The organism is uncultured Martelella sp. (assembly GCF_963677965.2).
Taxonomy (GTDB): Bacteria; Pseudomonadota; Alphaproteobacteria; order Rhizobiales; family Rhizobiaceae; genus Martelella; species Martelella mangrovi.
Window position 1 is genome coordinate 171,982 of sequence record NZ_OY782683.2, and the last position, 57,671, is coordinate 229,652.

At 59.4% G+C, this 57,671-nt stretch carries 48 protein-coding genes (2 of these 48 only partly in view); 34 read left to right on the forward strand and 14 right to left on the reverse strand.

The features are described from left to right. The 3 genes in view from ACHZCU_RS21825 to ACHZCU_RS21835 are tightly spaced (at most 55 nt apart) and all read right to left on the reverse strand, a layout consistent with a single transcriptional unit that may run on beyond the window. Positions 1–368 carry the 5' end (the start) of an ABC transporter permease subunit gene (locus ACHZCU_RS21825; protein WP_319520718.1) on the reverse strand. The gene continues 553 nt to the left of window position 1, outside the view, so 368 of the gene's 921 nt are visible here — the first part of the coding sequence; the start codon lies at positions 366–368; the stop codon falls past the left edge of the window. A gap of 55 nt (positions 369–423) precedes the next feature. Then, positions 424–1,959 carry a glutathione ABC transporter substrate-binding protein gene (locus ACHZCU_RS21830; RefSeq protein WP_319520719.1) on the reverse strand — a complete coding sequence of 512 codons (1,536 nt, stop codon included), beginning with the start codon at positions 1,957–1,959 and terminating at the stop codon, positions 424–426. Positions 1,960–2,004: 45 nt separating this feature from the next. Beyond that, entirely contained in the window at positions 2,005–3,873 is a 1,869-nt protein-coding gene (locus tag ACHZCU_RS21835; protein WP_319520720.1) for a dipeptide ABC transporter ATP-binding protein, read from the reverse strand. A 196-nt stretch (positions 3,874–4,069) separates the two neighbouring features. Between ACHZCU_RS21835 and ACHZCU_RS21840 the strand changes: the two genes are divergently transcribed. Beyond that, positions 4,070–4,996, forward strand: a complete 927-nt coding sequence (locus tag ACHZCU_RS21840; RefSeq protein ID WP_319520721.1) for an isoaspartyl peptidase/L-asparaginase — start codon at positions 4,070–4,072, stop codon at positions 4,994–4,996. A gap of 16 nt (positions 4,997–5,012) precedes the next feature. Here ACHZCU_RS21840 and ACHZCU_RS21845 read toward each other — a convergent pair whose 3' ends face one another. Continuing rightward, the gene (locus tag ACHZCU_RS21845) at positions 5,013–5,867 is read right to left on the reverse strand and encodes a D-amino-acid transaminase (protein ID WP_319520722.1); all 855 of its coding nucleotides are present in this window, start codon (positions 5,865–5,867) and stop codon (positions 5,013–5,015) included. Between the two features lie 108 nt (positions 5,868–5,975). Between ACHZCU_RS21845 and ACHZCU_RS21850 the strand changes: the two genes are divergently transcribed. Further along, the gene (locus ACHZCU_RS21850) at positions 5,976–6,884 is read left to right on the forward strand and encodes a LysR family transcriptional regulator (RefSeq protein ID WP_319520723.1); all 909 of its coding nucleotides are present in this window, start codon (positions 5,976–5,978) and stop codon (positions 6,882–6,884) included. Between the two features lie 369 nt (positions 6,885–7,253). Here ACHZCU_RS21850 and ACHZCU_RS21855 read toward each other — a convergent pair whose 3' ends face one another. Further along, positions 7,254–7,976 carry a FadR/GntR family transcriptional regulator gene (locus ACHZCU_RS21855; protein ID WP_319520724.1) on the reverse strand — a complete coding sequence of 241 codons (723 nt, stop codon included), beginning with the start codon at positions 7,974–7,976 and terminating at the stop codon, positions 7,254–7,256. 248 nt (positions 7,977–8,224) lie between these two features. Here ACHZCU_RS21855 and ACHZCU_RS21860 point away from each other — a divergent pair, with 248 nt between their 5' ends. The 6 genes from ACHZCU_RS21860 to ACHZCU_RS21885 all read left to right on the forward strand — a co-directional run bounded on the left by ACHZCU_RS21860 (position 8,225) and on the right by ACHZCU_RS21885 (position 15,197). Beyond that, on the forward strand, positions 8,225–9,286 hold the full coding sequence (locus ACHZCU_RS21860) for an ABC transporter permease (RefSeq protein WP_319520725.1): 1,062 nt from the start codon (positions 8,225–8,227) through the stop codon (positions 9,284–9,286). Then, on the forward strand, positions 9,283–10,155 hold the full coding sequence (locus ACHZCU_RS21865) for an ABC transporter permease (protein ID WP_319520726.1): 873 nt from the start codon (positions 9,283–9,285) through the stop codon (positions 10,153–10,155). The genes ACHZCU_RS21860 and ACHZCU_RS21865 overlap by 4 nt, the downstream gene beginning before the upstream one ends. Next, positions 10,152–10,964, forward strand: coding sequence for an ABC transporter ATP-binding protein (locus tag ACHZCU_RS21870; protein WP_319520727.1), 813 nt, complete (start codon positions 10,152–10,154; stop codon positions 10,962–10,964). Before ACHZCU_RS21865 ends, ACHZCU_RS21870 begins: the two co-directional genes overlap by 4 nt. Continuing rightward, positions 10,961–11,947, forward strand: coding sequence for an oligopeptide/dipeptide ABC transporter ATP-binding protein (locus ACHZCU_RS21875; RefSeq protein ID WP_319520728.1), 987 nt, complete (start codon positions 10,961–10,963; stop codon positions 11,945–11,947). Before ACHZCU_RS21870 ends, ACHZCU_RS21875 begins: the two co-directional genes overlap by 4 nt. Before the next feature lie 39 nt (positions 11,948–11,986). After that, the gene (locus ACHZCU_RS21880; RefSeq protein WP_319520729.1) at positions 11,987–13,642 is read left to right on the forward strand and encodes an ABC transporter substrate-binding protein; all 1,656 of its coding nucleotides are present in this window, start codon (positions 11,987–11,989) and stop codon (positions 13,640–13,642) included. 157 nt (positions 13,643–13,799) lie between these two features. Beyond that, complete coding sequence (locus tag ACHZCU_RS21885) at positions 13,800–15,197, forward strand: Xaa-Pro peptidase family protein (RefSeq protein ID WP_319520730.1); 1,398 nt, start codon at positions 13,800–13,802, stop codon at positions 15,195–15,197. A 361-nt stretch (positions 15,198–15,558) separates the two neighbouring features. Here ACHZCU_RS21885 and ACHZCU_RS21890 read toward each other — a convergent pair whose 3' ends face one another. From ACHZCU_RS21890 to ACHZCU_RS21910, 5 genes are all read right to left on the reverse strand, one after another. Continuing rightward, the gene (locus ACHZCU_RS21890) at positions 15,559–16,581 is read right to left on the reverse strand and encodes a LacI family DNA-binding transcriptional regulator (RefSeq protein WP_319520731.1); all 1,023 of its coding nucleotides are present in this window, start codon (positions 16,579–16,581) and stop codon (positions 15,559–15,561) included. A gap of 245 nt (positions 16,582–16,826) precedes the next feature. Next, positions 16,827–18,188 (reverse strand): MFS transporter, encoded by a 1,362-nt coding sequence (locus ACHZCU_RS21895; RefSeq protein WP_319520732.1) that lies wholly within the window; start codon positions 18,186–18,188, stop codon positions 16,827–16,829. A gap of 30 nt (positions 18,189–18,218) precedes the next feature. Continuing rightward, complete coding sequence (locus ACHZCU_RS21900; protein WP_319520733.1) at positions 18,219–19,292, reverse strand: Gfo/Idh/MocA family oxidoreductase; 1,074 nt, start codon at positions 19,290–19,292, stop codon at positions 18,219–18,221. A 1-nt stretch (position 19,293) separates the two neighbouring features. Then, a complete protein-coding gene (locus tag ACHZCU_RS21905) occupies positions 19,294–20,325 on the reverse strand; it encodes a Gfo/Idh/MocA family oxidoreductase (RefSeq protein ID WP_319520741.1) in 1,032 nt (343 codons plus the stop codon). A 428-nt stretch (positions 20,326–20,753) separates the two neighbouring features. Continuing rightward, positions 20,754–22,379: an IclR family transcriptional regulator C-terminal domain-containing protein gene (locus ACHZCU_RS21910; RefSeq protein WP_319520734.1), complete on the reverse strand. Its 1,626-nt coding sequence runs from the start codon at positions 22,377–22,379 to the stop codon at positions 20,754–20,756. 206 nt (positions 22,380–22,585) lie between these two features. On the opposite strand from ACHZCU_RS21910, the gene ACHZCU_RS21915 reads away from it, so the two are divergent. From ACHZCU_RS21915 to ACHZCU_RS21950, 8 genes are all read left to right on the forward strand, one after another. Beyond that, positions 22,586–23,950 carry an MFS transporter gene (locus tag ACHZCU_RS21915; protein WP_319520735.1) on the forward strand — a complete coding sequence of 455 codons (1,365 nt, stop codon included), beginning with the start codon at positions 22,586–22,588 and terminating at the stop codon, positions 23,948–23,950. A gap of 90 nt (positions 23,951–24,040) precedes the next feature. Beyond that, positions 24,041–24,832, forward strand: coding sequence for a 2-dehydro-3-deoxyglucarate aldolase (gene garL / locus ACHZCU_RS21920; protein ID WP_394706176.1), 792 nt, complete (start codon positions 24,041–24,043; stop codon positions 24,830–24,832). 42 nt (positions 24,833–24,874) lie between these two features. Then, positions 24,875–25,765 (forward strand): 2-hydroxy-3-oxopropionate reductase, encoded by an 891-nt coding sequence (locus ACHZCU_RS21925; protein ID WP_319520737.1) that lies wholly within the window; start codon positions 24,875–24,877, stop codon positions 25,763–25,765. Positions 25,766–25,887: 122 nt separating this feature from the next. Further along, positions 25,888–27,171, forward strand: coding sequence for a glycerate kinase (locus ACHZCU_RS21930; RefSeq protein ID WP_319520738.1), 1,284 nt, complete (start codon positions 25,888–25,890; stop codon positions 27,169–27,171). Beyond that, positions 27,168–28,001, forward strand: a complete 834-nt coding sequence (locus ACHZCU_RS21935) for an aldo/keto reductase (protein ID WP_319520433.1) — start codon at positions 27,168–27,170, stop codon at positions 27,999–28,001. Before ACHZCU_RS21930 ends, ACHZCU_RS21935 begins: the two co-directional genes overlap by 4 nt. A gap of 17 nt (positions 28,002–28,018) precedes the next feature. Continuing rightward, positions 28,019–29,563 carry a galactarate dehydratase gene (garD, locus tag ACHZCU_RS21940; RefSeq protein ID WP_319520434.1) on the forward strand — a complete coding sequence of 515 codons (1,545 nt, stop codon included), beginning with the start codon at positions 28,019–28,021 and terminating at the stop codon, positions 29,561–29,563. A 235-nt stretch (positions 29,564–29,798) separates the two neighbouring features. Next, on the forward strand, positions 29,799–31,019 hold the full coding sequence (locus tag ACHZCU_RS21945) for an efflux RND transporter periplasmic adaptor subunit (protein ID WP_319520435.1): 1,221 nt from the start codon (positions 29,799–29,801) through the stop codon (positions 31,017–31,019). A gap of 3 nt (positions 31,020–31,022) precedes the next feature. Beyond that, positions 31,023–32,972, forward strand: coding sequence for a MacB family efflux pump subunit (locus tag ACHZCU_RS21950; RefSeq protein ID WP_319520436.1), 1,950 nt, complete (start codon positions 31,023–31,025; stop codon positions 32,970–32,972). A 41-nt stretch (positions 32,973–33,013) separates the two neighbouring features. On the opposite strand, the gene ACHZCU_RS21955 is transcribed toward ACHZCU_RS21950, so the two are convergent. After that, the gene (locus tag ACHZCU_RS21955) at positions 33,014–34,027 is read right to left on the reverse strand and encodes a LacI family DNA-binding transcriptional regulator (RefSeq protein ID WP_319520437.1); all 1,014 of its coding nucleotides are present in this window, start codon (positions 34,025–34,027) and stop codon (positions 33,014–33,016) included. Positions 34,028–34,424: 397 nt separating this feature from the next. Between ACHZCU_RS21955 and ACHZCU_RS21960 the strand changes: the two genes are divergently transcribed. From ACHZCU_RS21960 to manD, 8 genes are all read left to right on the forward strand, one after another. Then, positions 34,425–35,669 carry an ABC transporter substrate-binding protein gene (locus ACHZCU_RS21960; RefSeq protein WP_319520438.1) on the forward strand — a complete coding sequence of 415 codons (1,245 nt, stop codon included), beginning with the start codon at positions 34,425–34,427 and terminating at the stop codon, positions 35,667–35,669. A gap of 81 nt (positions 35,670–35,750) precedes the next feature. Next, entirely contained in the window at positions 35,751–36,626 is an 876-nt protein-coding gene (locus ACHZCU_RS21965; RefSeq protein ID WP_319520439.1) for a sugar ABC transporter permease, read from the forward strand. Between the two features lie 62 nt (positions 36,627–36,688). After that, positions 36,689–37,528, forward strand: coding sequence for a carbohydrate ABC transporter permease (locus ACHZCU_RS21970; RefSeq protein WP_394706178.1), 840 nt, complete (start codon positions 36,689–36,691; stop codon positions 37,526–37,528). A gap of 5 nt (positions 37,529–37,533) precedes the next feature. Then, positions 37,534–38,661 carry an ABC transporter ATP-binding protein gene (locus ACHZCU_RS21975; protein WP_319520441.1) on the forward strand — a complete coding sequence of 376 codons (1,128 nt, stop codon included), beginning with the start codon at positions 37,534–37,536 and terminating at the stop codon, positions 38,659–38,661. Positions 38,662–38,801: 140 nt separating this feature from the next. Next, positions 38,802–39,266: a VOC family protein gene (locus tag ACHZCU_RS21980; protein WP_319520442.1), complete on the forward strand. Its 465-nt coding sequence runs from the start codon at positions 38,802–38,804 to the stop codon at positions 39,264–39,266. A gap of 16 nt (positions 39,267–39,282) precedes the next feature. Further along, positions 39,283–40,053, forward strand: a complete 771-nt coding sequence (locus tag ACHZCU_RS21985) for a sugar phosphate isomerase/epimerase (RefSeq protein WP_319520443.1) — start codon at positions 39,283–39,285, stop codon at positions 40,051–40,053. A 211-nt stretch (positions 40,054–40,264) separates the two neighbouring features. Then, complete coding sequence (locus tag ACHZCU_RS21990) at positions 40,265–41,266, forward strand: aldo/keto reductase (protein ID WP_319520444.1); 1,002 nt, start codon at positions 40,265–40,267, stop codon at positions 41,264–41,266. Positions 41,267–41,316: 50 nt separating this feature from the next. Continuing rightward, on the forward strand, positions 41,317–42,522 hold the full coding sequence (gene manD / locus ACHZCU_RS21995; protein WP_319520445.1) for a D-mannonate dehydratase ManD: 1,206 nt from the start codon (positions 41,317–41,319) through the stop codon (positions 42,520–42,522). 79 nt (positions 42,523–42,601) lie between these two features. Here the strand turns inward: manD and ACHZCU_RS22000 are convergent, their stop codons facing one another. The 3 genes from ACHZCU_RS22000 to ACHZCU_RS22010 all read right to left on the reverse strand — a co-directional run bounded on the left by ACHZCU_RS22000 (position 42,602) and on the right by ACHZCU_RS22010 (position 46,183). Then, positions 42,602–43,252 (reverse strand): MFS transporter, encoded by a 651-nt coding sequence (locus ACHZCU_RS22000; RefSeq protein WP_394706161.1) that lies wholly within the window; start codon positions 43,250–43,252, stop codon positions 42,602–42,604. Then, complete coding sequence (locus ACHZCU_RS22005; RefSeq protein WP_319520447.1) at positions 43,158–43,883, reverse strand: MFS transporter; 726 nt, start codon at positions 43,881–43,883, stop codon at positions 43,158–43,160. Before ACHZCU_RS22005 ends, ACHZCU_RS22000 begins: the two co-directional genes overlap by 95 nt. A gap of 80 nt (positions 43,884–43,963) precedes the next feature. Beyond that, positions 43,964–46,183 carry a glycoside hydrolase family 3 C-terminal domain-containing protein gene (locus ACHZCU_RS22010; protein WP_319520448.1) on the reverse strand — a complete coding sequence of 740 codons (2,220 nt, stop codon included), beginning with the start codon at positions 46,181–46,183 and terminating at the stop codon, positions 43,964–43,966. Positions 46,184–46,321: 138 nt separating this feature from the next. On the opposite strand from ACHZCU_RS22010, the gene ACHZCU_RS22015 reads away from it, so the two are divergent. The 10 genes from ACHZCU_RS22015 to ACHZCU_RS22060 all read left to right on the forward strand — a co-directional run. Beyond that, entirely contained in the window at positions 46,322–46,939 is a 618-nt protein-coding gene (locus ACHZCU_RS22015) for a TetR family transcriptional regulator (RefSeq protein WP_394706162.1), read from the forward strand. Positions 46,940–47,167: 228 nt separating this feature from the next. Next, complete coding sequence (locus tag ACHZCU_RS22020; protein ID WP_319520450.1) at positions 47,168–48,214, forward strand: substrate-binding domain-containing protein; 1,047 nt, start codon at positions 47,168–47,170, stop codon at positions 48,212–48,214. A gap of 129 nt (positions 48,215–48,343) precedes the next feature. Continuing rightward, positions 48,344–49,621 carry an ABC transporter substrate-binding protein gene (locus ACHZCU_RS22025; RefSeq protein WP_319520451.1) on the forward strand — a complete coding sequence of 426 codons (1,278 nt, stop codon included), beginning with the start codon at positions 48,344–48,346 and terminating at the stop codon, positions 49,619–49,621. Between the two features lie 39 nt (positions 49,622–49,660). Next, the gene (locus ACHZCU_RS22030; RefSeq protein WP_394706164.1) at positions 49,661–50,638 is read left to right on the forward strand and encodes a carbohydrate ABC transporter permease; all 978 of its coding nucleotides are present in this window, start codon (positions 49,661–49,663) and stop codon (positions 50,636–50,638) included. After that, a complete protein-coding gene (locus tag ACHZCU_RS22035) occupies positions 50,635–51,468 on the forward strand; it encodes a carbohydrate ABC transporter permease (RefSeq protein WP_319520452.1) in 834 nt (277 codons plus the stop codon). Before ACHZCU_RS22030 ends, ACHZCU_RS22035 begins: the two co-directional genes overlap by 4 nt. An 11-nt stretch (positions 51,469–51,479) precedes the next feature. Next, positions 51,480–52,490 (forward strand): sn-glycerol-3-phosphate ABC transporter ATP-binding protein UgpC, encoded by a 1,011-nt coding sequence (locus tag ACHZCU_RS22040; protein ID WP_319520453.1) that lies wholly within the window; start codon positions 51,480–51,482, stop codon positions 52,488–52,490. A 32-nt stretch (positions 52,491–52,522) separates the two neighbouring features. Continuing rightward, the gene (locus tag ACHZCU_RS22045; RefSeq protein ID WP_319520454.1) at positions 52,523–54,190 is read left to right on the forward strand and encodes an alpha-glucosidase; all 1,668 of its coding nucleotides are present in this window, start codon (positions 52,523–52,525) and stop codon (positions 54,188–54,190) included. 36 nt (positions 54,191–54,226) lie between these two features. Further along, positions 54,227–55,699 (forward strand): sucrose phosphorylase, encoded by a 1,473-nt coding sequence (gene gtfA, locus ACHZCU_RS22050; RefSeq protein WP_319520455.1) that lies wholly within the window; start codon positions 54,227–54,229, stop codon positions 55,697–55,699. A gap of 95 nt (positions 55,700–55,794) precedes the next feature. Then, positions 55,795–56,883: a glycoside hydrolase family 172 protein gene (locus ACHZCU_RS22055; RefSeq protein WP_319520456.1), complete on the forward strand. Its 1,089-nt coding sequence runs from the start codon at positions 55,795–55,797 to the stop codon at positions 56,881–56,883. Between the two features lie 222 nt (positions 56,884–57,105). After that, on the forward strand, positions 57,106–57,671 hold the 5' portion of the coding sequence (locus ACHZCU_RS22060; RefSeq protein ID WP_319520457.1) for an iron-siderophore ABC transporter substrate-binding protein. The gene runs 367 nt beyond the window's last position; only the first 566 of its 933 coding nucleotides appear in the window; its start codon is at positions 57,106–57,108; the stop codon falls past the right edge of the window.

Sequence of the window (57,671 nt, forward strand, 5' to 3'; positions counted from 1 at the left end):
CGGACGGCGGAGAAAACGCCGATGAAAAGGCCGAAGACGAGCGACCATCCCAGCGCGCAGAAGGACAGCCAGAATGTCGGCATGAAGGCGCGCGCCAGCATGTCGTAGACCGGCTCGCCGGTGCGCAGCGACGTCCCGAGATCGCCGGTCACGAGGTTTTTGAGGAAGGTGAAATACTGAACGATCAACGGCTGATCGAGGCCAAGCGTCTGTCGCAATGCCTGCACGTCGGCGAGTGTGGCGTCCTCGCCGGCAAGCATGCGGGCGGGATCGCCGGGCAGCACGTAAACGAAACCGAACACGAAAAGCGAGATGATCACCAGCACCGGTATCATCGCCATCAGACGCCGAAAGAAATAACTTGTCATCCATCAGACCTTGAAAAGCTCCGGCGGGACGAGCCCGCCGGAGTGCTGCGATCCGTTATTTGAATTCCGCGTCGGCGTAGACCATGGTGCCATCCGCCATCGGGTGAACACCTTCGAGGTTCGCCGTCTCGCCTGCCAGCTTGTTGTTGATGGCGAGCCAGATCACCGGCATGTCCTTCCAGATGATCGACTGGGCGTCCGCGTATGCATCGCCGCGGACCTTGTCGTCGGCCGAGCTCAAACCCGTTGCGATATCGGCGTCGACCTGCTCGTTGGAGTAGAAGGCCATGTTGTAGATCTTCGGGATCCAGCCCTCGGTGGCGTAGACCGGACGCAGGTGCCAGTCGGCGTCACCCGTCGAGGGCGACCAGCCGCCGATCGCAAGGCCGAATTCCTGGTCTTCCGGCTTGACGTTGCCGAACAGCTTTTCGGACCGGGTCGCCGGTTCCATCGGCAGGATCTCGACATCGACATTGATCTGCGAAAGCATCTGCTTCAGCATCTGCAACATGCGGGTTTCTGTCGTATTGTTGCGACCCCATGCCTGGATCTTGAAGCCATCCTCGTAACCGGCCTCCTTCATCAGTTCCTTCGCCTTTTCCAGATCGTAGGGATAGGCTGTCTGCGCTGAATAGAAGGCAGTGTTGGGGGCAAGCGGCGCATCGGGAACCGATCCGTAGCCGGAGAAGACGACCTGAACAATCGCCTGCTTGTCGATGGCCAGGTTGAAGGCTTCGCGCACGCGCGGATCCTGAAATTCCGGCTTCATCAGGTTCATCGAGGCGGTCCAGACGGAAATGCCGGGAACATCGAGAACCTTGAACTTGGGATCGGCCTCGATCGACTTGACCAGTTCCGGCGACATGTTGTCGACGTACTGGACCTCGCCCGCCTTCAGCATGGCGACGGCGGTGGCGGCTTCCTTGACCTTCACGAAGGTCACCTCATCGACCTTCGGCCAGCCCTCCTTCCAGTAGCCGTCATATTTCTCCACGGTCAGGTGTTCGCCGGGAACCCATTCCTTGAACTTGAACGGGCCGGTTCCGACCGGATGCTTGCTGACATCCTTGCCGTATTTTTCAAGCGCTGCCGGGCTTTCCATAACGATCGACGGGTGGGCAAGTGTGGCGAGCATGGCGCCGAAGGGTTCGGAAAGATTGATGCGAACCGTGTAATCGTCGATCACGTCCGTGGACGAGATCATGCGCATCATGCCGTTGCGCTTCAGCCCCTGCGACTGGTCGGCGAGGCGGTCCATGTTGACCTTGACGGCCTCGGCATTGAACGGGGTGCCGTCCTGAAATGTCACGCCCTGACGCAGGTGGAAGGTGAACTGCGTGGCGTCGTCATTGGCTTCCCAGCTGGTCGCCAGCATGGGAACGAGCTTCATATCCTTGTCGAAGCCGATGAGGCGTTCCATGATGCCGCTGGAAACGGAGGCAACGGCATTGGCCGTGCTGTCCTGCGGGTCGAGCGTGTCGACAGTCGCATCCATCGCGACCTTGAGGGATGCGGCATCGGCGGTGGCCGACAGCGCCGCCGCACTGACGGTCAGCGCTGCACCCAGCATAATTTTCTTCAACAAATTCATTCTGTTATCTCCTTCTGAAGGTATCCTGGCCCTGATGGGCTCTCGTTATTGGGTTTCATAGGCAGAAAAATGCGCGTCTCCGATCCGCTCGAAGCGCACCGGTTGGGGCGGATCGTCAAGCGCCCTGACGGGGCTCGGGATCTCGCCGGTCAGCAGCGGGCGGTCCCGGTAACGCAAAGCCGGATCGGGGACCGGAACCGCCGACATGAGGCGTTTCGTGTAGCTGTGATGCGGATTTTCGAACACGCTCGCGCGCTGTCCGTGTTCGACGATCTGCCCGAGATACATGACGGCGACCCGGTGGCTGATGCGCTCGACCACGGCCATGTCATGGGAAATGAACAGGTAGGAAATGCCGAACCGGCGCTGCAGATCGATCATCAGGTTGATCACCTGCGCCTGAACCGAGACATCGAGCGCGGAAACGGCCTCGTCGGCAATGATCAGCTTCGGATTGGTGGACAGCGCCCGTGCGATGGCGATGCGCTGACGCTGGCCGCCGGAAAAGGCATGCGGATAACGGTGGGCGTGATCGGCGCTCAGCCCGACCTGCTCCAGCAGCCAGACGGCGCGATCCATGGCGTTGGCGCGGTTTTCGATACCGTGGATCAGCATCGGCTCGCAGATCGAGAAACCGACCGTCAACCGCGGATTGAGCGATGCATAGGGATCCTGGAAAATGAACTGGATCTGACGACGGAGCCGCCGGAGATCGGTGGCCGCCAGTTCCGACATGTTGCGGTTGTCGAAGGTGAACGACTGGTAGTCCGACTGTACGAGTTTCAGCAGCGAACGGCCGGTCGTCGATTTGCCGCAACCCGATTCCCCGACCATGCCGAGCGTTTCGCCGGGCCAGATATCGAGGTCGATCTGCTCGACGGCATGGACGCGGGACTTGACCCGGCTGAATATCCCCTCATGGATATCGAACCGGGTGGTCAGCCCGCGCACTGACAGAAGCGGCGGCGCGGAATAATCGACGGCCGGGGCCGGCGCTTCATCGTTCTTTTGCGTGGCTGCCGTCTCGCCATAGGCAAGCAACCTGAAGGGCGCGGGAGAGCGGGTCCCGGTCATCGCGCCGAGCCGCGGCACAGCATTCAGCAACGCCTTGGTATAGGGATGCTGCGGCGCCTTGAAAATCGTCTCGACAGGACCTTCCTCGACCTTTTCGCCGCGATACATCACCACGACCCGGTCGGCGACTTCGGCCACCACGCCCATGTCATGGGTAATGAACAGGACCGACATGCCCGTTTTTGCCTGAAGATCGCGGATCAGCCGCAGGATCTGGGCCTGAATGGTGACGTCGAGCGCGGTCGTCGGCTCATCGGCGATCAGGAGCTGCGGGTTGCAGCACAGCGCCAGCGCGATCATCACCCGTTGCCGCATGCCGCCGGAAAGCTGGTGCGGATAGCGCTTCATGATGGCGCGGGCATTGGGAATGCGGACCAGTTCCAGCATTTCGAAGGCGATACGGCCGGCTTCGCGCCGTGATTTGTCCTGATGGGTCACGATCGCTTCGATGATCTGCTCACCGATCAGCAGAACCGGATTGAGCGACGTCATCGGCTCCTGGAAGATCATCGCGATTTCGTTGCCGCGCATGCCGCGCGCCTCGTCCTCGCTGAGGGAAGCGATGTCGGACGTCGCGCCATTGCGGCGACGCAGGCTGATGGTGCCGCTGTCAATCCGCCCGCCGCCGAACTCGACAAGCCGCATGACCGAAAGCGCCGTGACGGATTTGCCGGATCCCGATTCACCGACGACAGCCACGGTTTCACCGCGCTTGACCGTGAGATTGAAATTGCGAACAGCGCTGAACGGGGCCGTCTGGCTGCCAAAAGCAACGCTCAGCCCCTCGACATCCAGAAGAACGTCATCACCCGTGACCGGCGCCGGATTCCTTGTCGTCATATCAGCCTGTTCCCCTGCAGCGGGTCGTTTTTGGTTCTGCGCTGCACAATATCGTCTGTATGAAAGCGGTGTATATCGTGGTTGTCCAAGGCCAAGTCGGCATGTCGTATGCAGGCTTTGCATAGCGGGATGGATTGCGCTGTCTGCAAGCGCGTGCTTCGATACGGGCTGCGAAAGCATGAGGTTACAGACAGAAATGAAGACAGAGTGGGCAATCGCGCTGCATGGCGGCGCGGGTACGATCCTCAGGGAAACAATGTCGGCGGAGCGGGAAGCCACCTATCGCGAAGCTCTTGCGGCAGCGCTTTCAAGCGGCAGTGCCATTCTCGAGCGTGGCGGTTCGAGCGCCGATGCCGTGGAAGCGGTGGTCAATGCGCTGGAGGATGATCCGCTGTTCAATGCCGGCCACGGCGCCGTTTTGACGGCGGACGGCGCATTCGAGCTGGACGCGGCCATCATGCGCGGCGGTGATCTGGCGGCCGGCGCTGTCGCCGGTGTTGTCGACATTCGCAACCCCGTCAGTCTGGCGCGTCAGGTCATGGAGCGGTCGCAGCATGTCCTGCTGGCCGGCGACGGCGCATCCCGCTTTGCCCGCGAACTGGGCATCGAACCTGTCAGCAGCGACTATTTCGAAACCGAGTATCGCCGGAAGCAGCTCTTGCAGGCTCAGGCGAAAAACGAGGTGTCGCTGGACCACAACGATCGCAAGTTCGGAACGGTCGGCGCCGTCGCGCGGGACCGCGCGGGCGATCTGGCGGCCGCGACGTCTACCGGCGGCATGACCAACAAACGGCCCGGCCGTATCGGCGACAGCCCCCTGATCGGCGCGGGAACCTATGCCAGCAACCGTTCCTGCGCCGTCTCGGCGACCGGGCACGGCGAAATGTTCATCCGCCTGACGGTCGCGCGGGATATTGCCGCACTGATGGAATATGCCGGCCTGTCGCTGGAAGAAGCTGTTGACCGCAAGGTGATGCGGGAATTGCTGGAGATCGACGGCCGGGGCGGCGTGATTGCAGTCAGCCGTGAAGGCCGTCCCGTCTTCGGGTTCAATACCCCTGGCATGTACCGCGCTGCCCAATGGGAAGGCGCGGATGTCGAGGTCGGCATCTACGCGGATTGACGAGGCCTCCGGGCGATCAGATCGCCATGGCCCTGCTCGCCCGGATATAGACCTCGCGCAGGCGGCGTGCGACCGGGCCGGGCTTGCCATCACCAACGGCCGTTCCGTCCACGCTGACGACCGGATTGACGAAACCGGATGCCGATGTCGAAAACGCCTCGCGCGCCTGCCTGATTTCATCCACGGTAAACGGCCGTTCCTCGACCCTGATCTGCAGGTCGGCAGCGCATTTGAGAACGGACTGCCGTGTGATCCCGGACAGGATCTCGGTCGACAGCTCACGGGTTACGAGCGTTCCTTCCTGCGTGACAATATAGGCGTTGTTCGAGCAGCCTTCGGTGATGCAGCCGTCTTCGACCATCCATGCGTCATCGGCCCCTGCACGACGCGCCCTGTTCTTGGCCAGAACCGGATAGAGAAGCTGTACGGTCTTGATGTCGCGCCGGTGCCAGCGCTGATCCTCGACCAGAATGATTTTCTGCCCGCGGTCGGCCACGGGATTATCGATCAGCGCCTTTTTCTGGGTGAACATGACAAACGTCGGCGGGACATCTTCTGCCGGATACATGAAGTCCCGGTCGGCGGCGCCACGCGAAACCTGAAGATAGATCAGTCCTTCCTCAAGCGCATTACGCGCAATCAACTGACGATGGATTTCCAGAACCTCGTCGTCACTGTGAGGGAGAACCAGTTCAACTTCAAAGAGGGAGCGGCGCAGACGGGCCATGTGACCGGGGAAATCCACCAGCTTGCCGGCAATGACGGCCGTGACCTCGTAGACGCCGTCTGCGAAAATGAAACCGCGGTCGAAGATCGATATTCTCGCCGTCGTTTCAGGTTGATATTCGCCGTTGACATAGACGGTTCGCATGCGCTCGATCTCCGGTAAGGCTGGCTTTTCGGCGCATTCATGCATCTGAATGTTATTGTAGCAAATGCCGTTTCTTTATAACCTATGCGCATAGCAAGGGGAAATAGCTTGGAACTGATCTGGCTCGAAGATTTCGTCGAACTGGCGGCTGTACGCAATTTCTCTGTCGCTGCGGCGGCCCGCCATGTCACCCAGCCGGCTTTCAGCCGCCGCATCCGCGCGCTTGAAAACTGGGTCGGCACGGAACTGATCGACAGAAGCAGCTTTCCTGTGAAGCTGACCAAGGCTGGTGAGACCTTTTTCGAATCCGGACGGGACCTGATGCGCGAGATCTATCGCCTGCGCGATGACTGTCGTCACGACGCGAGCACCGGCGCTGAAGTGCTGACCGTCAGTGCATTGCACACGATCGCGCTCAGCATTTTTCCCGAGCTGCAAGCCGACATCGAAAAAAAGGCGGGGCCATTCAATACCAGAATGAGCGCCACCGACTTTTACGACTGCATCGAGACGCTTTCGCTCGGCCGCTGCGAAATCGCGCTCTGTTACGGTCATCATCTGGGGCCGCCGATCCTGCAGGCGGGCCGTTTTGAATCGCGCAAGATCGGAATCGATCCGTTTCTGCTGGTGTCCCCGGTCGATGCGAATGGCCGGGCGATTTTTTCCGTGCTCGGCGGCCCGTCCGCCGAAGCCGTGCCACTCGTATCCTACACGATGGACTGTTTTCTCGGAAAGGTGCAGTCGGACCTCGTGCGGGAGATGCGCGGGAAAGCGCCGGAGATGTACACCGTCTTCGAAAACTCGATGTCCGAAATGGTCAAGCGGGTGGTGATGCAGGGGAAGGGGATAGGCTGGCTTCCGGAAAGTGCCGTGGAGCGCGAGGTACAGGAAGGCAGACTCACCGTCCTGGAAAGCGGACTGACCGATGTCGAGCTCGACATTCTCGCATTCCGTCGGGCCGGGGCAGGGGCAGCGGTCATGGAAAAATTCTGGTCGCACCTGCCCAATCTCGACTGACGGGCCGTCATGGGGAGCTCGCGTCGGTTGGCGCCCGGCTCTCGAAGGGGTCTTCGATCGTGAACTGGATCAGCGCCCGCCGGCGCTTCGCTGGCGCGAATGGATGCCGCGCGCCGAGGCGGTGATTCCTGTCCGCGCCGAACCGGTATCCCGCGAGACACTGGTGCGACAATCCCACTTGGTGACATGGAAGTCCGACCGCCGCAAAGGTACAGCTTACGGGGAGCGCCTCGGGTATTCCGTCCCGGGCCGGAGTGCTGACGCTCTTGAAATCGTTGGCGTCTCGCCAAAAGTCATTTCACACTTTGTTTTGAAGCATCGGGTTGTCGAAAAACCGGATTCCACTTTTTCGGCCGATGCAGTTAGGCCTTATGACGAAAACCCGTCGGACATGAAACGGTGTACGTCGGCCAGATGTCGCCGCATGGCCTGTTCTGCGCCGTCCTGATCTCTGGCCGCCACAGCGTTGTAGACGGCGCGATGTCCCTCGATGCAGACCCGGCGCGTCTCGCGTGAAACATGCGCGCGAACTCGGAAATCCTTGATCCTTTCCGCCACAAGCTGGCTGACGCCCAGGACCAGCGGATTGCTGCACATGCGCGCAAGCACCAGATGAAACTCGATATCCATCTGCATCGACTGTTCCGGCGGCAGGTATTCGTGACTTGCGTTCAAAACGGTTTCCAGTTGCAGGATATCTGCCTTGGTGGCGTTGCGTGCAGCCAGACGGGCCAGATGCGGTTCGATGAGGTCTTCGATCTCGGTGGCGTTGTCAACGGATACGGGCAGATCGGCAAGGCCGGCATGAACGTCGTCGGCCTCCTGATGGAAACCGGTCACAACAGACGGACGTCCCTGATGCCGCTCGATCAGTCTTTTGCTTTCCAGTTCCAGCAGCGCCTCCCTGAGTGAGGTCCGTGAAACGCCAAGCGATTCCGCGAGCTTCCGTTCAGGCGGCAAGGCTGTACCAGCCGGAAACCGGCCCGATACGATAAGGCGTTCCAGATGCGCCGTCAGTTCGGCGCTGAGTGCGCGTGATCTGCGCTGGAAAGCGGGTTCCGGTTCCGTTTTCATCAGGTTTTCTATTGTCATTGGGTTGCTCCTCCGAGCTGGTCTATTAGTGGGGCCACCATACCAATGTCAACCTTAGGTCACACAGTCTATTCGACCATGTGGTGAAAAAAAACGGCAACAGTCCCTAATTTCAGCCCAGAAGATGAAAATACCGGAATAGCCCTTTACAGTTGAAATCTAACTGTTGTACTGGTTGGACCAATAATAAAGGGAACAGCAAGCTAATGAATTTATCCTGTCCGAGGGGCGATCCCGCGGCGAGGTCGGTGACGTGCGTCCGTCTTGGACGAGTTGCGACCGCGATCGGTCCGTTTCTGACATTACGTGGTCCGTTCGCCAAAATTATCAGTGCGGTTCTGGTGATCGTCCTTATCGTTTCGCTGACGTTTCTGGCATCCCGCGTTTTTACGGCTGATCCGATCAATCTGTTTGTCGGCAATTCCGCCTCGACGGAAACGCGGGAAAAGGCGCGTCAGGAGCTGGGGCTGGCCGACCCGCTGCCGGTACAGTATCTCCACTTTCTGAATGGTCTTGCCCATGGCGATCTCGGTCGCTCGTATCTGACGGGTCGGCCGGTTTCCGCCGACCTCATGAGCCGTCTTCCGGCAACGATCGAGCTTGGTGTCTATGCATTGATCCTCGGTTTTGCCACCGGCGTGGTGGCCGGGGTCATTGCGGCGGTGAACCGTGGACGTCCGATAGACTCCGTCATCAGAACCCTGACCATCGGTGGGCTTTCACTGCCTCAGTTCTGGATCGGCCTCATGCTGCTTTGGGTCGTCTTCGTGAAGATGCAGCTTTTGCCGGGGCCATCCGGTCGTCTTCCGATCGGCGTCACGCCGCCTGAAACCGTTACCGGCCTTTATGTGGTCGATGCGCTCCTTCATGGTCAATATGACCTTGCCGCCAAGGCGGCCCGGCAACTGGTTCTGCCGGTCATCACGCTTTCTGTCGGCGTATTCGCCCCGATCGCGCGTCTCGTCCGCTCCGCCATGGTCGAATCCCTGGAATCCGACTACATCCGGACAGCGACCGCCATGGGCGTGCCAACCACGAAGATATGGTTCGCTTATGCCCTCAAGCCCGGCCTGCTTTCGGTCCTCACCATTGCCGCAGGGCTGATCGGCTGGGTGCTGGCCGGATCGGTTCTGGTCGAAAGCATTTTTGGTTGGCCCGGCATCGGCCAGTTCGCGCTGACGGCAATCAAGTCGTCGGACTACCCCGTCATTCAGGGCTTCGTTCTGTATGTTTCGGTGGTTTACGTCGTCATCTGGGCCGTTCTGGAATTCGTCTACAGCCGGGTCGATCCGAGGGTGAGGGCGTCATGACAACCGTTATCGCTCCATCCCGGCTATCGGCCGGAAAAACAGCCTCCCGGCGAGAACGACGCCGGGTCTGGTCGCTGCGGCTTGGCCTCGCTCTCCTCACGGTTCTGGTCGCTGCCGGCATCCTCGGGCTGTTCTGGACCCCGTACCCGCCTGAGGCGATGGGTGTCGGGCCGGTCTATCAGGCGCCGAGCCTGTCCCATCCGTTCGGAACCGACCGTTTGGGCGCCGACATTCTTTCGCGGACGATGGCGGCGGCCACAACCGATGTCGGCATCACTGTCATCGTCGTGGCGCTTTCATTCGTGGTGGGCAGCATCTGGGGCAGTCTGGCCGGCTTCTTCGGCGGCTGGTTCGACTATGTGACCATGCGGGTCCTCGAACTGCTGAACTCGTTTCCGTCACTGCTTCTGGCGATGCTGGTGATTTCGATCGCCGGCCCGGGCGTGCTGAAGGTCATCCTCGTGGTCGCCGTCCTGCCTCTGCCCGACTATGTCCGGCTGACGCGCGTCGAGATCCGGTCGAAGAAGACCTGGCAGTTCGCGGATGCGGCGCGTCTTGTCGGGCGGCAGCCGCTCGGCGTCCTGTTCGTTCACCTCCTGCCGAACAGCCTCGGCCCGGTCCTGAGCTATGCATCGGTCAATGCATCCTGGGTCGCGGCGACGGTTGGCGCGCTCGGCTTCCTCGGTCTCGGCATCGAACCGGGTTCGGCCGAATGGGGCTCGATGATTTCCCGAGGTCAGAATGCCGTCCTGTCCGGCCAGTGGTGGGTGTCGTTCTTTCCCGGTCTCGGCATTTTCCTCCTTGCCGCCGCCTTTCACCTGATCGGTGACGGCATCGCGGATAGTCGCGCAAAGGGGGGCAGGGCATGACGCGGACAGATGGCGCGCCTCTTCTTCAGGCCGAGAATTTTTCCGGCGGGTTTGCTGGTGCCGATGGCCGGATTGTCCCCGTGCTGAACGGTGTCTCGTTCACCGTCGAAGCGGGTTCATTCTTTGCGATTGTCGGAGAATCCGGCAGCGGAAAATCGCTGACGGCGCTTGCGGCGATGGGCGTGTTGCCGCCGGGTTTTCATCATACCGGCGGGGCGATCCGCTTTGACGGAACCGATCTTTTGTCGCTGGACGAAGCCAGTTTACGAAAGATCCGCGGTTCGCAGATCAGCATCGTATTCCAGGATGCCCGCGCGGCCTTGAATCCCGTCTTCACCGTTGGCCGGCAGATCATGGATGTCTGCCGCATGCATCAGAAAATCAGCCCGAAAGAAGCGCGGGAAAAGGCTGAACATATGCTGGAAATGGTGCGCGTTCCCGAGCCGAAGCGGAGGATGAAACAGTATCCGCATGAATTTTCCGGCGGCATGGCGCAGCGCGCCTTGCTGGCCATGGCGCTGATCTGCCAGCCGCGTCTGCTGATCCTTGACGAGCCGACGACCGGGCTGGATGTGACGATCCAGGCCGATATCATCGATCTCATCATCGATATCCGTGCAACGAGCAAAATGACGACATGCCTGATCACCCATGATCTGGGCATCGTCGCGGAGACATGCGACCGCGTTGCCGTCATGCAGAACGGAACGGTGTGCGAACTCGATAGCTGCGAGCATATTCTAACCGCGCCGTCGCATCCCTACACCCGCCAGCTTATCGCCAACAGTCAGCTGGAGGAGCTGTCTTGACCACGCAAGCCGTCCTGAGCGTCCGCGATCTGCGGAAGGAATTCGATATTCGCGGCATGGGCCGTCGCCGCACGCTGACAGCCGTCGATGGTGTGACCCTCGAAGTCAATGCCAATGAGACGCTGGCGATCGTCGGCGAAAGCGGTTCGGGAAAGTCGACGATTGCCCGCTGTATCACAAGGCTCACCGAGCCGACATCGGGCGATGTCCTTGTCAGAGGCGAGACGATCCTCAACCGGAACAGACGATCTCTCGCCGCAGTCTATCGCGATCTTCAGATGGTGTTCCAGGATCCGACATCGTCGCTCGATCCCAGAATGCGTGTCCGCGACCTTCTGGACGAACCGTTGCGTCTCCACACATCGATGACGAGAGACGAACGGCAGACCAGAATAAATGCGCTTTTACAGGCGGTCGAACTGCCCGTCGACATGGCCGGCCGGCTTCCCCATCAGCTGAGCGGCGGCCAGCGGCAGCGTATCGGTATAGCGCGGGCGCTGGCCGTCGATCCGCAGGTGATCGTTCTGGACGAGCCGACGGCATCGCTCGACGTCTCGATCCGCGGACAGATCATCAAACTGCTGATGCGGCTGCAGGCAGAGCAGGGAATCGCCTTTGTGCTGATCAGCCACGATCTTGCGGTGGTGCGACGGATCGCCGACAGGGTTCTCGTCATGTATCTCGGCAAGACGGTCGAAGAGGGGACGACCGAAGAGATATTCGAAAATCCCCAGCACCCCTACACCCGTGCGCTGCTGTCTGCGGCGCCTGTCGCGGAGTTTGGCAGGTCGCGAACGAGGCTCCGTCTGGAAGGCGAAATCCCGAGCCCGGTCGATCTGCTGGCCGGATGCCGTCTGGCCGGTCGCTGCCCGCTGGCAAGGCCGGACTGTTCGCATGAAACCCCGGCGCTTTTGCCGGTCAGTGCGACACATCGGGCGGCGTGTCCGGTCACCGTGAACGCGGTACCGGATCGTCACCCTTAATCTTCAACAGGTCCAACACAAAACAAAGGGAACAGCATGTTGAACATCAGACTATTTCGAGAACGGTTGCGAGCCGTGGGCTCTGCGGCGGTTGCCGCCTCAATGGTGATCGCCGCCTGTGCGGCGCCGTCAGCGGCATCGGCCGATACGCAAGCCGTCGGCGAAACCCTCACAACGGCATGGCCGAACGATGTGACCAGCCTGGATCCGGTCGCCACCGCCAACTCGCCGGACATGGCCATGGCCTACAATGTCTATCAGGGCCTTGTCGGATACACGTTCGAGCGCAACGAGCAGGGCTCGTACCTTGCCAAGGGCTCGGAACTGGCACCGGCCGTTGCCGAGAGTTGGGACCTTGGCGAAAGCTCCGCCACCTTTCACCTGCGGCCCGACGCGACGTTTTATCCGTCCGGCAATCCGGTCACGGCAGACGATGTCAAATGGAGCCTGACGCGGGCGCTCGACGGGCTGAACGCCCAGGACCTGACCACCAACGGGCTGCAGAGCGCCGACGACGTCGAGATCGTGGATGAGCACACGGTGACACTGCATTTCCGGGACGCGGACGGTTCTCCGGTCGCGCCGACAACCACGACGCTGGCAATCTACATGATGCCGCAACAGTCGATCGTCGATTCGGTCGAGGCGATGAAACATGCGACGGAGGCCGACCCGGATGCATCCGACTGGCTCCGCTCCCATACCGCTGGAACCGGACCCTACTATGTTTCCGACCATCAGCCCGGTCAGGAACTGACCCTGAGCGCCGTTCCGGACCGCGAGCCGGTACCGGCCTTCACAAAGGTCATCATCCGTATCGTCAACGATGCGAACATGGCGGCGCTGCTGCGCGCCGGTGAAATCGATCTGGCCGAATACAATCTGTCCCAGACCGATATGAACATGCTGGAAAGTTCCGGCCTGAACATTGCTTCCGAGCCTGCCGCGCGCCTCACCTATTTGGCGATGGCGGCGGATTCCGGACCCTTCACGGACCCGCTTGTACGCCAGGCCGTCGCTTATGCGCTGCCCTACAAACTCGTGCTGGACTCGGTTTATTTCGGCCGGGCGAAACGCGCCCTGTCCTTCGTGCCGAGCACATCGAGCGCCTGGACCGATGCATGGGCCATGTATGACACGGATCTGGACAAGGCGCGCGCCCTGATGGCGGAAGCCGGCAATCCGGAAATCTCGGTTCCGCTTCACTATGCCAGTACCGACAAGACCCAGGAGGATATCGCGCTTCTGATCCAGGGCAGCCTGCGCCAGATCGGTATCAATGCGACACTGACGCCGCATACCGATGCCGAACAGTGGGATGTAGTCAATGCCCGCTCCCAGCCGGCGGACGGCGTGGAGCCTGCCGCGCCTGAAATGGTGCTGTTCAACTGGGGTGCATGGACGGACGACCCGAAAATTCCGGTTGGTTTTTCCTCCACCACGGGCGGGGTCAACAACTATTCGCTCTGGTCCGATCCGGCCGTCGACGAGATCAACGCCGAATGGCAGATGAAGGCGAATTCGCCCGAGCGCGATGCCGCCTACAAACAGGCACAGGAGATTATCGCAAAGGCCGCCGCCGTCATCCCGATTTCCTATGCCAACCGCGCCGTGGTGATGGCGCCCGGCATGACCGGGGCATCCTTCATGGTGTTCCCGCAAAGCCGTTTCGACCTGCTCGAACCGGCCGAGTGATCGGCGGGCGCCCTCTTTTCGAGGGCGCTATGCCAGCGACTTCATGTTCATGACCTGCACATCGTTCCGGAGAACGGCGTCTTTCCTTCCCGGCGATGTGCAGGAAGCCTGAACTTAACTGACTGACTGCCGACTATCAGACAAGGACACGAAATTTATGACATCGATCCAACGATGCGAACGGTTGCTGGATGGTTTTGAACCGGACTTCACGTTTGAACCGGCCCCTCCGATCCCCGCCGCCGAGTTCGAGCAACGTATCGAACGGCTGCGGCGCGAGGCTATCGTCGCCGAGCATGACGCCATTATCGTTCACGCCGATGGCGCCAACGGGTTTTCCGTATCGAACGGCTTTCTCCGCTATCTTTGCGATTGGGCGAGAGAAGGCGTTCTTGTCATTCCGACCGATCCGCGGCAGGGAATGCACCTTTTCTCGTTCTTTACGGAAAATGTCATTCTGCCGCCGGGAGGAGAGCCCCTCGGCGTGGAGGCAATCTGGCAGATCAGCCCCTTCGGCCGCGAATACAGCGGACGGACGGGAAACCGGCATCACAGCACCGTTTCCGCGGTGGTCAAACGGCTGAAGGAGCTAGGTATCAACCGGGGCAGCATCGGGCTGGTGGGCGACACGACATCGAACTGGGTCTGGGCGGGGCTCCGCGAGCAGATGCCGCAAACGAAATATACCGACGAATCCGGAATTCTGCATCGCATGCAGCACATCCTCTCGGTCAACGAGCAGGCCCAGGTACGCGCGGCCGCGCAACTGGCCGATATCGGGTACCAGGCAGCCTGCCACGTTACCCGTCCCGGCGTCAGTGATCATGAAATCTATGCGGCCTTCACTTTTGCGCAAATGTCCAGAGGCGGCGAAAGCGGTGACGGATACCAGATCGGCATCAACCAGTGGGGTACGGCTTGCGGCAAGCCCTACGGGCATAAGGTCCGCTCCGGCGATCTGATCAACATGTATGTCTCGGCGATCGAATATCACGGCTACTGGGCACAGATCGCACGGATGATGGCAGTGGGCGAGATCACCGCGCGGCAGGAGGAAACGCTTGAAATGTGCACTGACGCGGTGCGCCGGGCAGAGGCGCTGATCCGGCCCGGCGTGCCTTTCAGGGAGCTGCATCAGGCGGCGTTTTCGGCCTATATCGATCGCGGATACCTGACGGACGACATCACGGCGACCATGCCATACAACTGGGATGCGATGCCCGACGGCGCGCCAAGGCGCGTGCCGGAGCAATATGTCGCAAATGTCGACTACGAGTCGCAGGGACGTTCCCTGAACCATGTCTATCCGGCAACCCGCGGCCCGCACAATCCCAACCTCGGGCACAGCGTCGGCAGCCATGGCAATCCGAAGTTCAACGTGACCTCTCACAATACCGAGCGGGCCGAGCCCGGCATGGTGTTCGTGCTGCATGCCCAGTGGCTCGATCCGCTCTCCGACGGCGCGAATATCGGGGATTGTTATCTGGTCACGGAAAATGGTTATGAAAAACTGAGTTGCCACTCATCATTGGAGACTTTCCGTATCGGGATCTGATTGCAACCGTCCGGTGTCGTGCGGTGACTGCCTTTATCGGGTAGGTGAACGGTCACGTCTGTCCCGCGTTTCCGCCGAGGATGCGGGGCAATCCGTCGCGAGGATGCACAGCAGCCCAGCGCTCTTTACGAAAAGCCAATGAGGCATGTGCGTCCACGAAACGTTCCGGCCGCAGACATCATGTCGATCTACATGTCAAGTCGGGACTCGAGCAGCTTTGGGTTTACATTACAGTGCCAAAGCTGCGATCGACTTGCCATGCAATGCGTCCCGATCCGAGCGTAAGAAACCCGCTTCGGCATCTCATTTGAAGAGTGAGGGATATATTTCAACTTCACGCAAGTTGTCGGCGCAAGGGTCTCTATCCGGGCATATCCCTCACAGACAAGCCGGTCATGAATTCGACCGGAAAGACATGCCTTTTTTCTTTATAAAGCGGCTTTTTCACCTTTTTCAGCAATACAGATGCCGCGGCCCGACCCATTTCCTTTTCCGGACGCTTGATGCAGGTCAGGCTTGGTTGGACGAGGTCGCGCCATTCCGGTGTTCCGATCAGCACGATGGAGAGGTCGTCGGGATATCGGAGCGCGCGCTTTTGCAGGCCGAGAAGCGTGCCTTTCGCCATGTAGTAGTGATGGGCGAGAACCATCGCGGTCACTTTGTCGGCGGGGAGCCTTGCGGCCATTCTCTTGCCGGCATCTTCCGACAGGTTGTCGAGAAGGATCCAGTCATCGTTGACCGCAATGCCTGCCTCGTTCAGAGCCGCCTTGTAGCCGGACAGCCGGTCGCGCAAATTCGCAATCGGCGTTGTCCAGCCGAGGAACGCGATATTTCTGTGGCCGGCATCCAGAAGCGTTTTCGTGGCGAGATAGCCGGATTGAAAATTGTCGTGGCCGACGAAATCGAAATCGGGGGTCTCGCCTTCGAGGTCGCGTTCCAGTACGACATAGGGAATATTGTGAATGTCGAGCGTCTTGATGTTCTTCGACGTCGAAAGCGCCGGACAGATGATGCAGCCGTCGATCTTCTGCGAAACCAGCCGTTTGACGATCTTTTCTTCCTGCTCGACGCTGTCATCGGTATTGCAGATGATGACGACGAACCCGGCCTTTTGCGCCACGGATTCTATTTCCGCGCAGATATCGGTGAAGAAGTTGTTGCTGAACTGGGGAATGATGACCGCGAGGATGCCGCGGGGATTGCCCTTGAGGCTGCTGGCCACGGCGTTCTTGACATAGCCCAGCTCTTCGGCGGCCTGCAGCACGCGCTCGCGCAGTTCCGGCCTGATATAGCGGTCCTTTTCGCTGAAGACGTAGGAGACCGTGGCTGTTGACGTGCCGGATTTTCTGGCAACGTCTTTTATCGTGGGGGCCTTCTTGGTCATCAGGGGCATCCGGTTTTATCACTCGCGACACCCAAAATAGCAGATTTTTTTTCAAGTTGACCTGTCATTGCGCATTTCCTCCGGAAACGACCGGAGCCCGGGCGGCTGGCGACGGCGACAGTGGCGAGAGGTCGGTAAACGGCGTCTTCCGGGGCGTTTGGAGCGTCGTGTTCTTCCGGATAAAGCGCATGAGGCAGGGTGCCATCCCCGTCATCGGGGGTGGCACATGTTGCCGGGAGCGACGATCACTCTTCCGGCAGCGGCCGGTTCATCGTTTCCGGCAGGAAGGGCAGGACAACGATGCCGATGAGCAGAACCGTGCTGACAATGATGCCGCCGGTTCTGAAGGCCTCGATATTGCCGCCGAGGCTCCGGGTGATCTGGCCGATGGTGAATGGCGCCGTTGCGGCGATCAACCGGCCCAGATTGTAGCAGAAGCTTACGCCCGTGCTTCGAAGGCTGGTGGGAAACAGCTCAGGCAGATAGACGGCATAGACGCCGAAAATCGAATACTGGCCAAAGCCCATGATCGGCAACATCCAGTACATCTGGCTGGTGGTGCGCATGAAACTGAACACCATGACCGTCGTGGCAAACGACAGCAGCAGAGCGAGGGCTGCTGCGGCGCGGCGACCCTTCACTTGGGCGAACTTCGACAGGGCAAGCATGCCGAAGAAACCGCCCGTGGTCTGCAGCAACAGGCCGACCGCCGCCCAATAGGCCTTCTCGCTGGACATGGCCTCTGCCGTCAGATTGGCATTTGCCAGATGGGTATCGACGATCGAGCGGACAATTGCCGGCGCGAAATTGCCGATGCCCCACAGCCCCACAATACCGGCGCTGCTGACGATCATGCCAAGCCAGGCATTCTTGCGCCAGGTCGGATGGCTGAGGAGGGTCTTGATCGAGCCGAACTTGATGCCCTTGCGTTCACCTTCAGCCTTGGCCTTGACCCACTTTTCGGGCTCCTTCAGACGAAACAGCGAGGGAAGAATGATCAGGGCCGGGAAGGCGCCGATGATGAACAGGACCTGCCAGGTCGCCAAGTGGAAGGGCAGAAGGCCGCGGATCGCCAGGGCGCCGATGCCCATGCCGACAAGGCCGGTGGTGATGTTGCCGAAAGCCGAAAGCGACTGGAGCACGCCAAGCGACTGGGCGCGCGCGCCATCGGGGATGGAATCGGCGACCAGCGCAACCGACAGGCCGAAAACGCCGCCGACGCCGATGCCGGTTATGAACCGGTAAAAGCTGAAGTCCCAGAAGCCGGTCGATGCGGCGCTGAGCCCAGTGCAGGCGGCATACATCAGCACCGCGAAAAACAGGACGCGGGCGCGACCGTATCGGTCGCCGAGCGAACCGAGAATCATGCCGCCGATGGCCCAGCCAACGAGGAAGATCGATGTCGTGTACGGGCTGTATTCGATGGCCAGCGATTTATCGACCAGATCGGCGACAGCGGCATCGCGCGAGATATTGAAGATCTGCTGATCCATGCAGTCGATGAGCCAGGCCATCGCTGCCAGGAAGAAGACCACCCAGTGGCCTCTGTTAAGCAGGCGCCACCAGGGGACCGACGATGGCGTTGCGCTGTCTGTACTCACAGTCATGATAATTCTCCTCACCAATTAAGTGTTTGATTACAAGTTGTTGAGCTGAACGGGTGAATTCTGTTCAGCCGATGCGTAGATTGCGCGAACAAGGGCGACTGTTTTCAAAGCTTCCCGGCCTGTGACGCTCAGCGGCTTTTGCCCTGTCAGCGCGTCAACGACTTCCCGCAATTGCTTCTGATGGCCTTCATGGCTGATCTGGTCCGGCGCTCCGGCCCCGGAACCGGCGCCAGTCCGGTTATCCGAGAGGATGGTCGCGTCATCCGGCAAGGGATCCTGAAAATCCCAGCGAACAATCCGGTCGTCTTCGAGCGCGGCGGAGCCGAACGCGCCGCAGATTTCGACCCGCCGCTCCCAGCCGGGATAGGCAGCGGTGGTGGCTTCAAGCGTGCCCAAAGCGCCGTTTTGATATCTGAAGGTGGCGCAGCAGGTGTCTTCGGCTTCGATCTGCAGATGAACCCGGCGGGTCGTGAAGGCGGAGACCTCCGCAGGCATGCCGGCAAGCCATTGCAGCAGATCGACCGCATGAATGGCCTGATTCATCACGGCGCCGCCGCCATCAAGCGCGAGCGAACCTTTCCAGCCCTTGTAATAATCCGCGGCGCGGTGCCATTTCACATAAGCGCTGCACAGGACAAGACGGCCGAAACGACCGTCATCGATGGCCTTCTTGATGGTCCGGGCGGCCATGCCGAAGCGCCCCTGAAAGATCGCGGCGACGAGCACCCCGGCCTGATCGGCGGCATCCAGCAGACGGTTTACCCGCTCCACGGTCACTTCGAGCGGCTTTTCGATAACGAGGTGTTTGCCGGCGGCAATGGCCTGAAGCGCCGGTTCCAGATGCGCACCGCTCGGTGTGACGATGCACACGACGTCCACATCGTCGCGCGCAAGCAGCGCTTCGACGTCATCTGTGAAAAACGGGATATGATGCTCTTCGGCAAGCCGTTCGGCAGACTGCAACGACAAGTCGGCAACGCCGGCGAGGCGGACCTTGCAGCCTTCAGCCGCCAGTCCCGCGATTGCCCTTGCATGATAATTGGCGATCATGCCTGCGCCGATCAGTCCAAAGCCGATGACCTTGTCTTTACCCATGTCCGTCATGTCACATGCCTCCTTCATTGATGACTTCGGCGTTCTCCTGGGCGCGCAGCGCCAGCTCGCAGACCTTGAAGCAGTGCGCATGCGTCATTGCGGTCTCGGTGCGCTCGAAAATGTCGTGCAAGATGTGCGTATAGTAGGGGAGTTCGTCGCCCGAGCAGTCGATGTATTCCGCCGTCTCGTTGTTGACGAGGAACAGGTGGTCCTTGCCGCTCCGGCCGCAGATATCGATATATTTTCTAAGCTCTATATATCCCTCTGTACCGAGGATCGTGAGCCTTCCGTCTCCCCAGCTATCAAGCGCATCGGGCGTGAACCAGTCGACCCGGATATAGCCGCTGGCCGGACCGTTCGACAAAATCAGCTCGCCGAAATCCTGCAGTCCGGGCAGGTCCGGATGCGCGAGGTTGCCATAGCGTGAGGTCACGATGCGGGCATCGTCGCAACCGGCAAAATGGAGAAACTGGTCGATCTGATGCGATGCAATGTCGGTCAGTATCCCGCCATATCTGGCCGGGTCGAAGAACCAGTCCGGCCGAAGGTGCCGGTTGAGACGGTGCGGTCCCAGGCCGACGGTCTGAAGCACCTTGCCGATCCTGCCTTCGCGAACGAGCTTTGTTGCCCGCGAGACGGCGCGGACCTCGAAACGTTCCGTGAAATTGACTGTGAAAATCCTGCCGGTTTCTTTCTGGACCGTGCGGACAGCCTCCAGTTGATCGAATGTCGTGACGCCGGGCTTGTCCACCATGATATCCTTGCCGTGACGCATGGCCGAGATGGCGATGTCCGCACGGTCGCAGGGAATTGCTGCTGTAACGATCAGGTGGATAGAAGGGTCATCGAGCAAACGGCGAGGATCGTCGACGCGCTGAATATCCGGGAACCGTTTCTGAAACCCCGGCAGGGTGGATACATCGCCGTTTGAATAATATCCGGCACATTGCGCTCCCACCTCCAAAAGGCTTGCGACCTGATCATACACGTGTCGGTGATCGATCCCGATGACGCCAAACTTCAGCGTTGGGTAACTGGCCATATGAACTGCCTCCATCTGCGCACGAACTGCAAAAGGCATGCCCTGCATCGTGTTGTTTTCCTCGTGAGGTAAACGTTTACATGTTTGTTTGAGGGCTGACCTTGATTTATGTAAACGATTACCTGTCAAATTGTGGTTTATTTTTGATTTGGGTTGGTTCGGCGCATGGGAGGGGGAGACAGCGCGTGAAACAGACCGGCCCGGCCAATGCGTCAGAGGAGGCGAAGCACGCATCGGTAGACGCTGGTGGAAATGGATTTGGCTTATCCGGCTTTCACGGTGCGACAGATGGATTGTCAGGCAGGCAATATAGCCGTCACGCTCAGCATGCCAGCCGGCGACCGGACCACGCTGCGTCACGGCACATCGTCCTCAATCAGGCTGAAGAGAGGGCCGCTTCCGTCTTCGCGGAAACTGCAGCCACCTGTTTATACGTCGATTTGAACCGTCAGGAGGTGGCCCGATAACGGAGCATTCTTGAGAATGTCCTGGGCGACGCCAAGCCGTTCGGTTGTGATGTAAAGGGTCGCGCCGTCGCTGCCGCCGAAGGTCAGTCCGGTGGGTCGCGGTACGGGCAATGCCAGGATCTGTTCCACCTCACCGCTTTCATCAAGCCTGATCACGCTCCAGCCATCGCGCAGCGCAACCCAGAGCCTGCCCAGTTTGTCGACGGCAAGAGCACATGGTGTGCCCGCGCCACGCGGAATGCGGCAGAGCACCATGGGCGCCCGCCGGCCGTGCACCAGTTCATAGATGATGCCTTCCTCGCTGTTGAGCGCATAAAGCAGTTTGCCGTCGAAACTCCAGGCCATGTTTGTGGCCGCATGCGCAACGGTCCATTCCGGCGTGAAGGCTCCACGTGCGGATATCTGTCCGATTTCCCAGGCGCCGTCCGCTTCGCGGCAAGTCCAGACGGCGCCGTTGGGGCCGGCGGCAAAAGCAGAATCGTGTTCGAAGTAGGGCCGGTCAATCCGTTCGCACATTCCTCCCAGACGGGCATGGTACCAGACGCCTTCGCATACAAGATTGATGCCGCCATTGCGGGCAGGGATCACATGCTCGATCGGTCCCGGCGTTGTGGCAATCTGCACCGGTTGCTCATCCTCCGGCATCGCATAGATTGCCGGCGCCAGCCGGTCGACCCAATAAAGGCAGGCCTCGCGGTTTCTCCATAGTGGCTTGTCCCCGTGAAAAGCCGGGTTTCCGACAGGGTGAATGTCGCTATGGCTCGGCTGTTCGGCATTGGCCTTGTGACCCTGAATCAGCAGACTTGCGCGCTTGCCGGCCTCGATCAGCTCCGGTGCCAGTTGTTCGGCGCGTTCCATCGTCATGCGATAGGTCGGTCCGGAAACGCTGATCGCGGCAACCGGCACGCCATTGGCATCGAAAAGCGGCACGCCGATGCACCGCACACCGGGGATGTTTTCCTCGTCGTCGATGGCAAATCCGCGCTGACGCACGATGTTGAGGCGCAATCTGAGCGCATTTTTGTCCGTAATCGTATGGGATGTGATCGGCTCGAACGTCAGCGTCGAGAGGATATGATCCAGTTGCCGCTGGGGCAGAAACGCCAGCACGGCCTTGCCCTGGCTGGTGGCGTAGACCGGCTTGGTTTTTCCCATCGCCGCAGTCGAACTGTTTTCGTGAGCGCCGACGGATTTCGATATCGAAACCATCTGGTTTCCCGACAGGGCTGCCAGATATGCCGTTTCGCCCGTCATTTCACGAAGCCTGCGCAGCTCGTCGGCGACGATCGTGCTCAGATCCTGCTCACCCCACGCGCTTTGCGCAAGATCCAGCATATGAAAACCAAGAAGCAGTTTCTGGCCGGTTGCCTGATCCGTGCGGAGAAAGCCGCGTGCGCTCAAGGCCGAGACAATCCGGTAGACGGTCGATTTCGACAATCCCGTTGCCTCGACCAGATCTTTTGAGGCCAGCCGTCCGGGCGAGCGGCCGACGAGATCAAGAATATCGCAGGCCTTTGTCAGCAAACCGGCGCCTTTGACATCCTGCGCACGTGCATCGCGTTTCGGCTTTTGTTCGATCACGTCCATTTTCAGCTCCTCTTTCCCGCACAGAATATCACGTTTCCCACAATATGAAACAGAAAAGCGAAAATGATCGGTTGATCTGCCTTGTGGTCTACATCGTGGTTGACCATCCCGTCATTTGGGAGAAAGTTCGCGTCAAACAGGCCTGATTGTTTGGTGAGGTTATGACAGTCAGGCTCATCACGACACCAACAGGGAGGATTTCGGAGATGTCCGAAACAACCGCCACGCCGGGGCCGGTTTCAGCCGGTACGCGACCAACCAATATTCGTTGGCTCATATTGCTGATGCTGTTCGGCGTCACGATCGTCAACTTTGCCTGCAGGGCCGTTGTTTCGGTTGCCGGGCCGGATATCGAGCAAACGCTCGGGCTTTCCAGCGTTTCCATGGGCTATATCTTTTCGGCCTTTGCCTGGTCCTACGTATTGGCGCAATTGCCCGGTGGCTGGCTGCTGGATCATCTGGGCTCCAAAAAGACCTATTTCATTGCCTTGTCCCTCTGGTCCGTATTCACCGTTCTGCAAGGGGCCGTAGGCTTTCTGGCCGGTGGAGCCGCCGTGATTGCCTTTTTTGTGCTGCGACTGCTTGTCGGCGTGGCCGAAGCGCCGGCGTTCCCCGCCAACGGCCGCATCACGTCGGCCTGGTTTCCTGACAAGGAGCGCGGCTTTGCATCAGCCGTCTTCAACTCGGCCCAATATGCCGGCACGGCATTCTTTTCGCCGATCATCGGTCTGATTGTTCACTATTACGGATGGCAGGCCGCTTTCTTCATCATCGGCGGTATCGGCATTCTGCTGGCGCTGTTCTGGAACAAGATCGTCTACGGCCCGAAGGATCATCCTTCCGCCAATGCTGCCGAGCTGGACTATATCCGCGAGGGCGGCGGCCTTGTCGATCTGGACGCCAAGAAGAAGAGCGCTGCATCTCAACAGCATGTCGACACCGCCAAATGTCTGAAAGAGCTGCTGGGTTCGAGAATGCTGCTTGGCCTTTATATCTACCAGTTCTGCATCAACACCCTGACCTATTTCTTCCTGACCTGGTTCCCGACCTATCTGGTTGTCGCCCGTCACATGACGATCCTGAAGGCCGGTGCTGTCTCCGCTCTTCCCGCCATCTGCGGATTTGCCGGTGGTCTGCTGGGCGGCTGGGTCTCCGACCGTCTGATCAAGGCCGGCATGTCGCTTTCACTTGCCCGCAAGATTCCGATCATCATCGGGATGGTGCTGGCGATGGCGATGATGCTTTGCAATTACGTCGATTCCAATGTCGTTATCATCGCCCTCATGTCTCTGGCATTTTTCGGCAAGGGATTTGGCGCACTCGGCTGGGCGGTCGTCTCCGACACCTCGCCCAAGGAAGCCGGCGGGCTTTCGGGCGCCCTGTTCAACACATTCGGCAATGCGGCCGGCATCATCACGCCCATCATTATCGGCTACCTGGTTCAGGCCAGCGGTAATTTTAACAGCGCACTTGTCTTTGTCGGTGCCAGCGCGGCCGTCGCCATCCTGGCCATGGTTTTCATGGTCGGCAACATCCACCGCTTTGAACTCAAGGGCGCGATTGCAAAATAATCGAGCGAACCTTGCCGCTCCGTCCGCAAACAAAACGGGCGGAGCGGCAGAGTATCCGGGCAGAAAGCCAAGCAAGAGAAGGGTCGTAAAATGAGCAACACACAGCCTTACCAGGGAATACCCAACGGTTTCCGCCAAAATATGTTGCGAAGGAAAGTGCAGATCGGTTGCTGGTCGGCGCTTGGCAGCCCGATTACGACCGAGGTTCTGGGTCATGCCGGGTTCGACTGGATCCTTCTCGATAGCGAGCACGCACCCAATGATGTGCTGACCCTCATTCCTCAGCTCATGGCATTGAAAAACAGCCCGTCGGCGCCTGTCGTCCGCCCGCAGTGGAACGACACGGTGGTCATCAAACGGCTTTTGGATTCAGGCTTCTACAACTTCCTGGTTCCCTTCGTTCAATCGGCTGACGAGGCGCGCAAGGCCGTTGCCGCAACGCGTTATCCGCCGGAAGGCGTGCGCGGTGTCTCGGTTTCACAGCGTTCGAACCAGTACGGCACGGTTCCCGACTACATGAAGCTGGTCAACGAGAACATCACGGTTCTGGTCCAGATCGAAAGCCCGACGGCTGTCGATGCGATCGAAGAAATCGCTGCGGTCGATGGCGTGGACGGACTTTTTGTCGGCCCTTCGGATCTGGCCGCCGGCTATGGCTTTCTCGGCAATGCGGGCGCGCCCGAAGTGCAGAAAGCCATCAGACATGTTTTCGATGTCGCCGCCGATCACGGCAAGGCCTCCGGCATTCTGGCCCCGGCCGAGGCGGATGCGCGCCGATATCTGGAAATGGGCGCAACCTTCGTTGCCGTCGGATCAGACCTCGGTGTGTTCCGCTCGGCCACGCAAACCCTTTGCGACAAGTTCAAAAACACAGCCGCGTAAACGTGCAGCAAGCAAAAGCACTTAAATAAAAGGAGTTTGATGATGAGTAATATTGGTTTTGTCGGCCTGGGCATTATGGGAACCCAGATGGCAGCACGGCTTGCTGATGCCGGCCATACGATCTTTGCCTATGACCGCAACCCGCTGTCCGAATTTCTGACGGCCAAGGGCGTTTCGGCCTGCGCTTCCAGCAAGGATGCTGCCGAAAAAGCGGAGATTTTCATTTCCATCGTGCCGGATACGCCGGATGTCGGCGATGTCCTGTTCGGCGAAAACGGCGCGGCTGAAGGCCTGCGCGCCGGTACCATCGTGATCGACATGAGTTCGATTTCGCCGGTCGAAACCAAGCAATATGCCGCAAAGATCGAGGCGCTTGGCTGCGAATATGTCGACGCGCCGGTTTCCGGCGGTGAAGTCGGCGCGCGCGAAGGCACACTGTCGATCATGGTCGGCGCGAAAGACGAGGTCTTTGAAAAGGTCAAACCGCTTTTCGAGATCATGGGCAAGAACGTCACGCTGGTGGGCGCGGTCGGCGCCGGACAGACCGCCAAGGTTGCCAACCAGATGATCGTTGCCATGAATATCGAGGCGGTCGGCGAGGCACTGCTGTTTGCCGCACGCGCCGGCGTTGACCCGGAGCGCGTCCGCCAGGCGATCTCCGGCGGCTTCGCTTCGTCGAAAATCCTGGAACTGCACGGCGAACGGATGATCAAGCGGACATTCGATCCCGGCTTCCGCATCAACCTGCACCAGAAAGACCTCAACCTTGCGCTCACCGCCGGCCGCCAGATGGGCCTGTCGCTGCCGAATACGGCAACCTGCCAGGAGCTTTTCAACGCCTGCGCAGCACATGGCGGCAGCGCCTGGGACCATTCCGGCATGGTCAAGGCACTTGAGCTTCTCGCCGATTTCGAAGTCGGTCAGGACGACTGAGCGAGCTTTTTCAGGCGGAAAGCACTGCGCTTGCCGCCTGAAACAACAATGCCAAGACCAATAAACCGGACGGACCGTGCCAGACAGGTCCGGACCGTTCGGCCACAGGAGCCCGTGACGGGATGTATTCAGACCCTGAAAAGCTGTTGAGAGCGATGTTTGACGTAGCCGTTGCGGCCGCTCAGCCATCACTCTGCGTGCCGCCGCACCTGCCGGAAAAGCCGGAAGGCAAACTGATTGTCATCGGTGCGGGCAAGGCATCGGCAGCCATGGCGCGTGCCGTCGAGCAACACTGGAGTGGGCCGCTTTCCGGCCTTGTGGTCACGCGCTATGGCCATGCGGTTGCCTGCGACACGATCGAGGTCGTCGAGGCGGCCCATCCCGTGCCGGACAAGGCCGGGTTGGATGCTGCCGCGCGCATTCTCGAACTGGCCCGCTCTGCCGGGCCGGATGATACCGTTCTCTGTCTGATTTCCGGTGGCGGCTCCGCCTTGCTGCCGATGCCTCTGGAACCGCTGACGCTTGAAGACAAGCAGGCCGTAACCCGCGCGCTTCTGGCCTGCGGTGCGCCGATCAGCGAAATCAATTGCGTGCGCCGGCATCTGTCGGGCATCAAGGGCGGGCGTCTGGCAGCTGCCGCCCATCCTGCACGGGTTGTGAGCCTGCTGATTTCGGATGTTCCCGGCGATCATCCGCTGGATATCGCATCAGGCCCGACGGTCGGCGACCCGACCACGGCTGACGATGCCCGCGCCATTCTTGAACGCTACAACATATCGGCCCCGCAAGCCGTTTTGGATGTGCTGGCCTCTGCGCGCTGCGAAAGCGTGAAGCCGGACGACGAGCGGTTGAAGAACGCGACAAATGTGATGATTGCCGCGCCCCAGATTTCACTTGAAGCCGCCGCCGAAATTGCCGTCCGGGACGGTTTGCCAGTTCACATCCTGTCCGATGCGATCGAAGGTGAGGCGCGCGACGTCGGCAAGACGCTGGCAGGTATTGCCCTGCAGGTTGCCCGGCGCGGTCAGCCTTTCGAACCGCCCTGCATTCTGCTGTCCGGCGGGGAAACCACCGTCACCGTTCGCGGCCAAGGGCGCGGTGGCCGCAATGTCGAATTCCTGCTGTCGCTTGCGCAAACGCTTGAGGCGCAGCCGGGCATCTGGGCGCTTGCCGCCGATACCGATGGTGTGGATGGTATCGAAGAAACCGCAGGCGCGATTGTAACGCCCGATACGCGGGAACGGGGACTGGCGAAAGGCATGACGCTGGCCGCGGCACTGGCGGATAATGACGGGCATGGCTTTTTCGGCGCCCTTGGCGATGCGGTTGTCACCGGTCCGACGACGACCAATGTCAACGATTTCCGCGCCATTTATATTCGTGAAAGAGCGGAGGAGAGAACATGAAGATGGTTACGCTTCCCGACGGCGAGCAGGTCGCCGCCCTTGGCCAGGGGACCTGGTTTATGGGCGACAAGCCGGCCAACAGGAATGACGAGATTGCCGCGCTGCGCGCCGGTATCGACCTGGGGATGACGGTGATCGACACGGCTGAAATGTATGGCAGCGGCCGCTCCGAGCGGCTTGTCGGAGAGGCGCTGCAGGGCCGGCGCGATCAGGTGTTTCTGGTGTCGAAAGTGCTGCCGAACAATGCCGGTTTCAAAGACTGTCTCGCTGCCTGCGAGCGCTCTCTGCAACGGCTGCAGACAGACCGGCTCGATCTCTACCTGCTGCATTGGCGCGGCGGCGTACCGTTTTCCGAAACGATTGAGGCTTTCGAAACCCTGCAGCGTGATGGCAAGATCCGTCGTTGGGGTGTTTCGAACCTCGATATTGACGACATGGATGAACTGGTTGCCACGCCCGGTGGCGAGCAGGTTTCAACCAATCAGCTCCTTTATAATCTGAGCAGACGCGGCATCGAATGGGACCTTTTGCCCTGGTGTCAAAAACGCGGTCTGCCAGTGATGGCGTATTCACCGGTTGAGCAGGCGCGCCTGCTGAATGATTCCGGCCTTGTTTCGCTGGCCAATGAACTCGGTCTTTCAGTCGCCCAACTGGCGCTTGCATGGATCTTGCGTCAGCAAAACGTCATCGCCATCCCGAAGGCAGGACACACAGCGCATGTGCAGGAAAATGCGCGGGCTGCCCAAATAAACCTGTCGCCAGAGACGCTCTCCAGACTTGACCGGCTTTTTCCGCCGCCTGTCGGCCCGCGCCCGCTGGACATACTGTAAACACGCGGAGGATTAAAATGTCAGACACACAAACACAGGAAAAAGTCGTTCCCTTAACGGTTATGGTTCATCCGTCCGACAATGTCGCGATTGTCGCAAATTCGGGTGGCCTGCCTGAAGGCACGGAATTGGAAGACGGCACCACGCTGGTGGAATTCGTTCCGCAGTCGCACAAGGTTGCACTGGAAGACATCCCCGCCGGCGGCATTATCCGCCGCTATGGCGAGGTGATCGGCTACGCCATCGACGACATCGCGCGTGGCGCATGGATCAACGAGAACAAGCTTGACCTGCCGGTTCCGCCGGCCCTTGATGAGCTTCCGATTGCAACACGCGTGCCGGAAGACCTGCCGCCGCTGGAAGGCTACACCTTCGAGGGTTATCGAAACGCCGACGGCTCGGTTGGTACGCGCAACCTTCTGGGGATCCTGCCATCTGTCCAGTGTGTGGCCGGAACGCTTGAATATCTCGTGCGGCAGGTGCGTGAGAAACTGCTTCCCAAATACCCCAATGTCGATGGTGTCGTCGCGCTCAACCATGTCTATGGCTGTGGCGTTGCCATCAATGCCCCTGCAGCCGTCATTCCGATCCGGGCCATTCAGAACCTGGCGCTCAATCCCAATCTGGGCGGCGAGGTTCTCGTGGTTTCGCTCGGTTGCGAAAAGCTGCGCCCGGAACTGATCGCGCCCGGTGGCGACGAAGACACGATCATCGCCATGCAGGACGAGCAGTTCAACGGTTTTCAGGAAATGATCGACGCGATGATGGAAGCGGCCGAACAGCGCCTGCAGGTCCTGAACGGGCGCACGCGTGAAACCGTTCCGGCTTCGGAGCTGATTGTCGGCATGCAGTGTGGTGGTTCGGATGCGTTTTCCGGCGTGACCGCCAATCCGGCCATTGGCTACTGTTCCGATTTGCTCGTGCGTGCGGGCGCTTCGGTGATGTTCTCCGAGGTCACCGAGGTGCGCGATGGCGTGCACCTTCTGACGCCGCGCTGTGTCGACGAAGAGGTCGGCAAGGCGATGATCCGGGAAATGGCCTGGTACGATAACTATCTTGCCAATGGTCAGACCGACCGGTCCGCAAACCCGACGCCCGGAAACAAGAAAGGCGGCCTTGCCAATATCGTCGAAAAGGCGCTGGGGTCGATCGCCAAATCCGGCAGCAGCGCCATTGTCGACGTCCTGGGGCCGGGCGAATTCGTGCGCAAGAAGGGGCTGACCTTTGCCGCCACACCGGCATCCGATTTCGTCTGTGGCACCATGCAGGCCACATCCGGCATCACGCTGCAGGTCTTTTCGACCGGCCGCGGAACGCCTTACGGGCTGGCCCTGCTTCCGGTCATCAAGATGGCAACCCGCCATGATCTGGCCAGACGCTGGGGCGACCTGATCGACATTGATGCCGGCGGCATCGCCACTGGCGAGAAGACGATCGAGGATGTCGGCTGGGAGCTCTTCCGGTTCATTCTGGATGTTGCCAGCGGCATCAAGGAGCCCTGGTCGGACAAGTTGGGATTGCACAACGACCTTGCGATCTTCAATCCCGCTCCGATCACCTGAGCAAAACCAGACAACAGCCCAATCCTTTCATGCGCACCTGGCGAAACAATCCCGCTTTCGCCAGGTGCGTCGCTTTTCGGTTCTTCACAGACGGCGGAGTATGGTAGTGCGTAAACGGGCGCGTCGATTGTCTGGCGCGCCAAAAAAACGATTATAAAATTCGGACGACACTGCCGTCCCATATCAGGAGATGAAGCGCCGCCGGGCGCTCCTGTCGCCAACCGAAGGTCCCGAGATGAAGTCCCGCACAATCTTCACGACCGTTTTCGCCCTCATCGTCCTCGGGGGCGCAGGCTACTGGCTCTGGAACCGTTACGAGGCGCCGAAAGGGCAATTGCCGCCGACAGCCGCCGTCACGCGTGGCGATATCGAGGAGACCGTGCTTGCCACGGGCATTGTCAAACCCGTTCGTCTCGTTGCCGTCGGGGCGCAGGCGTCCGGCCGCATCACCGCCGTCGACGTCGAACTCGGCGAAACGGTCAAGGCGGGAGACCTGATCGCCGAGATCGATTCCGGCACGCAGGAAAATGCCCTTCGGACCGCCCAGGCGGCACTGGACAACGCCAGGGCGCAGCTACAGGAAAAACAGGCGACACTGACGCTCAACCAGCAGGCGCTCGATCGCTACACCGAACTGTTCAACAAGAATTCCGGAACCCGCGCGGACTACGAAAGCGCGCTTGCCGATGTCAGCGTCACCACCGCCCAGATTGCGGCCATCAACGCGGCCATCGTCGAGGCCGAAGTCGCCGTCGACACCGCCAAGGTCAACCTCGGTTACACCAGAATTACCGCGCCCAGCGACGGCACGGTGCTTGCCATCGTCAGCCAGGAGGGCCAGACGGTGAACGCGGCGCAGTCGGCCCCGACCATTGTCGTTCTCGGTCAGCTTGACAGGATGACGGTGCGAACCGAAATTTCCGAGGCGGACATCACCAGGGTTTCGCCCGGCCTGCCCGTCACCTTTACCGTGCTCGGCGATCCCGACACGGTCTACCGCTCGACGCTCGAATTCATCGAGCCGGCGCCTGAATCGGTCAAGAACGACTCAAGCTTCTCGACAACCGCGTCATCCGCCGCGTCCTCCGGTTCGTCATCATCGGAAGCGGTCTATTATAACGGTGTTTTCACCGTTCCAAACGACGATGGAAAGCTCAAAACCTACATGACTGCGGAGGTCGAGATCGTGCTCGGCACGGCCAGCAATGTGCTGACCATCCCCTCATCCGTCCTTGGAACGCCCGATGGCGACGGCCGCTACACGGTTCAGGTGCTGGATGCGGCCGGAAACATCACACCGGCCGAAATCGAGATCGGTCTCGATAACCGCGTCAGGGCCGAAGTGAAATCCGGTCTCAGCGAGGGCGACCGTATCGTTACCGGCAATATCGCCGGGGGCGGTCTTGCAGGCGGTGAGCGCGGGGGCGTGCGCCATCCGCCGTCAATGGGGCTTTGAACCATGAGCGCGCCGCTTATCAGTCTTTCGGGAATTTGCCGCGCCTTCCGTGCCGGCGATGAGCAGATCGAAGCCCTCAAGGGTGTCACCCTCGATATCGAGGAAGGCGAGATGGTGGCCATCATCGGCTCGTCGGGATCCGGCAAGTCGACGCTGATGAACATTCTCGGCTGCCTCGACCGGGCGACCGCCGGCGAATACCGGATTGCCGGGCGCGCGGTTTCCAGCCTCGACAGTGATGAACTGGCGGCGCTCAGACGCGAGCATTTCGGCTTCATCTTCCAGCGCTACCATCTGCTGCCCGAACTGAACGCCGTCGGCAATGTCGAAATTCCTGCGATCTATGCCGGGACCGCGTCATCGTCACGGGCTGAACGCGCGGCGGCGTTGCTGACACGGCTCGGCATGGCGGACCGCACCGGGCATCGCCCGGGACAGTTGTCGGGCGGCCAGCAGCAGCGTGTTTCCATCGCCCGCGCCTTGATGAACGGCGCCAATGTCATCCTTGCCGACGAGCCGACCGGCGCGCTTGATTCACACAGCGGCGATGATGTCCTCGAAATTCTCGAGGAGCTCAATGCCGAAGGTCACACCGTCATCATCGTGACCCACGATCCGAAAGTGGCCAGCCGCGCCGCACGGATCATCGAAATCGCCGATGGCGAGATTACCGCCGACACGGTGACGCGTGAGGCAGGCCGAACTGAAACGCGTAAGACCCGCAAACCCCGTGAGAGAAGATCGCCGTTCCGCATCGGCGCGGCGGTTTCGGAGGCTTTCCAGATGGCGCTTGTCGCCATGTGGGCGCACAAGCTCAGAAGTTTTCTCACCATGCTCGGCATCATTATCGGCATTGCCTCGGTGGTCAGCGTGGTCGCCATCGGGCAGGGGGCGCAGGCAAAGGTGCTCGAAAACATATCCAGCCTCGGCACCAACACGCTGGAGATCTTCGCGGGCAGGACCTTCGGCGATGTCCGCGCCGGCAAGATCACCACGCTGGTCGTCAACGACGCTGTCGCGCTCTTCAACCAGCCCTATGCCGCTGCCGTCACGCCAACGGTTTCGAGCTCGTCGACGGTCCGTTACGGATCGACGGAATCCAATGCACTCATCAATGGCGTCGGCGCGCAGTATTTCACCGCCAAGGCGCTCGAGCTTACAGAGGGCAGCCTCTTCAACCAGTCGGCCGTCAGGGCCCGTTCGCAGGATGTCGTCATCGACAGCAATACGCGCGACACATTGTTTGCGGCGGGCGAGGACCCAATCGGCAAGGTCATTCTGGCCGGTAACGTTCCGGCGAGGGTCATCGGCGTGGTGAAGACCAGCCAGAGCGGGTTCGGCTCGAGCGGCTCTCTCTCGCTTTACATGCCCTATACCGCCGTCCAGACACGTTTCCTCGGAGACACGACGCTGCGCAGCGTCATCCTTCAGGTCGACGACGGTTATGACATGGGCGATGCCGAAAACGCCGTGACGGAACTGCTGACGCAGCGGCATGGCACCCGGGATTTCTACATTCTCAACACGGACGATATCCGCCAGACAATCACCAGCACAGCGTCGACGCTGGCGTTGCTGATCGCGGCCATTGCGGTCATCTCGCTGGTGGTCGGCGGCATCGGGGTGATGAACATCATGCTGGTCGCCGTTTCCGAACGGGTCTCGGAAATCGGCGTGCGCATGGCGGTTGGCGCGCGGCGCAGCGATATCCTGCTGCAGTTCCTGATCGAGGCCATCATCGTCTGCCTGATCGGCGGCTGCCTCGGGATTGCGACAGCACTCGGCTTCGGCAGCCTGCTGACGGCGCTCAGCTCCGGCTTCTCCGTGCTCTATTCGCCAGGTTCGATCATCGCCGCGGTGATCTGCTCAACACTGATCGGCGTCACCTTCGGCTACCTCCCGGCTAGAAACGCCTCGAAACTGGACCCGGTCGCCGCGCTTTCGGGGGAATGAAAAAGCCCGCCCGCCGGGACTGCTGCCCCTGCTGAATTCAGTTATGTTCGTGGTTTGCCGGTGCTCTTTCGGACCAGAACTTCCGGTTCGATGATCTCGTGGACTGGGGCGGGAGGCGTTCCCCCTGACTTGATGATGCTTATGAGCCGGTCCACGGCGTCATAGGCAAGGCGGTGGGCATCGTAGGCAACGGTGGTCAGTGGCGTGCTGGCATAAGCGGCGAACTCGATATTGTCGAAGCCGATGATCGAGATATCGCCGGGCACATTCAGATCATGTTCCCGGCACCATTCCATGACGCCGATTGCCAGCGGGTCGGTAACGCAGAAAACGGCCGTGGGCGGATCAGGCTGCTGCATCAGGATGTTCATGCCCTCATAACCGAACGGCGTCGAAAATCCTTCCAGCTTGACGATATCTCCGGGTTGTGACTGAATTCCGCTCTCCGACAGGGCCAGTTCGTACCCTTGCGTCTTTTCAAGGTTGTCGGCGTTGCTGATGCCTTCGACAAGGCCGATACGCCGGTGACCGAGTTCTATGAGGTGACGGGTTGCCCGATAGGCGCCCAAACGTTCGTCGAGGCTGACGGCATTGATGTTTTCCGGCGGTCGCGCGGCCAGCACGACAACGGGAATATTATAGTCCGCCAGAGCGCTGACATGGGCAATCTGGTGGTGGTCTGTCGGGTAGATGAGAATGCCGTCCACCTGCCGTGCGCAGAATGCTTCGATCACCTTTTTTTCAAGTTCTATGGAATTGCTAGAAGTGGCGAAAACCGTAGTGTAGCCGCGGGCAGTCAGGGCGTTTTCGACAAGCCGTGCTGTCTGTGTGAGAATCGGGTTGATGATGTTTGTGAGAACAAGGCCGATTGAGTGCGTCTCGCGACTGACAAGTGATTTTGCGATCTCGTTCGGACGGTATTTGAGATCCGCTGCCGCCTTCAGGATGGCATCACGCGTATCTTCCGCCACAAGCGGACTCTTGCGTAAGGCAAGCGACACCGTGTTCGTCGAAAACCCGGTGGCATTGGCGATGTCCTTCAGGCGCACTCTCATCTGCTAAATTTTTCCTTCTGCCGACATTTCAAGCAGCTCCCTCGGCCCCTTTGAAACCCACCCGTTCGAAAAATGCAATTTTCAAGGGTGCTTAATGGCCTGCAGCAAGGCTGCATCATTACGGGTTGACAATACCGATTACAAGAAATATTAACGTTCATATTGCAATATTAACGATAATATTGTGAAATTAGCCACTGCCGCCGTGGAGCCGGAGCAGATTGTGTTTTGTGGGAGTGACAGGCGGGAGGGCTGCTGAAATCCGGATGTCGGGCTGAATGCCGATGACATTCGGGGGAGCCATGCAGTTTTCCGGGGCAGGGTGCCGATGCCCTCGGATGCGATCTGACCTGAGATCGGGTCGCTAATCGTTCGGCACAGGAACGGGAGGAAAGAAATGCACATTTCGAAGTACCTGACAGCTGTATCCGTCTTGGCGTTGAGCTGCGTCGTGCCGGCTGTGGCCGCGGCGCAGGATCAGGACATGACCGCCGATGTGGTTCATGTGTTTACGACCGAGGCCGAGCAGGCGGCGGTCAATGTGCTGCGTGAATCTTTTGAGGCGCAGGGTGGCACTTGGGAGAATGTTGCCATCGCCGGGTCGACAGGCCCCTTGCGGGAGACCATCAACCTGATCCTGGCCGGCGATCCGCCCAGCGCGTCGCAGTTCTCGAGTTCGCAGGACTATTACGATCTTGTCGACCAGAACATGCTTGCCAGTATCAACGAGGTTGCCGAGGCCAATAACTGGCGTTCGGTCATGCCCGAGCCGATCCTCGATGCAATGTCGCGGGACGGCAATATTTATCTGGCGCCGTTCGCGCTGCATACGCCGAACTGGCTCTGGTACAACGCCGCCGTTCTCGAAGATGTCGGTATCGAGCCGCCGCAGCATCTGGATGAGAGCTTCTTCGAGGCGATGGATCAGGTTCGCGACGCCGGTTACATCCCCTTCGCGCTTTCCGGTGTCAGCTCGCAGCTGCGCTTCGTCTTTGAAGGTTTTCTGATCGATGCCGGCGGCGCCGACAACTGGAACGCCGTCTGGCGTGACAAGGATGAAGATGCGATCCGCTCCGAAGCCACGCGGACCGCCTTCGAGCGTTTCCGCAGGGTTGGCGATTATGCCGATGAAGGCGCGGTCGGCCGGGCCTGGAACCAGACGCTGGACCTTGTGGTTTCCGAACGCGCGGCCTTCGATATTCTCGGCGACTGGGCAATGGGATCGTTCAATGCCGCGGGAATGACGGTCGGTGAGGATTTCGGATGTATCCTCACAGGCGATACGATGATCATCCACGCCGACTTTTTCGGCTTTCCCAAACAAGGCCGCGACGACACGCTGACGCCTGCCCAGCGCACCTTCGCGGAAAGTCTGGTTCTGCCGGAAACCCAGATCAGGTTTTCGCTTGCGAAAGGCTCCATTCCGCCGCGCAACGACGTCGACATTTCTCAGTTCAACATGTGCGCGCAGATTTCCTACGATGCCTTCAGCCATGACAGGGTTGTCGGCAATGCCCGTGCTGCGATCAGCCCGACGGGTGTCGGCGAATACACCGACCTGCTGAACGAGTTCATGTACAACCCGAATATGTCTGTCGATGACGCCGTCGACCGTTTCGAAGAAATTGTGATGAACAACTGACGTTCAAGCCGGGCGGATCGCCTATAGCAGGCCGCCCGCCCGGCCAATCTCAATATCTGGATGGCTGCCGGGAGGGTAGACATGTTTCGTAATCTTGCACCCAAGATCACGATGGCGCCGGTTATCGCCACCGTGCTGACGGTGTTCATCGGGGGGCTGCTATGGACAATTGCAATCTCCTTTACAGCTTCCCGCTCAATTCCGACATGGGATTTTGTCGGGTTTGCGAGCTGGCAACGCCTGTTCGAGAGCAACAGATGGGGCGTCTCCTTTCGCAACATGCTTGTCTTCGGGGCAGGCTATATCGGCGGAAGCCTGATCTTCGGCTATCTTCTGGCGATTTTCATCGACCAGAAGGTGCGTGCCGAAAATTTCTTCCGCACCGTCTATCTGTTCCCCCACGCGCTTTCCTTCATCGTGACGGGCGCTGTCTGGCAATGGCTGCTCAACCCGCAGTTCGGCCTGGAGAAATTCGTTCAGGATCTGGGCTTTTCAGGATTTGAGTTCAGCATCCTCAACAACAGGTCGCTGGCGATCTACGCCCTTGTCATCGCGGCGATCTGGCAGGGCGCGGGCATCGTGATGGCGCTGCTGCTCGCAGGTTTGCGCGGCATTGATGAGGATATCTGGAAGGCGACGCGGGTCGAGGGCATTCCGGCGTCGAGAGCCTATGTGAGCATCATTTTGCCGATGCTTGGGCCTTCGGTTGCCACCTGCGTGGTTCTTCTGGGTGCCATGTCGGTCAAGAACTACGACCTGGTGATTGCCATGACCGGCGGCGGTCCGGGGATTGCCACCGATGTTCCGGCAAAATTCGTCATGGAAAACCTTCTGGAACGCGGAAACATCTCTCTGGCTGCCGCCGGCGCCACCACGATGCTGATGACCGTCATCGCGATCGCCGCCCCCATTCTTTACTGGCAATCGTGGCGTCGCCGCCGCGAAAGGGAGATCTGATCATGGCTTCGGTAATCGTTTCTGACGCGCCTGCCTCAAAATCATCGTTCAGCCAAGCCTCTATGGCGCGGATCGGCATTTACGCATTCCTGGTTATTTCGGCCCTGTTTTTCCTGCTGCCGATCTACATCATGATCGTCACCTCCATCAAACCCATGGTCGAAATCCGCGGCGGCAACGCTCTTGCCTGGCCGGTCGACTGGAGCTTCGCGCCCTGGGTCAAGGCGTGGACACAGGCCTGTACGGGTATTGACTGCAACGGTATCAGCTCCGGTTTCTGGAACTCGGTCAAGATCACGATCCCGGCGGTCATCCTGTCCGTTCTGGTCGGCTCGGTCACCGGCTACACGATGTCCTTCTGGAACTTCAGGAGCATGAACCTCGTCTTCGGCGTTCTGGTCGTCGCGATTTTCATACCCTACCAGGTTCTTGTTTTCCCGCTGATCCGGCTGTCGGCCGCGTTCAATATCTACGGAACCCTGCACGGCATCGTGCTGATACACGTCATCTTCGGCCTGCCGATCACCACGCTGATGTTCCGTAACTATTATGCAAGCCTGCCGAGGGAGCTCATCAAGGCGGCCCTGATCGACGGCGCCGGATATTTCAGGATTTTCGTCCAGATCATATTGCCGCTTTCGCCGCCGATCATCGTCGTGGCCATCATCTGGCAAACGACAACGGTGTGGAACGACTACCTCTTCGGCATGGTTTTCGCCGGCCGGGACAATCTGCCGATGACGGTTCAGCTGAACAACATCATCAACACGCAGATGGGCGTGCGTGAATACAACATGGAGATGGCGGCAACCATTCTCGCAGCACTTGTGCCCCTCGCCATCTACCTGCTTTCGGGCAAGTGGTTCGTTCGCGGCATTACCAGCGGCGCAGTCAAGGGATGACAATGATGAACAAGCACACTTTCACAAATGCCGAGACCGAACGGTCGGCAAGCGTTGACATCAAGGACCTGACCGTGGCTTTCGGATCCCTGGCGGTTCTGGACAAGATGAATGTCGACATCAAGAAGGGCGAATTTCTCGTTCTGCTTGGTCCGTCGGGATGCGGAAAATCGACCCTGCTGAACACGATTGCCGGTCTGCAGGAGGCCAGAAGCGGCCAGATCCGCATTGGTGGCCGCGATGTCATCAATCTGGCGCCGAAAGACCGGGGGATCGCAATGGTCTTTCAGTCCTACGCGCTCTATCCGACGATGACCGTTGAAAAGAACCTTTCCTTCGGCCTGCGTGTGGCAAAAACCCCGAAAGCGGAGATTGAGCGCCGGGTAAAACGGGCGGCTGAAATTCTGGAACTCACGCCATTCCTGAAGCGTCGGCCCGGCGCCCTGTCCGGTGGTCAGCGGCAGCGTGTTGCCATCGGGCGGGCCCTTGTGCGCGAGGTCGACATCTTTCTTTTCGATGAGCCGCTCTCAAACCTCGATGCCCAGCTGCGCGCGGAGCTTCGGGTCGAGATAAAACGCCTTCACCAGCGTCTCGGCAATACGATGATCTATGTGACCCATGACCAGATCGAAGCGTTGACCCTGGCGGACCGGATCGCCGTCATGAAGGACGGCGTCATCCAGCAGCTTGACGAGCCTGAAAAGGTTTATGCGGAACCTGCAAACCTTTTCGTCGCCGGCTTTATCGGTTCGCCTTCGATGAATTTCATCGAAGGAACGGTCGCGACTGTCGGTTCGGCGCCGGTTCTCAAATCCAAAGAGCTGGAAATCCCGCTGGCGGCAAGTCCATCCGTGGATGCGGTGCGTGAAGGCCAGAAGGTTACGCTCGGTATCCGGCCGGATAGCGTGCTGGTCGCCGAAAATGCGGCAACGGCCGATTATCGCTGGGATGCGGAAGTCGAACTGCGTGAACCGCTTGGGGGCGAAGCGCTGGTCTGGTGCGGTCTGGGCGAAAAGAATTTCTGCATCAAGGTCAATGCCGGTCTCCGGGTGAAAACCGGCGATACGCTGAAAAGTGGCTTCAACCTCGCTGAGGCATCGCTGTTCGACACCGAAAGCGGCCAGCGGCTCTAGAGCATTTCAGGCGCAAGCAGGAGCGTCTGAAATGTCCCCCGTCTCTTTGTCCGCCGCGCGGCCGGGCGGAAAGCCTGTGTCTGCTTTCTCCGGTCATGCTCCGGCACTGCATATTTTACAACCAGAATGAGGATAAGAAAATGATCTACGGACTGACTGGTCTTGGTCACGTCGCGATCCGCGTCAAAGATATCGACGTTTCCCTGGACTTTTACGAAAACAAGCTGGGCTTTGAGGAAATGCTGCGTCTCTACCGCGACAATGGCGACCTCTGGCTGGTCTATCTCCGCGTCAATGACGAGCAGTATATCGAGGTCTTTCCCTATGCCGTCGGCGACGAAGCGCAACCGCGTGAGGCGATCGGCCTCAACCATGTCTGCATCACCGTCGATGATGTCGATGATGTCGTAAGGCAGCTCGATGCCGCGGGTATTCCACTCATCCAGCCGCTCGTCAGCGGCGACGACGGAAACCGTCAGGCCTGGATTGCCGACCCGGACGGCAACCGGTTCGAACTGATGCAGATGAACCGGGAATGCGAGCAGTACAAGGCTATTCAGCGTCTGCGCAGGCAGCGCGGACGTGCGGCAAATCAAGCGAATTAATTCCGGAGAAACTGAAATGACAAACTCCAATCCGATCTCGGTCCAGCTTCATTCCCTGCGCGATCTGGGTGATCTCGATACGATGCTGGATGCGGCGGCGGACGCCGGTTACAAGGCGGTCGAACTGCTGGAAGACCACCTGCAGGATGCAGACGCCACAAAGGCAAAGCTGGAAGCGCGCGGGCTTGTGGCGTCATCGGCCCATGTCGGCATGGCCGCACTGCGCGAAAAGCGCCCCTATGTTCTGGCTGGCGCAAAGCTTCTGGGGCTGCATCATGTGTTCCTGTCGGCCTTTGCGCCGGAGGAACGCGGCGGCGGCGCTGCCGAATGGGACGCCCGTGGCCGCGAGCTCGCCGATCTTGCCCGCTGGCTGCGCAGCCAGGGCGTGCGGCTTGGCTATCATAACCACAACTGGGAATTCGAGAAACTGGAAGACGGCTCGCTGCCGATTGAACGGATTTTCGACAATTCCGGCGATTCGCTGTTTCTGGAGCTGGATCTGGCGTGGATCATTCGCACTGGGGCTGACCCCAGCATGTGGATGAACAAATACAGCGACCGGCTGTTGGCGGTCCACGTCAAGGACATCGCGCCTGCCGGTGAAAACGAGGATCAGGGCGGCTGGGCCGATGTCGGCGCCGGTACGGTTGACTGGCCGCGTTATCGCCGGGAAGCGCTGGAAGCGGGTGCCCAGTGGCTGATCGTCGAGCATGACAAGCCGAAGACGCCGGCATTGTCGGTTGCCAACAGCCTGAAATATCTCAACGGGCTGGTAAGCGCCGCTTGAAGCGGTTCAGGGCTGGCGGATGACGGGTTTTATACCGTTACGGCCCTTTCTGCGGCAAGGCCGCAATGCTTTCGGGCGCGGTTCCTCCGCCCGCGTCCGAAAGCTGCCGGATTGTTCCGGCCGTCACCCGGCAAAGGCCGACCGGGGGACGGCGTTTTCCGGCAATCAAGCATCCATTCCGGCCTGACCATCTTCAGAAAGGGAGGTCTGCATGGCTGAAGCACACGCAAAAACCGGCGATAAAATACATGACTGGTCCGTTGAAAGGATCTCGATCGGTCCGAAGGGGCGCGCCTGCCTGCCGATGGGGTTCGGCGGGTCATGGTATATTCCCTACTCCGCCGCAAATGACAGGGTGCAGCCGCTGACTGAAGCGCTTGACGCCGCTTATGAAGCCGGTATCCGGCATTTCGATACGGCCGGTGGATATGGTGACGGACGTTCGGAGGAAATCCTTGGCGCATTTCTGGCGTCGCGCCGCGACCAGGTCTTTCTTGCCTCGAAAGCCGATCCGTCCGAGACGAGTGCCACAGCGATGGGGGCGGCGGTAGACGACAGCCTCCGGCGGCTGGGTACCGATTTCATCGACCTTTACTATATTCACTGGCCAAGGTCGGACAAGGATCTGCGTCCTTTGATGCAAGCGCTGGAAACCGCCCGGCAGCAGGGAAAGATCGGCGCAATCGGGGTCAGCAATTTTTCCGTGGAACAGATGCGACAGGTTCAGGAAGCAGGCCGGATCGATGTGCATCAGCTCGGCTATAATCTGCTGTGGCGCAAGGCCGAAGCAGACCTCATTCCTTACTGTGCCAACAATGATATCGACGTCGTGACCTACAGCACCCTGGCGCACGGCATCCTTACCGGAAAATTCGGTGCGACGCCCGATCTGGCGCCGGGGGACCAGCGCAACCGTATCCTGCCTTTCCGGCCCGACCTGTGGCCGGCGGTATATGCAGGCGTGGAGAAGATGAAGGCACTGGCGGCTGAAGTGGGCCGCCCGCTGATGCATCTGGCCATCCGCTGGACGCTGCAGCGACCGGGTATTGCTGCCGTCGTTGCCGGCGCGCGCAACCGTCATCAGGCGGAACAGAATGTCGAAGCGCTGACCGGGGAGATTCCCGTCGACATTTTCAAGCGTATGACGGCGATCAGTGACGAGATCGCGGCGCAGATGCCGGATCAGAACAACCTGTTCAATCGCAAGGTCTGACATTGCGACGGGCATTACGCTCCGGACATGCCGGAGAGAAAGGTTGAACCGTGAAAATAACCGATGTGAAAATCTTCGTCTGCAGCCCGGGCCGCAACTTCGTGACCGTAAAAATCCATACCGACGAGGGGCTGACGGGCATTGGTGATGCGACGCTGAACGGGCGTGAAAAAGCCGTTGTGGCTTATCTTGAGGACCACCTGGTTCCGATCCTGATCGGCCGCGATCCGGCGCGGATCGAGGATATCTGGCAATATCTCTACCGTGGCGCATACTGGCGCCGGGGGCCGGTCACCATGGCGGCGATTGCGGGCATCGACATGGCGCTCTGGGATATCAAGGCCAAGGCTGCGGGGATGCCGCTTTATGACCTTCTGGGCGGCGCCAGCCGCGACCGTCTCATGTGCTACAGCCATGCGCAGGGAAGCGATATCGGCGAGGCTGTCGATGCCGCCGGGGCACTGATCGAAAAGGGCTACCGCGCGGTTCGCATCCAGGCCGGTATTCCGGGGTTGCCACCGGTCTATGGCGCCGACGGTACGACGACCAACACGGCTTCTGAAAACAACCTGCCGCGCGAAGAGCTCTGGTCGACGTCGAAATATCTCCGTCACACGCCCGGGCTGTTCGAAGCCGCCCGCAATGCCCTTGGCTGGGATGTCGAACTCCTTCACGACGTTCATCACCGGCTCACGCCGATCGAAGCGGCCCGGCTTGGAAAGGATCTCGAGCCCTTCCGCCTGTTCTGGATGGAAGATGCCGTCGCCGCCGAATATCAGGAGGGGTTCCGTCAGATCCGTGCACACACGACAACGCCGCTTGCCGTCGGCGAGGTGTTCAACACGATCTGGGATGCGCGGCTGCTGATCACGGAACAGCTGATCGACTATATCCGTATGACATCGGTTCATGCCGGCGGCATTACGCCGCTTCGCCGGGTTGTGGATCTGGCAGGCGTATACAATGTCCGCACCGGTTTTCACGGCGCGATGGATATGTCGCCAGTCTGCCTTGCCTGCAATATTCACCTCGGCTACTGGGCGCCGAATTTCGGCATTCAGGAATATTCCGGCTATCCGGACGAGGCGCTGGAGGTTTTTTCCGGCACATGGACCATGCGCGAGGGGCACCTCTATCCCGGCCAGGGGCCGGGTCACGGGGTTGAATTCAACGAAGAACTGGCGGCTCGCTACCCCTATGAACGGTCTTACCTCCCGGTGAACCGTCTGGAAGACGGAACGCTCTGGCACTGGTGATCCCGCTGCCTGAATGGTGCATATGCTCAAAAAAACAGGGCCGCGCGGTGGCGGCCCTGTTTTGCTGTTGATGGCCGAATTACCGAACGCTGCGGATCAGCGCGATCATCATGACGCCGAGGAGTGCGACGATGGCGACGGCGGGGAAGATCATGTGATACCCCGCAGCCGAGATCGCCATTGCGGCAATGGCCGGTCCCAGAACCTGGCCGCCGGTATTGGCGAGGTTAAGAACGCCCAGATCCTTGGCTGCCGTTTCGGCATTGGGCAGAACCTCGACATTCAGGGCCTGATCGACGGAGTTGAAAATGCCGCTGCCCAGTCCGGCGATCAGCGCGTAGACCAGCATCGTCCTTGGCTCTGTCGACAGAAATGGAACCGGAGCGCCGATGGCGACCAGAAGCCCGACAAACATGACCGGTGCCTTCCTGCGTCCGATCCGGTCGGAAATTGGACCGGCGACCAGCGCCATAGCCAGAGCGGTAACCATGAGGATGACAGAGATCAGAACGAGTTGATCGCCGACGCTGTCTTCGGAGACTTTCTGGTAATCGGTCAGGATATAAAGCTGATACCCCTGAATGGCGAAGGTCGCGGTGACGATGGCCAGCTTGCCGAAAAGCGCGAGGTAATAGTCACGTGCATCCCGGCGGGGAACACTGAAATTGTCCAGGATCATGTCGCGGCTGAAGGAGCGCTTCGGCATTGCCTTGCTGGAGCTCTCTTTCATGATCAGGGCCGCAATCGGCCCGGACAGAAGGATGAGTATGGCCATGCAGATGAACCCGGTCATCAGGTCGCCCAGAAAACGGGGCGTTGATGAACTGACCGCCAAAGATGCCCATGGTAAAGCCGAAGGCATAGATCGATGAGATCGTGCCGCGATGGGCCGGTGCAATTCTGTCTGAAATCACGGCGAGCAACGGTGCGACGATGGCATTCAGAAACACCTGAAAAACGCACCATTCGATGAGCAGAAGCGTCACGCTTTCCGTTCTTCCCATAATCAGAAGCATTGCCGCGGACCCGGCCGAGCCAATGATGAGCCACGGTGTTCTGCGGCCGAAACGAGAACGTGTCACGTCGGAAAATGCACCGATCAGGATATTGGCAATCGTGGCGACGATCATGGCCGAGACGGACAGCATGGCCACGATGTTGGCCTTGTTGGCGGGATCGATGATGGCAACGCGGGCGGGCAGAAGCACCGTGGCCGTGCCGATATAGGGACCGAGCCAGAGCAGCACGCCGGCACAAAGGGCAATGCCAAGACGATAAGGGGTTTTCGGCTGCTGTTCATTGGAGACAGTCGCCGACCAGTTCAAGACAGAATCATTCTGTGCAGATGACAGATTGGTCATGGGGATAAACTCCGATTGGATCAACCAGACGACGCCGGACCGGGAGAGAGATGGTCCGGCGCCGCACTGTTCGACGGCGCTCAGGGGCCTTCGACATTGATATTGGCTGAGAGGGAATCGGGATCGCCCCAGTAAGAGGCCGCTTCGATACGGACCTGTCCGGATGGCAGGCGCATCGTTCGGGTTTCGGTATCCCAGTGGCCGAGAGGCTGCAGGGATGCGTCTATCGTTATCGGCTGCTGTTCGCCTGCCTTCAGGGCGACTGCGGCAAAGCCAAGCAGTTCGCGCTCGCCCTTGCGGTCGCCATCAAGACGCGTGCCGTAAAGTTGCACCACATGGTATCCGTCCATCGTTCCGGAATTGGCCACGGTGAGCCGGGCGCGAATCTGGTCTGTTCCGTGCAATTCGGCCGTCAGCGCTTCGAGCGCATAGGCAGAATAGGAAAGACCGAAACCAAGCGGAAAATCGGCGCTGACGCCATTTTTCTGCATCAGCCTCTGACCGTACCAGCGGTCATAGGTTATGGATGCGGCATCGCGGTCGAAGAAGGGGGTGTCGTTGATGGCCGCAGGGATCGGATAGGGCAGGCGGCCGGAGGGGTTCGCCTTCCCAAAGATGATATCGGCCAGCGCATTGCCGCCTTCCATGCCGGCATACCAGCCGATCAGGATGGCGGGAACCTGGTCTTTCCAGTCATTGATGATGACTGCTCCGGCAGTCTGGATGACGACGATCGTGCGCCGGTTGGCCGCAGCCACCGCCCTGATCAGGGCGACATCTTCGGCGGGAAGCGCAAGTGACTGCCGGTCTCCGCCGACATTGTCACCGCCGACAACGCTCATGCCGCCGCCCATGGCCTGCAGCGCTTCCTGGCGCATTTTCCGTTCACCGTCGGATTTCGGTTCGGGATAAAGCGCCAGAAGGTCCTCGCGACTGGCCACGGACCCGTCGACAAACTCCCCTTCATCGGCTGAGGTGTATCCGACAATGACAATGGCGGCATCGCATTTACCGGCAATGGCCGCGGCCTTTTCCGCATTGCCGTCTGTCTCGGCGCGGACGGTGACATTCGTGCCTTCCAGCGCCTTCTTGATGCCTGCAAGGGGTGTGACGACATAGGGTGCACGAACGTCCGAAGAGCCGTGGTCGCCGGTATTGGCGGTGTCACTAAGCCGACCGACAACCGCGAGCGAGGACAGGCTTGCCGGCGTGAGCGGCAGAACAAGTGCATTGTCCGCCGTTTCGTTGCGCAGCAGCACCATGGAGCGGGCCGAGGCTTCACGCGCCAATGCCGCATGGTCGGCTGAAGCGACCACGGCGGCATCCGGTTCATTCTCGTTCCGCGTGGCATAAAAGCGCAGCTCGGTTGCGAGAATGCGCAGACCGGCGCGTTCCACCTGTTCCCAGGTGCACTTGCCGGATTCAAGATCGGCGGAGAGCCGCTCGCCGCGCTGCTGACGCAACGGAGCTTCAACGTCCAGACTGGCGGCGAGGGCGAGGCCACCGTCGCGCATGCCCCAGATGAAATCGGTGATCACGAAACCCGAAAAATTCCAGGTGTCGCGCAATGTCGCCGTCAGAAGGTCGGCATTCTGTCCCGACCATGTGCCGTTGACGGAATTGTAGGAGCTCATGACGGCAAAGGCGCCTTCGTCGATAACACGTCTGAAATGCGGCAGGAATGTTTCGTGCAGATCGGCCTGATCGATTGAGACATCCACCGTGAAACGGGCATTTTCCATGCTGTTGAGGGCAAAATGCTTGACGCAGGCCATGGCATTGGTCTGGATGCCGCGCGCCAGTGCTGCTCCCATTTCGCCGAGGATCACGGGCTGGTCCGAATAGGTTTCCTGCGCCCGGCCCCAGGCGGGATGGCGCGGCAGGTTGATGCAGACGCCGCCGAAGAAGTTTGCGCCCAGCGCACGGATTTCTTCGCCGATCGCCGTGCCGACCCGCTCTTCAAGCGCGACGTCCCAGGTTGCGCCGCGGGCCATCGAGACCGGGAAACAGGTCGAATTGCCCAGCACCGATCCGCGTGGCCCGTCGGCAAAACGGACCCCCGGAACGCCAAGTCTTTCGACTGCGCCCATGACATAGGGATAAAGGTTGTAACCTTCCTTCGCCATGCTGAGCATGCCTTCCCAGAAAGGCTGGTCGCCGTCGAGCAGTCCCAGGCGCTCGTCCGGCGTCATGGCATCGTACAGTGCGCGGGCCTCTCGTGCCGGATCGCCACCGTCACGCACGATGCGGACGGCGCGGCTGAAGGTTTCGGCCTGAAAGGTGGTGTCTTGATTGTTCATGTTTTCCTCCCAGAAAAATCGCAACACTCACTACTTAATACATACTAGGTATTTAGTAAAGCCGTGTTGTCAGGTTTCCTTCCGCCAGCCCGATGTGCTAAGAGACTGCTTCTGATTATCGTAAAGAAGGCAGCCTCCTTGTCCCCCAGTGCCGTTACCCCGCCCCGACATTCACGTGAACGGATGCCCGCCGGGCAGCGGCGCGAGCAGATTCTTCAGGCTGCCACCGGTTTGATCGCCGAAAGGGGGTTTTGGGGGGTGACGCTGAGAGATGTGGCGATCTCCTGCGGCATTACCGAGGCCGGTGTCCTGCACCACTTTTCCAACAAGGCGCGTCTGCTTATTGCCGTTCTGGAATATCGGGACGAGGCGGATTTCAGAGCGCTTGCTGAATTGCTGAGTATTCGGCGCAATGATGTCGATATTGACCCGCTTCCGGTTTCATTGCGCCGGCTCTGCACGGCGCTGATCCAACGCAATGTGACGCAGCCGGAAATTGTGAGGCTTTACAGCGTGCTCAATGCAGAGGCGCTGGAGCCAACACATCCTGCCTACTCCTATTTCCGCGACCGGGAAGAGCTTGCGCTTTCTCTTTTCAGGCGCGCGATGCCGGAGGTCGCGAATGCTGCGCATTTGTCGCGGCAGATCCTGGCGGCGATGGATGGCCTGCAGCTGCGCTGGCTCAGGAATCCTGATGGCGTTGATCTCCTCGAAGAATGGGATGATTTTTTTGCGCGGCTCTGTCCTGACGCATAAGCAGGGTCGGGGAAGGGCATATCTTGTATGGAAACGACCACGGGACGCAGAGCGCGACCGTGGATTTGTTGGCGAACAGTGGACAAGCAAGCAGCACTGACGCTAATTTTGTCCTGTGATTTCTGCGGACAATAGACCGATCCGGATCATTGTTTTTTCCGAAAGGTTACGGATTTTCGGACAGTGATCGGAGATGCGGAATCCGCCACAAGGAAAGTTTATTCAGCCATGACGACATTGCGTGATCTCAGCCACTATCTCGGCCTTTCCGTTACGCAGGTCAGTCGCGCGCTCAACGGACACAGCGACGTCAATGCCGATACGCGTCTGCGTGTTGAAGAAGCCGCTAAAGAGTTGAACTATATCCCAAATCTTTCAGCAAGGCGGCTCGTCTCTGGCCGTTCCGGCGTCGTCGGATTTATCGAAAGAAGCTATGACGGCATCACACGGGATATCAGCCTGTTTGAAACGGTTACCGGCCTTTCGGCCGCCTTTTCCGAACGCGGTATCCAGTTTGTGCTTCATCTGACGCCATCGCAAACAGCGCCCGACAGCCCCGACATCATACCGGTGTTTGATCGTTTGGCGCGGGGCGGCTCGCTTGATGGTTTTGTTATTACCAGTCCGCAGCAGAAGGATATCCGCATTCGGCACCTTCAGAAAGCGGGCATCCCCTATGTTGTGCATGGTCGCAGCTCCATGCAGCCGGACTACCCGTTTGTCGATATCGACAATTATGCCATCGGACGCAGGTTGACCTCATACCTGATCGTAAGGGGACATAAACGGATTGCCCTTATTTCCGGTGTCAGGCCCTTATTCTTTGTGGAACACCGGTATCAGGGTGTTTGCGATGTGTTGAAGGAAAACGGCCTCAGCCTGCCGCGCAAGTGGCTTCATAACGGCCAGATGACCGAAGCGCTGGGGATGACGTCAACCGTCAGGATGTTTTCTGCCGGGGGCGAGAGGCCAACCGCGATAATCTGCTCTAACCTTTTGATAGCACAGGGTGTTTATTCCGCACTCGCTGCGCTCGGCCTGCGTGTTCCCGAAGACGTCTCCGTTGTTGCTCATGACGATGTCGTGCCGCCTGTCTTTCCGGATAATTTTGCGCCGTCGTTGACGGTGACACGTTCGCCGATTTCCGAAAGCTGGGCGCCATTGGCCGATTTCCTGATTGCGGCAATCGAGGGAAGACCGGTTGCCGAATCCCAGAAACTGATCCCATACAGCTTCGTCGAAAACAGCTCTGTCGCGGACGTTACCAACGCCTAGATCCTCCGGGGCACGATCCTTTGAAAACGGGAATTGACAGGTTTGCGATCAAGGGCATATGGTTTATCCGAAACGTTTCGGATAAATAGTTTCGCAAAATCGTTCACCGGCTGCGGGAGGATCACAGCAATGACGAGACATCATTTCAGTTTCATGGGAATAGCCGCGCTGATGGCGACGGCTTCGTTTGCGGCCGGCCCCGCCACTGCCGCCGAGATCAGTTTTGCGGCTCATCTGTCGAGCTATGCCGAGGCCGACTTCAACAAGGTCGTTGAAGCTTATACGGCAGAGACCGGCAATACCGTCAAATTGGTTCCGATGCCCAATTCCGCCTCCGATCAGTTCGGGCAGTACAGATTGTGGCTTGCCGCGGGCAACAAGGACGTCGATCTCTATCAGATCGACGTGTCCTGGGCACCGCAAATGGCCGACCAGCTGGTCGATATGAGAGAGGCCGGCAAGCATCTCGTCGCCACGATGTTCCCGACAATCGTCGATACCCAGATCGTTGACGGAAGGCTGGTTGGCCTGCCCATGTGGACGGATGCGCCGGCTCTCTATTATCGCTCGGACCTTCTTGAAAAATACGGCGTTGAAGTTCCGAAAACCTGGGATGAACTGAGTGCGGCGGCGAAAACCATTCAGGATGGCGAGCGCGCCGAAGGCAATCCGGACTTCTGGGGGTTCGTCTGGCAGGGCAACGCTTATGAAGGGCTGACCTGCAACGCGCTGGAATGGGTCAAATCCTATGGCGGCGGCGAAATTGTCGAAACCGACGGCACGATCGATATCTTCAACGACAATGCCGTGGCCGCGCTGAATGAAGCCGCCTCCTGGGTGGGTACGATTTCACCGCCCGGTGTGCTGACCTATGAAGAAGAGGAATCGCGCGGCGTCTGGCAGGTCGGCAATGCCGCCTTCATGCGCAACTGGACCTATGCCTACACGCTGGCCGATGCCGAGGGCAGCCCGATCAAGGGCAAATTTGCAACGGCGCCTTTGCCTTCAGGCGGGCCGGACGACAAACCGGCGGCCTCACTCGGCGGCTGGAACATCGCGGTTTCGAAATATTCCGAGCATCAGGAGGCTGCGATTGAATTCGCCCTGTTCATGGCAGGTTGGGAAGCCCAGAAGGATCGCGCCATGCACCAGGCCAACCTGCCCACGATCATCGATCTTTATGATGACCCCGACGTGGCGGAAGCTGCCGCTATCGTTCCGAAATGGAAGGATGTGGTGCTGAATGCGGTCGCTCGTCCTTCTGCGCCGACCAAGACCAAATACAACGAAGTCTCCTCGAAGTTCTATTCCGCGGTTCACGAGACCCTTGCCGGCAATGGTTCCGCAGCGGAAAACCTCGAAGTCCTTCAGATCGAGCTGGAAGACGTCAAGGGCTCGGCCTGGTAAACGCCGCCTTTCCGGCATTTCACATTCAGGACCGGTATTATGACCCTTCAATCATCCTCTCGGGGATCGGCTGCGCTCGGAAACGAGCGCAGTCTGGCCCAGCGCCGCCAGAGAGCAGCCTTCTGGTTTCTGGCGCCGATGCTGATCATGCTGTTTTGCGTTGCCGCATGGCCGCTTCTGCGCAGCATCTATTTCTCCTTCACCGATACGACGCTCAGCAATCTCTATGGCGGCCACTGGATCGGGTTCGACAATTATCTGTCGATGCGCAAGCTGTCATCGGGGCGTATTCTCTGGCGCGGCGCGCTGGTTGATCCGAACTGGTGGAATGCCGTCTGGAATACGGTGCAGTTCGCCGTGGTCTCGGTTCTGCTGGAAACGATAATCGGCCTTGCCATCGCACTCATCTTGAACATGGAATTTCGTGGCCGGGGCCTTGTGCGCGCCGCGATCCTCGTTCCCTGGGCCATTCCGACCATCGTTTCCGCCCGCATGTGGGGCTGGATGCTCAACGACCAGTACGGCATCATCAACGACATCTTCCTTCACCTTGGCCTGATCTCGGAGAAGATCGCCTGGACGGCCAACCTGCATACGGCCATGGCCGCCGTGATTGCCGTCGATGTCTGGAAAACGACCCCGTTCATGGCGCTTCTGTGCCTGGCCGGGCTGCAGATGATCCCGCGCGATATCTACGAAGCCGCCAAGGTCGACGGCGTCAACCCGATCCGGGTTTTCTGGCGCGTCACACTGCCGCTGGTCCGTCCGGCGCTGATGGTGGCGGTGATCTTCCGCATGCTCGATGCCCTGCGCATGTTCGACCTCGTCTACGTTCTGACCCCCAATTCGGATGCGACGCGGACCATGTCGATCATCAGTCGGGAGAACATGATCGACTTCAACAAGTTCGCTTACGGTTCCGCGCAGTCGACCCTTCTGTTCGCAATTATCGCCATTTTCGTTGCCGCCTACATCTGGCTCGGACGGGTTAATCTTGGCGGGGAGGATGCACGATGAGCCCGACATATTTGATCAAGAAAGCGGGGTTTTATCTCGCGGTCACGGCAATCGTGGTTTTTGCGGTTTTCCCGTTCTACTATGCGCTTCAGTCCAGCTTCCTGTCGGGTACGGAGCTTTTCCGGGTGCACTATTATCCCGATGCGCTGGACTTCAAGAACTACGTAACCATCCTGACGCAACGGACGTTTCTGCGCAATCTGGCGAATTCCGTCTTCATCGCCACATGCACGGTTGTGATGTGCCTGTTTCTGGCAGTTACTGCGTCCTATGCTCTGTCGCGCGTCTCGTTTCGCGGCCGGTCCGTGCTTCTGGTCACCATTCTGGCCGTTTCGATGTTTCCGCAGATCGCGGTTCTGTCGGGGCTTTTCGAGCTCATCCGTTTCGTCGGCATTTTCAACACGCCGTGGGCGCTGATCGTCAGCTACACGATTTTCACACTACCATTCACCGTCTGGATCCTGACGACCTTCATGCGGGAGTTGCCTGTCGAAATCGAAGAGGCTGCAATCGTGGACGGCGCCACGCCGTGGGTGATCATCACGCGGGTTTTCCTGCCGCTTTTGTGGCCGGCGCTGGTCACGACGGGTCTTCTGGCCTTCATCGGCGCGTGGAATGAATTCCTGTTCGCACTGACATTCACCGCCTCGGAAACCCAGCGCACTGTTCCTGTTGCCATCGCGCTTCTTTCGGGCGGTTCGGAATTCGAAACGCCGTGGGGAACGATCATGGCTGCATCGGTGGTCGTAACCGTGCCGCTGATCGTTCTGGTGCTGATCTTCCAGCGCAAAATCGTCGCGGGTCTCACCGCAGGCGGGGTAAAAGGATAGGGAGGCCGATCATGGCTGACATCAAACTCAAGAATGTACGCAAGTCCTACGGCAAGCTGGAAGTCATCAAAGGCGTCGATCTGGATATCCATAGCGGTGAATTCATGGTCTTCGTCGGGCCGTCGGGCTGCGGAAAGTCGACGCTTCTGCGGCTGATTTCCGGGCTCGGCGATATCACCTCCGGCGACCTTTATTTCGACGATGAGCGGGTCAACAACAAGGTGCCGTCCGAACGGGGCATCGCGATGGTCTTCCAGTCCTATGCGCTCTACCCCCATATGAAGGTCTACGACAACATGGCCTTCGGCATGAAACTGTTGAAGGCCAGCAAGGAGGATATCCGCAACCGCGTCGTCAAGGCAGCGGAAATGCTGCAGATCGACCACCTGCTGGACCGTCTGCCGCGGCAGCTTTCCGGCGGTCAGCGGCAGCGCGTGGCCATCGGCCGGGCGCTGGTGCGCGATCCGCGCGTCTTTCTGTTCGACGAGCCGCTGTCCAATCTCGACGCGGCGCTGCGGGTGGCCATGCGGCTGGAAATCTCAAAGCTTCACCAGACCATGCCGGACGTCACCAAGATCTATGTCACGCATGACCAGGTCGAGGCGATGACGCTGGCCGACCGCATTTGCGTTCTGCGCGACGGCATGATCGAGCAGGTGGGGACGCCCGAAGAACTTTACGAGCACCCCAATTCCATCTTCGTCGCGGGCTTTATCGGTTCGCCGAAGATGAATTTCCTGACAGATCGGTTCAGTGCGGCTTTCGATTGCCACACGCTTGGCGTCCGTGCGGAACATATCGATATCGTCGACAGCGATCCGTTATGGTCCGGCAAGGTGGTTCACACCGAAAACCTCGGTTCCGATGCCTATATCTATCTCGATATCGGGGCCGAAGAACCGCTGAATGTCCGGCTGAAGGAGCCCCGTCCGATCGCCCTGAACGCAGAGATCGGCGTTCGTCCGCAGGACGGACACCTCTACCGCTTTGAGGACCGGGGACATCCCCTGCCTGAACGCTAACCAAACCAATATTGAAATCCGGAGACGGCGCAATGAACGCGATCACTTCCGTTCGGGAAAATACCTATGCCTGGTGGCAGACGGCGACGGGCTATCAGATCTACCCGCTGAGCTTTTGCGACAGCAACGGCGACGGTTACGGTGACATCCCGGGTATCGTTTCCAGGCTAGACCACCTGGCCGATCTGGGGATCGGCTTTATCTGGCTGTCGCCGGTCTATCGCTCGCCGATGGTCGACAATGGCTACGATATTTCCGACTATCGCGATATCGCCCCGGTTTTCGGAACGTTGTCCGATTTCGACAATCTCGTTGCCGAGGCCCGCAAGCGCGGCATCGGCATTGTCATGGATCTCGTGGTCAATCACAGTTCCGATCAGCATCGCTGGTTCCAAAAAGCCTGTCTCGACATTCATGCGCCCGAACACGATTTCTACATCTGGCGGGACCCTAAGCCGGATGGCGGTCCGCCAAGCGATCTGAAGGCCGCATTTGGCGGACCGGCCTGGCATTTCGTGCCGGAAATCGGCCAATACTACCTTGGATATTTCAGTGCGGCTCAGCCCGATCTGAACTGGCAGAACCCGGCTTTGCGCGCCGAGATCTACGACATGATGAACTGGTGGTTCGACCGCGGCATTGCGGGCTTCCGTATGGATGTCATCGACCTTATCGGCAAGGATGTGGATGCCGGCATTTTTGAAAGCGGGCCTTATCTTCATGGCTTTCTGAAGGAAATGCATGAGAAGACGCTCGCAGGACGCGATGTGGTGACGGTCGGCGAAACATGGTCGGCGACGCGGGAAAACGCCCTTCTGTTTTGCGGCAGGGACCGGCAGGAACTTTCCATGGTGTTCCAGTTCAACCATGTGATTGCCGATCATGACACCGTTCACGGCAAGTGGAAGCCTCGGCCTTTCGACTTGGTGCAATTCAAGTCCATCTTCAGCGAATGGCAGGATATTCTCGCTGATGACGGGTGGAACGCACTGTTCCTTTCCAATCACGACCTGCCGCGACAGGTTTCCAAATACGGCGATGACGGGATTTTTCGTGTCCAGTCGGCAAAGATGCTGGCCACGGTGATGCATCTGATGAAAGGCACGCCCTTTATCTATCAGGGTGAGGAAATCGGCATGACCAATTGCCGTTTTACTGATGTCGACCAGTTCCGCGATGTCGAGACGCTGGGCCACTACAAGGCTGAAATCGCCGCCGGCGTGTCGCAGGAGGACTTTTTCAGGGGCGTCAGCGCAAATGGCCGTGAAAACGCCCGGACCCCGATGCAGTGGGATAATCTGCCCCAGGCCGGCTTCACATCCGGCAAGCCATGGATCGACGTCAATCCGAACTACCGTGAAATCAATGTCGCCGCTGACCGGAAAAATCCCGATGGAATATATTCCTATTACAGGAAGCTGATCGCCTTGCGGCATCGGTATCCGGTTGTCACAGACGGCCGGTATGTTCCTCTTGCACAAGACGACCGCTCGGTTTTTGCCTATCGGCGCGAAAACGATGCCCGGATGCTGACAGTGGTCGCCAACTTCACCGGCGAGACGGTTCGGTTTGCCCTGCCGCAGGACAGCCGGCCCGGCGGCGAAATTCTGCTGAACAATTATCCGGCGCCGCCTGCCCTCTACGGTGCAATCGCATTGCGGCCATATGAGGTTATTGTGTCTGTCTCGGACAAGGCCTGAAGTGGCCGCCACAGATGGCAACGAAAAGGGTGCAAAATGAAAAATCAGGTTCAGCTTATCACATATGTCGATCGCCTCTCCGGCGGCGGCTTCCAGGCGCTCAAGGCGCTGGTCGAACGCGATCTCAAGGGAATTGTCGGCGGTGTTCACGCCCTGCCTTTCTTCGATCCCATTGATGGCGCCGATGCCGGGTTCGATCCATCCGATCACACGACGGTTGACCCACGGCTCGGGACATGGAGCGATGTTCTGGACCTGTCGGCCTCGGTTGAGGTGATGGCGGATATGATCGTCAATCATGTTTCCGCGAATTCCCCTGCATTCCGGAATTTCCTCGAAAACGGCGATCGGTCGGAATATGCCGATATGTTCCTGACCTTCGACAAGGTCTTTCCGAACGGCGCCACGCAAGACGATCTCCTCAGGCTTTATCGTCCGCGCCCGGGTTTTTCCTTCACGCCGATTGCCTTTCCCGACGGGAAGAAAAAGCTGATCTGGACGACATTCACCCCGCAGCAGATCGATATCGACGTTCATTCGCCGCATGGCAGCGCCTATCTTGAGCGGATTCTGGACCGTTTTGCCGACGCCGGTATCACCGCGATCCGGCTGGATGCCGCCGGCTATGCCATCAAGAAGGCCGGAACCAGCTGCTTCATGATTCCTGAAACCTTCACATTTCTGGAAACGCTGGCGCACAAGGCCCGATCCCGCGGCATGGAAGTGCTGGTGGAGATACACAGCTACTATCTCGACCAGATCGATATCGCCCGCAAGGTCGACATGGTCTACGACTTTGCGCTGCCGCCGCTGGTCCTGCATGCGCTGTTTACCGGCGATTCGACGCCGCTTGCCGAATGGCTGAAGATCAGCCCGCGCAACGCCGTGACCGTGCTCGATACCCATGACGGCATCGGCGTCATCGATGTCGGGCGGCATGCCGACGGAAGGGCTGGCCTGCTCACCGGCCCGCAGATCGACAATCTGGTCGAAACCATGCACGCGCGCACCAATGGCGAAAGCCGGAAATCGACCGCAGCGGCAGCCAATAATCTCGACCTCTACCAGGTCAATACCACCTATTACGATGCGCTGGGCCAGCGGGACGAGGACTATCTGATCGCCCGCGCACTGCAGTTCTTCGCGCCGGGCGTGCCGCAGGTCTATTATGTCGGCCTGCTTGGCGGCACGAACGACATGGCGCTACTGGAAAAGACCCATAACGGCCGAGATATCAACCGCCATTACTACACGGCGTCAGAGGTCGAAACCGCGCTGGCAAAGCCGATGGTGCAGCGCCTGTTCGATCTGATCCGTCTGCGCAATACCCACCCCGCCTTTCAGGGCGGTTTCACCGTGACCCAGCCGTCGCCACAAACACTGATCCTGACATGGGAAAACGGTGCGGACCGGGCGGCGCTCTCGGTCAATTTCAAGACGGTTCATGCTGAAATTCGCTATTCGCAGGATGGCGGCGAGGATCTGATTGTCTTTGGCCAAACCCCATAAGGCAAAATCGGCCACAGGCTGGTTCCATGTCCACGAAAACCGGCGCCCCGCAAATCATGCGGGGTTAGCCGGACTGAATGCAGCAGGACTATAGAATGACAAATTTCAACGGACTCGGAATGAGCCTCGGTAATCTCTCCAGACTTTCAGACGCCCGGTCGCGTTCGATCTGCCCGGAAAATCCCTCGGGCGAACCGGGCGGCGCCTGCCGCGCCACCGATGGCGTCAGTGCCGATGCAAGCTCCGAATTCGGCAGGCCGGTCAAGGTTTCGCCGTTTATCGAAATCGGCCCGGGCGAAACGCGGGAACTGGCGGATATAGAAGGCCCCGGCGCTATCCAGCATATCTGGATGACGCCAACCGGAAACTGGCGCTTCACCATTCTGCGGATTTACTGGGACGATTGCGAAATGCCGTCCGTGGAAGCGCCTGTCGGGGATTTTTTCGGCTCCGGCTGGGGCTCGTTCGCACAGCTGACCTCCACCCCGGTCTGCGTTAACCCGGGCAGCGCTTTCAACTGCTATTGGGAAATGCCGTTTCGCAGGCGTTGCCGGATCACGATGACGAATATCGCCGAAGAGCAGATGGTGCTCTACTATCAGATCAACTACACGCTGACCGATGTGCCAGATGATGCGGCCTATTTCCATGCGCATTTCCGCCGGACCAACCCCATTCCCTACAAGTCGGATTACCACCTCATCGACGGCATAGAAGGAAAGGGCCATTTCGTCGGCATGTATCTGGCGTGGGGCACGAACAATAATGGCTGGTGGGGCGAAGGCGAGGTCAAATTCTTCATCGATGACGATGCGGACTATCCCACCATCGCCACGACCGGTCTGGAAGACTATTTCTGCGGTTCATATAATTTCGATCCGAGCCCCAAGCATGACCGGGCCTATGTCACCTACACCACGCCCTATGCCGGCCTGCACCAGCTGATCCGGCCGTCTTCCGATTATCAGACGCAGTTCCGCATGGGCATGTACCGCTTTCACATCATGGACCCGGTCCGTTTCGAAAAAAGCCTTTCAATCGACATTCAGGCGATCGGCTGGGGGTATAACGGAAAGTGGCTGCCGATGCAGGATGACGTTGCCTCGGTTGCCTTCTGGTACCAGACCCTGCCGTCAGCGCCGTTCCGGCCGCTACCGGAACGCGAACGTCTGTTTATCGCCTGATACAGGTCCATGAAAATCGTATTCAGCGAAGCATTTCATCGATCAGAAAACTGATTGTAAACGACATGTTCGGTGACGGATGCTTAATGTGCGGGTCCTCATTTCACAATGAAACGGCTGCGCGCTTGCTAGCGCCTTCGGACAACAGCGTGCCGTTGACAAATATGATTTTTTTACTCAGGTATGGCCGTGACAATTGCAATTGTTTCGGGGCCTTCGTTCATGTCATTCAAGTTTGTTGCGGCCGCGCTCATCTCTCTGTGTCTTTTCTCGGGAGGGGCGGCGCGCGCTGAAATCACGATCGATCACGCGATGGGGTCGACCACTGTGCCTGATCGGCCGCAGCGGATCGTCACGCTGACGAACGAAACCACGGAAGCCGCACTTGCCGTGGGTGTGGCGCCGGTTGGCGCGACCCGTTCCTGGTATGGCGATCCGTGGTATCCGCATCTTGGTGACAGGCTGTCCGGCGCCGAGGTTCTGGGCTCCGAGCTGGCGGTAAACCTTGAACTGGTCGCAGCCCTTCAGCCCGATCTCATCATCGGCAGCCGCAAGCGGGATGAGGAAATCTACGGCCAGCTTTCGGCGATCGCGCCGACCGTTTTCGTGGAAGGGCTCGGTGCGTGGCAGGACAATCTGGCGTTTGTTGCCAACGCGCTGAACCGCAGTGCGGAAGGGGAGGCGGCGCTCGCCTCCTATGAAACCCGTGTCGAAGCATTGCGTGCCGGACTTGGCGAACGCACCGGCGAGCGCATCTCCGTTGTGCGCTTCGTGCCGGGCCAGACCTA

What these genes read in the sequence shown, in the direction of transcription:
- ACHZCU_RS21890 (WP_319520731.1), bottom strand. Translation starts at nt 16,581, where the DNA reads ATGACCAAGAAGGCCCCCACGATAAAAGACGTTGCCAGAAAATCCGGC.
- ACHZCU_RS21915 (WP_319520735.1), top strand. Translation starts at nt 22,586, where the DNA reads ATGTCCGAAACAACCGCCACGCCGGGGCCGGTTTCAGCCGGTACGCGA.
- ACHZCU_RS22010 (WP_319520448.1), bottom strand. Translation starts at nt 46,183, where the DNA reads ATGAACAATCAAGACACCACCTTTCAGGCCGAAACCTTCAGCCGCGCC.
- ACHZCU_RS22005 (WP_319520447.1), bottom strand. Translation starts at nt 43,883, where the DNA reads ATGACCAATCTGTCATCTGCACAGAATGATTCTGTCTTGAACTGGTCG.
- ACHZCU_RS22045 (WP_319520454.1), top strand. Translation starts at nt 52,523, where the DNA reads ATGAACGCGATCACTTCCGTTCGGGAAAATACCTATGCCTGGTGGCAG.
- ACHZCU_RS22030 (WP_394706164.1), top strand. Translation starts at nt 49,661, where the DNA reads ATGACCCTTCAATCATCCTCTCGGGGATCGGCTGCGCTCGGAAACGAG.
- ACHZCU_RS22040 (WP_319520453.1), top strand. Translation starts at nt 51,480, where the DNA reads ATGGCTGACATCAAACTCAAGAATGTACGCAAGTCCTACGGCAAGCTG.
- ACHZCU_RS21930 (WP_319520738.1), top strand. Translation starts at nt 25,888, where the DNA reads ATGTATTCAGACCCTGAAAAGCTGTTGAGAGCGATGTTTGACGTAGCC.
- ACHZCU_RS22035 (WP_319520452.1), top strand. Translation starts at nt 50,635, where the DNA reads ATGAGCCCGACATATTTGATCAAGAAAGCGGGGTTTTATCTCGCGGTC.
- gtfA (WP_319520455.1), top strand. Translation starts at nt 54,227, where the DNA reads ATGAAAAATCAGGTTCAGCTTATCACATATGTCGATCGCCTCTCCGGC.
- ACHZCU_RS21965 (WP_319520439.1), top strand. Translation starts at nt 35,751, where the DNA reads ATGTTTCGTAATCTTGCACCCAAGATCACGATGGCGCCGGTTATCGCC.
- ACHZCU_RS22000 (WP_394706161.1), bottom strand. Translation starts at nt 43,252, where the DNA reads ATGAAAGAGAGCTCCAGCAAGGCAATGCCGAAGCGCTCCTTCAGCCGC.
- ACHZCU_RS21970 (WP_394706178.1), top strand. Translation starts at nt 36,689, where the DNA reads ATGGCGCGGATCGGCATTTACGCATTCCTGGTTATTTCGGCCCTGTTT.
- ACHZCU_RS21990 (WP_319520444.1), top strand. Translation starts at nt 40,265, where the DNA reads ATGGCTGAAGCACACGCAAAAACCGGCGATAAAATACATGACTGGTCC.
- ACHZCU_RS21900 (WP_319520733.1), bottom strand. Translation starts at nt 19,292, where the DNA reads ATGACGGACATGGGTAAAGACAAGGTCATCGGCTTTGGACTGATCGGC.
- ACHZCU_RS21980 (WP_319520442.1), top strand. Translation starts at nt 38,802, where the DNA reads ATGATCTACGGACTGACTGGTCTTGGTCACGTCGCGATCCGCGTCAAA.
- ACHZCU_RS21835 (WP_319520720.1), bottom strand. Translation starts at nt 3,873, where the DNA reads ATGACGACAAGGAATCCGGCGCCGGTCACGGGTGATGACGTTCTTCTG.
- ACHZCU_RS21845 (WP_319520722.1), bottom strand. Translation starts at nt 5,867, where the DNA reads ATGCGAACCGTCTATGTCAACGGCGAATATCAACCTGAAACGACGGCG.
- ACHZCU_RS21830 (WP_319520719.1), bottom strand. Translation starts at nt 1,959, where the DNA reads ATGAATTTGTTGAAGAAAATTATGCTGGGTGCAGCGCTGACCGTCAGT.
- ACHZCU_RS21985 (WP_319520443.1), top strand. Translation starts at nt 39,283, where the DNA reads ATGACAAACTCCAATCCGATCTCGGTCCAGCTTCATTCCCTGCGCGAT.
- ACHZCU_RS22020 (WP_319520450.1), top strand. Translation starts at nt 47,168, where the DNA reads ATGACGACATTGCGTGATCTCAGCCACTATCTCGGCCTTTCCGTTACG.
- ACHZCU_RS21855 (WP_319520724.1), bottom strand. Translation starts at nt 7,976, where the DNA reads ATGACAATAGAAAACCTGATGAAAACGGAACCGGAACCCGCTTTCCAG.
- ACHZCU_RS21870 (WP_319520727.1), top strand. Translation starts at nt 10,152, where the DNA reads ATGACGCGGACAGATGGCGCGCCTCTTCTTCAGGCCGAGAATTTTTCC.
- garL (WP_394706176.1), top strand. Translation starts at nt 24,041, where the DNA reads ATGAGCAACACACAGCCTTACCAGGGAATACCCAACGGTTTCCGCCAA.
- garD (WP_319520434.1), top strand. Translation starts at nt 28,019, where the DNA reads ATGTCAGACACACAAACACAGGAAAAAGTCGTTCCCTTAACGGTTATG.
- ACHZCU_RS21840 (WP_319520721.1), top strand. Translation starts at nt 4,070, where the DNA reads ATGAAGACAGAGTGGGCAATCGCGCTGCATGGCGGCGCGGGTACGATC.
- ACHZCU_RS21865 (WP_319520726.1), top strand. Translation starts at nt 9,283, where the DNA reads ATGACAACCGTTATCGCTCCATCCCGGCTATCGGCCGGAAAAACAGCC.
- ACHZCU_RS21910 (WP_319520734.1), bottom strand. Translation starts at nt 22,379, where the DNA reads ATGGACGTGATCGAACAAAAGCCGAAACGCGATGCACGTGCGCAGGAT.
- ACHZCU_RS22055 (WP_319520456.1), top strand. Translation starts at nt 55,795, where the DNA reads ATGACAAATTTCAACGGACTCGGAATGAGCCTCGGTAATCTCTCCAGA.
- ACHZCU_RS22025 (WP_319520451.1), top strand. Translation starts at nt 48,344, where the DNA reads ATGACGAGACATCATTTCAGTTTCATGGGAATAGCCGCGCTGATGGCG.
- ACHZCU_RS21945 (WP_319520435.1), top strand. Translation starts at nt 29,799, where the DNA reads ATGAAGTCCCGCACAATCTTCACGACCGTTTTCGCCCTCATCGTCCTC.
- ACHZCU_RS21955 (WP_319520437.1), bottom strand. Translation starts at nt 34,027, where the DNA reads ATGAGAGTGCGCCTGAAGGACATCGCCAATGCCACCGGGTTTTCGACG.
- ACHZCU_RS21925 (WP_319520737.1), top strand. Translation starts at nt 24,875, where the DNA reads ATGAGTAATATTGGTTTTGTCGGCCTGGGCATTATGGGAACCCAGATG.
- ACHZCU_RS21885 (WP_319520730.1), top strand. Translation starts at nt 13,800, where the DNA reads ATGACATCGATCCAACGATGCGAACGGTTGCTGGATGGTTTTGAACCG.
- ACHZCU_RS21935 (WP_319520433.1), top strand. Translation starts at nt 27,168, where the DNA reads ATGAAGATGGTTACGCTTCCCGACGGCGAGCAGGTCGCCGCCCTTGGC.
- ACHZCU_RS21975 (WP_319520441.1), top strand. Translation starts at nt 37,534, where the DNA reads ATGAACAAGCACACTTTCACAAATGCCGAGACCGAACGGTCGGCAAGC.
- ACHZCU_RS21905 (WP_319520741.1), bottom strand. Translation starts at nt 20,325, where the DNA reads ATGGCCAGTTACCCAACGCTGAAGTTTGGCGTCATCGGGATCGATCAC.
- ACHZCU_RS21950 (WP_319520436.1), top strand. Translation starts at nt 31,023, where the DNA reads ATGAGCGCGCCGCTTATCAGTCTTTCGGGAATTTGCCGCGCCTTCCGT.
- ACHZCU_RS21895 (WP_319520732.1), bottom strand. Translation starts at nt 18,188, where the DNA reads ATGACTGTGAGTACAGACAGCGCAACGCCATCGTCGGTCCCCTGGTGG.
- ACHZCU_RS21960 (WP_319520438.1), top strand. Translation starts at nt 34,425, where the DNA reads ATGCACATTTCGAAGTACCTGACAGCTGTATCCGTCTTGGCGTTGAGC.